Source organism: Posidoniimonas corsicana (genome assembly GCF_007859765.1).
Lineage (GTDB): Bacteria > Planctomycetota > Planctomycetia > Pirellulales > Lacipirellulaceae > Posidoniimonas > Posidoniimonas corsicana.
This window is the reverse complement of record NZ_SIHJ01000004.1, coordinates 115,344-173,014: the sequence shown is the minus strand read 5'-3', so window position 1 is coordinate 173,014 and position 57,671 is coordinate 115,344. Positions and strand designations below refer to the sequence as shown.

45 protein-coding genes (1 of these 45 only partly in view) are annotated in these 57,671 nt (G+C 68.3%); 29 read left to right on the top strand and 16 right to left on the bottom strand.

The features are described from left to right. Positions 1-321 precede the first annotated feature (321 nt). Positions 322-1,971 (top strand): alginate export family protein, encoded by a 1,650-nt coding sequence (locus tag KOR34_RS21995; protein WP_146568276.1) that lies wholly within the window; start codon positions 322-324, stop codon positions 1,969-1,971. A gap of 119 nt (positions 1,972-2,090) precedes the next feature. Here KOR34_RS21995 and KOR34_RS21990 read toward each other — a convergent pair whose 3' ends face one another. The 14 genes from KOR34_RS21990 to KOR34_RS21925 all read right to left on the bottom strand — a co-directional run bounded on the left by KOR34_RS21990 (position 2,091) and on the right by KOR34_RS21925 (position 20,452). Next, positions 2,091-2,507, bottom strand: a complete 417-nt coding sequence (locus KOR34_RS21990; protein WP_146568275.1) for a globin family protein — start codon at positions 2,505-2,507, stop codon at positions 2,091-2,093. 37 nt (positions 2,508-2,544) lie between these two features. After that, positions 2,545-2,916, bottom strand: a complete 372-nt coding sequence (locus KOR34_RS21985; protein WP_146568274.1) for a c-type cytochrome — start codon at positions 2,914-2,916, stop codon at positions 2,545-2,547. Positions 2,917-2,926: 10 nt separating this feature from the next. Further along, positions 2,927-3,538 carry a Tll0287-like domain-containing protein gene (locus KOR34_RS21980; RefSeq protein ID WP_146568273.1) on the bottom strand — a complete coding sequence of 204 codons (612 nt, stop codon included), beginning with the start codon at positions 3,536-3,538 and terminating at the stop codon, positions 2,927-2,929. Positions 3,539-3,611: 73 nt separating this feature from the next. Next, positions 3,612-5,009: a cytochrome c3 family protein gene (locus KOR34_RS21975; protein WP_146568272.1), complete on the bottom strand. Its 1,398-nt coding sequence runs from the start codon at positions 5,007-5,009 to the stop codon at positions 3,612-3,614. 16 nt (positions 5,010-5,025) lie between these two features. Continuing rightward, positions 5,026-6,984, bottom strand: a complete 1,959-nt coding sequence (locus KOR34_RS21970; protein WP_228714748.1) for an FAD-dependent oxidoreductase — start codon at positions 6,982-6,984, stop codon at positions 5,026-5,028. 101 nt (positions 6,985-7,085) lie between these two features. After that, positions 7,086-8,645 (bottom strand): sulfite reductase subunit alpha, encoded by a 1,560-nt coding sequence (locus KOR34_RS21965; RefSeq protein WP_146568270.1) that lies wholly within the window; start codon positions 8,643-8,645, stop codon positions 7,086-7,088. 34 nt (positions 8,646-8,679) lie between these two features. Further along, entirely contained in the window at positions 8,680-10,515 is a 1,836-nt protein-coding gene (locus tag KOR34_RS21960) for a NirA family protein (RefSeq protein WP_146568269.1), read from the bottom strand. 13 nt (positions 10,516-10,528) lie between these two features. Beyond that, positions 10,529-12,775, bottom strand: coding sequence for a molybdopterin oxidoreductase family protein (locus KOR34_RS21955; protein ID WP_146568268.1), 2,247 nt, complete (start codon positions 12,773-12,775; stop codon positions 10,529-10,531). Next, on the bottom strand, positions 12,772-14,460 hold the full coding sequence (locus tag KOR34_RS21950; protein ID WP_146568267.1) for a DmsC/YnfH family molybdoenzyme membrane anchor subunit: 1,689 nt from the start codon (positions 14,458-14,460) through the stop codon (positions 12,772-12,774). The genes KOR34_RS21955 and KOR34_RS21950 overlap by 4 nt, the downstream gene beginning before the upstream one ends. Positions 14,461-14,489: 29 nt before the next feature. After that, a complete protein-coding gene (locus KOR34_RS21945) occupies positions 14,490-15,425 on the bottom strand; it encodes a hypothetical protein (RefSeq protein WP_146568266.1) in 936 nt (311 codons plus the stop codon). A 50-nt stretch (positions 15,426-15,475) separates the two neighbouring features. Then, positions 15,476-16,414, bottom strand: coding sequence for an ABC transporter ATP-binding protein (locus KOR34_RS21940; protein WP_146568265.1), 939 nt, complete (start codon positions 16,412-16,414; stop codon positions 15,476-15,478). 32 nt (positions 16,415-16,446) lie between these two features. Then, positions 16,447-17,304: an ABC transporter ATP-binding protein gene (locus KOR34_RS21935; protein ID WP_146568264.1), complete on the bottom strand. Its 858-nt coding sequence runs from the start codon at positions 17,302-17,304 to the stop codon at positions 16,447-16,449. A gap of 16 nt (positions 17,305-17,320) precedes the next feature. Continuing rightward, complete coding sequence (locus tag KOR34_RS21930; protein ID WP_146568263.1) at positions 17,321-18,949, bottom strand: ABC transporter permease; 1,629 nt, start codon at positions 18,947-18,949, stop codon at positions 17,321-17,323. 129 nt (positions 18,950-19,078) lie between these two features. Continuing rightward, a complete protein-coding gene (locus KOR34_RS21925) occupies positions 19,079-20,452 on the bottom strand; it encodes a CmpA/NrtA family ABC transporter substrate-binding protein (RefSeq protein WP_146568262.1) in 1,374 nt (457 codons plus the stop codon). A 490-nt stretch (positions 20,453-20,942) separates the two neighbouring features. Here KOR34_RS21925 and KOR34_RS21920 point away from each other — a divergent pair, with 490 nt between their 5' ends. The 5 genes from KOR34_RS21920 (at position 20,943) to KOR34_RS21900 (ending at position 27,425) form a co-directional block, all read left to right on the top strand. Beyond that, entirely contained in the window at positions 20,943-22,433 is a 1,491-nt protein-coding gene (locus KOR34_RS21920) for a matrixin family metalloprotease (protein ID WP_146568261.1), read from the top strand. A gap of 188 nt (positions 22,434-22,621) precedes the next feature. After that, a complete protein-coding gene (locus KOR34_RS21915; RefSeq protein ID WP_197531661.1) occupies positions 22,622-23,278 on the top strand; it encodes a PEP-CTERM sorting domain-containing protein in 657 nt (218 codons plus the stop codon). 138 nt (positions 23,279-23,416) lie between these two features. Continuing rightward, a complete protein-coding gene (locus KOR34_RS21910; protein ID WP_146568259.1) occupies positions 23,417-24,271 on the top strand; it encodes a PEP-CTERM sorting domain-containing protein in 855 nt (284 codons plus the stop codon). Beyond that, entirely contained in the window at positions 24,261-26,270 is a 2,010-nt protein-coding gene (locus tag KOR34_RS21905) for an alkaline phosphatase family protein (protein WP_146568258.1), read from the top strand. Before KOR34_RS21910 ends, KOR34_RS21905 begins: the two co-directional genes overlap by 11 nt. Positions 26,271-26,315: 45 nt before the next feature. Continuing rightward, positions 26,316-27,425: a DUF1559 family PulG-like putative transporter gene (locus tag KOR34_RS21900; RefSeq protein WP_146568257.1), complete on the top strand. Its 1,110-nt coding sequence runs from the start codon at positions 26,316-26,318 to the stop codon at positions 27,423-27,425. 3 nt (positions 27,426-27,428) lie between these two features. On the opposite strand, the gene KOR34_RS21895 is transcribed toward KOR34_RS21900, so the two are convergent. Beyond that, entirely contained in the window at positions 27,429-28,016 is a 588-nt protein-coding gene (locus KOR34_RS21895; protein ID WP_146568256.1) for a sulfotransferase family protein, read from the bottom strand. A gap of 649 nt (positions 28,017-28,665) precedes the next feature. Between KOR34_RS21895 and KOR34_RS21890 the strand changes: the two genes are divergently transcribed. The 15 genes from KOR34_RS21890 (at position 28,666) to KOR34_RS21820 (ending at position 46,262) form a co-directional block, all read left to right on the top strand. Next, positions 28,666-29,055, top strand: a complete 390-nt coding sequence (locus tag KOR34_RS21890; RefSeq protein ID WP_146568255.1) for a ferredoxin-thioredoxin reductase catalytic domain-containing protein — start codon at positions 28,666-28,668, stop codon at positions 29,053-29,055. Positions 29,056-29,136: 81 nt separating this feature from the next. Beyond that, positions 29,137-31,569, top strand: coding sequence for a helicase HerA domain-containing protein (locus KOR34_RS21885; protein WP_146568254.1), 2,433 nt, complete (start codon positions 29,137-29,139; stop codon positions 31,567-31,569). 91 nt (positions 31,570-31,660) lie between these two features. Then, positions 31,661-32,209, top strand: coding sequence for a hypothetical protein (locus KOR34_RS21880; RefSeq protein WP_146568253.1), 549 nt, complete (start codon positions 31,661-31,663; stop codon positions 32,207-32,209). A gap of 50 nt (positions 32,210-32,259) precedes the next feature. Next, on the top strand, positions 32,260-32,646 hold the full coding sequence (locus KOR34_RS21875) for a hypothetical protein (RefSeq protein ID WP_146568252.1): 387 nt from the start codon (positions 32,260-32,262) through the stop codon (positions 32,644-32,646). A gap of 101 nt (positions 32,647-32,747) precedes the next feature. Continuing rightward, positions 32,748-33,434, top strand: coding sequence for a zinc metallopeptidase (locus KOR34_RS21870; protein ID WP_146568251.1), 687 nt, complete (start codon positions 32,748-32,750; stop codon positions 33,432-33,434). A 232-nt stretch (positions 33,435-33,666) separates the two neighbouring features. Further along, complete coding sequence (locus KOR34_RS21865) at positions 33,667-34,209, top strand: hypothetical protein (RefSeq protein ID WP_146568250.1); 543 nt, start codon at positions 33,667-33,669, stop codon at positions 34,207-34,209. Positions 34,210-34,246: 37 nt separating this feature from the next. After that, positions 34,247-34,447 (top strand): sulfur carrier protein ThiS, encoded by a 201-nt coding sequence (gene thiS, locus KOR34_RS21860; RefSeq protein ID WP_146568249.1) that lies wholly within the window; start codon positions 34,247-34,249, stop codon positions 34,445-34,447. A gap of 53 nt (positions 34,448-34,500) precedes the next feature. Next, positions 34,501-35,319, top strand: coding sequence for a thiazole synthase (locus KOR34_RS21855; protein ID WP_146568248.1), 819 nt, complete (start codon positions 34,501-34,503; stop codon positions 35,317-35,319). Positions 35,320-35,375: 56 nt separating this feature from the next. Further along, positions 35,376-35,969, top strand: coding sequence for a hypothetical protein (locus tag KOR34_RS21850; protein WP_146568247.1), 594 nt, complete (start codon positions 35,376-35,378; stop codon positions 35,967-35,969). A gap of 3 nt (positions 35,970-35,972) precedes the next feature. Beyond that, on the top strand, positions 35,973-37,982 hold the full coding sequence (locus tag KOR34_RS21845; protein ID WP_228714739.1) for an ATP-dependent DNA helicase: 2,010 nt from the start codon (positions 35,973-35,975) through the stop codon (positions 37,980-37,982). A gap of 35 nt (positions 37,983-38,017) precedes the next feature. Continuing rightward, entirely contained in the window at positions 38,018-38,296 is a 279-nt protein-coding gene (locus tag KOR34_RS21840; RefSeq protein ID WP_146568246.1) for a hypothetical protein, read from the top strand. Positions 38,297-38,541: 245 nt separating this feature from the next. After that, positions 38,542-41,751, top strand: a complete 3,210-nt coding sequence (locus KOR34_RS21835) for a DUF1553 domain-containing protein (RefSeq protein ID WP_146568245.1) — start codon at positions 38,542-38,544, stop codon at positions 41,749-41,751. A 68-nt stretch (positions 41,752-41,819) separates the two neighbouring features. Further along, complete coding sequence (locus tag KOR34_RS21830) at positions 41,820-43,250, top strand: DUF1501 domain-containing protein (protein WP_146568244.1); 1,431 nt, start codon at positions 41,820-41,822, stop codon at positions 43,248-43,250. Positions 43,251-43,388: 138 nt separating this feature from the next. After that, a complete protein-coding gene (locus KOR34_RS21825) occupies positions 43,389-44,999 on the top strand; it encodes an arylsulfatase (protein ID WP_146568243.1) in 1,611 nt (536 codons plus the stop codon). A 147-nt stretch (positions 45,000-45,146) separates the two neighbouring features. Continuing rightward, the gene (locus KOR34_RS21820; protein ID WP_146568242.1) at positions 45,147-46,262 is read left to right on the top strand and encodes an N-acetyltransferase; all 1,116 of its coding nucleotides are present in this window, start codon (positions 45,147-45,149) and stop codon (positions 46,260-46,262) included. Positions 46,263-46,274: 12 nt separating this feature from the next. Here the strand turns inward: KOR34_RS21820 and KOR34_RS21815 are convergent, their stop codons facing one another. Further along, entirely contained in the window at positions 46,275-47,522 is a 1,248-nt protein-coding gene (locus KOR34_RS21815) for a hypothetical protein (RefSeq protein WP_146568241.1), read from the bottom strand. Positions 47,523-48,097: 575 nt separating this feature from the next. On the opposite strand from KOR34_RS21815, the gene KOR34_RS21810 reads away from it, so the two are divergent. The 8 genes from KOR34_RS21810 to KOR34_RS21775 form a co-directional block, all read left to right on the top strand. Continuing rightward, positions 48,098-48,694, top strand: coding sequence for an HD domain-containing protein (locus tag KOR34_RS21810; RefSeq protein ID WP_146568240.1), 597 nt, complete (start codon positions 48,098-48,100; stop codon positions 48,692-48,694). 215 nt (positions 48,695-48,909) lie between these two features. Then, the gene (locus tag KOR34_RS21805) at positions 48,910-49,299 is read left to right on the top strand and encodes a thiol-disulfide oxidoreductase DCC family protein (protein ID WP_146568239.1); all 390 of its coding nucleotides are present in this window, start codon (positions 48,910-48,912) and stop codon (positions 49,297-49,299) included. A 179-nt stretch (positions 49,300-49,478) separates the two neighbouring features. Further along, the gene (locus KOR34_RS21800) at positions 49,479-51,500 is read left to right on the top strand and encodes a methyl-accepting chemotaxis protein (RefSeq protein ID WP_146568238.1); all 2,022 of its coding nucleotides are present in this window, start codon (positions 49,479-49,481) and stop codon (positions 51,498-51,500) included. Positions 51,501-51,630: 130 nt separating this feature from the next. Next, the gene (gene hisF / locus KOR34_RS21795; protein ID WP_146568237.1) at positions 51,631-52,398 is read left to right on the top strand and encodes an imidazole glycerol phosphate synthase subunit HisF; all 768 of its coding nucleotides are present in this window, start codon (positions 51,631-51,633) and stop codon (positions 52,396-52,398) included. 75 nt (positions 52,399-52,473) lie between these two features. Beyond that, the gene (locus tag KOR34_RS21790; protein WP_146568236.1) at positions 52,474-53,697 is read left to right on the top strand and encodes an MFS transporter; all 1,224 of its coding nucleotides are present in this window, start codon (positions 52,474-52,476) and stop codon (positions 53,695-53,697) included. A 171-nt stretch (positions 53,698-53,868) separates the two neighbouring features. Next, on the top strand, positions 53,869-55,017 hold the full coding sequence (locus KOR34_RS21785; RefSeq protein WP_146568235.1) for a type IV pilus twitching motility protein PilT: 1,149 nt from the start codon (positions 53,869-53,871) through the stop codon (positions 55,015-55,017). 11 nt (positions 55,018-55,028) lie between these two features. Continuing rightward, the gene (locus tag KOR34_RS21780; protein WP_146568233.1) at positions 55,029-57,053 is read left to right on the top strand and encodes an ATPase, T2SS/T4P/T4SS family; all 2,025 of its coding nucleotides are present in this window, start codon (positions 55,029-55,031) and stop codon (positions 57,051-57,053) included. 55 nt (positions 57,054-57,108) lie between these two features. Further along, positions 57,109-57,671 carry the 5' portion of a CvpA family protein gene (locus tag KOR34_RS21775; RefSeq protein ID WP_146568231.1) on the top strand. 70 nt of this gene lie beyond the right edge of the window, so 563 of the gene's 633 nt are visible here — the first part of the coding sequence; the start codon lies at positions 57,109-57,111; its stop codon lies beyond the right edge, outside the window.

Genomic DNA, 57,671 nt, shown 5'->3' with positions numbered 1-57,671 from the left:
CTACTAAGCCCGCAGCCGCTTTAGTTTTCTCGGCGTTAAAGCGCAAGAGCGGAAAACACCCTGGTGGCTATTCTTCGACCACTCCGTAACTCTTTATCAGATAGTCACTTGCGCGTGTGGTAAACCATAATGGCAAACTGGGAAACTTTCGTGCCCCCGTAACGAATTGGCCGAATACCAAAGCTGATGAGCCTGAGCTCAGGTCAAGCAACCCAGCCATTTGTCGGGGCGGTGGACGGACACGCCGCCCCCGGCAACCGCGAGGCGCCTGACTGAGCACGGGCGCCGAAGGACCGACGCGAACCCCCAGCGAGACGCACGATGCGTACCCCAACTCTTACACAACGACCGAGCGTTGCCATTGCGATGGCCGCGACCCTGGTGCTGTCCGGCGCCGCAAGCGCCCAGGACGGCCTGGCGATGCCCAGCGACGTATTCTCCAGCTACGAGACGTCGTCCGCCGCGGCCCTGGCCGCCGAAGACCAGACGCAGCAGATCTCCTACCTCAGCGACTGCTGCGAACCCACCTGCGGCGCCGCCGACGGGTGCGGCTGCGGGGACGACTGTGGCGACGGCTGCGGCGACACCTGCGGGTGTGGCTGCCCGGCCTGCCAGAAGAAGGCGGCCAAGCCCAGCCCGTGCCTCACCAGCCACAAGGGCGTGTACTACGCCAACGACTTCAGCTACCTGAAGGACCCGTGCGGGCCGTGCTGCCTGGGCGACTGCATGAAGCTGATGGACGTCGGCTGCGGCACGCTCGACATCGGCGGCCAGCTGCGTCTGCGGTACCACCACGAGGAAGGCATGGGCCGGTCGTCGTTGTCGACTCCGCCCAACCGTGGGTTCCTCGACACGGACAACGACTTCCTGCTGTCCCGCCTGCGGCTGTACACCAACTGGAAGGCGAACGACTGGTTCCGGGTCTACGCCGAGGGCATCACGGCCGACGTGCTGTCGAACGAGTCGTACAACCCGCGTCCGATCGACCGCAACTCGGGCGACTTCCTGAACCTGTTCTTCGACCTCGGCGTGACCGAGTCGACCACGGTCCGGGTCGGCCGCCAGGAGCTGCTGTACGGCGCCCAGCGCTTCGTGTCGCCGCTCGACTGGGCGAACACCCGCCGCACGTTCGAGGGCATCAAGGTGATGCACAAGTCGGACGACTGGGCCATCGACGGGTTCTTCACGAACTACGTGCCAGTTTCGCCGGACGACTTTGACGAGGCCGACTACAACCAGAAGTTCTACGGCGTGTACGCCACCTACACCGGCGCCAAGTCCGCCAGCTACGACCTGTTCTACATCGGCTACGACAACGACAACGCGTACGCGGCGGTTCCGCCGGTCACCTCGCCCGCGGCCGGCAGTGCGGACTTCTCCGTCCACACGTTCGGCGGCCGCATCTTCGGCGGCTCGGGCGACTGGCTGTACGAGATGGTCGGCGCCCTGCAGACCGGCCGTCAGAGCGGGCTGGGGCTCGACCACCGGGCCGGCATGTGCACCTGCGGCGTCGGCCGCAAGCTGCCGGGCAGCTGGACCCCCACCATGTGGATGTACTACGACTACGCGTCGGGCAACGACTCGACAACCGACGGGACGTTCAACCGGTTCAACCAGTTGTTCCCGCTGGCCCACAAGTACCTCGGCTTTATCGACGCGGCCGCGCGGTCGAACATCAGCTCGCCGAACTGCCTGCTGACCATGAAGCCGAGCAGCAAGCTGTCGCTGCTGGCCTGGTACTACTACCTAGGCGCCGCCGACGAGAGCGACGTCATCCCTGGCGTGGCCGTGCCGTCGGCCCAGACGCTCGACAGCACCGACTTCGGCAACGAGCTGGACCTGATCGCCAAGTACCAGCTCGACCCGCGGTCGAACATCCTGTTTGGCTACTCCACCCTGTGGCGTGGGAGCAAGATCATCGGCACCGACAACGCCGACTTCTTCTACACCCAGTGGGAGCTGAACTTCTAGCGACCACTTTCTGACCGTCCGAGTCCGCCCGGCAGGCAGGGGATGCCGACGGGCGCTCGCCAAGCTGCTCCTTCACCTAGGGCCGCCCCCGTGGCGGCCCTAGGTTTTTTCGTCGCCCGCTACGCGACCTTGGCCGCCGCGGCGTCCTTCATCACCGTCGCCAGGGTTACGTAGGTGTCGGTCCAGGCCCGCTTCACCTCGGGCGTGAAAGCGTCGCCGAGTCCCTGCTCGAGCGTCCACAGGAGCGCCTCGCCAACCGAGTCGTAGTGCTCGGGCTTCACGTCGTACTCGATGTGGCGTACGCCCATCTGCTGGACGGCCGGCACGATCGACTCCAAGCGGGGCAGCCCGTTGACCGCCACCGCCAGCATCTGCATGAGCTTGCGGCCCTGCTCGGTCATGTCCGACTTGAACAGCGGCTTGACCTCCGGCGCGATCTCGAACAAGCGGTCGTAGAACAGCACGGCCACCTGGTCGGCGTTGGGCGCCACCTTGTCCCAGGTGGTCTGCACAAGGTTGATCTGTTCGGGCGTCATGGGTCCTTGGTCTCCTTCAGGTTGGGCCCGGGCACGGCTAGTGGCCGGCCGGGATGTTGAGCTTAGCGCGGTAGATCATGTAGGCCACGGCCTGCGCGAGTTGGTCGTCTGAGACGTCGGCCAGGTCGCCGCGGGGGGGCATCAGCCCCTTGCCCTCCGCGACACTCTGCACCAGTCCTTCCGGCCCGGTGGGCAGGCGTTTCTCCCAAGCGGGCAGGTAGCCCAGCCGGGGCGCGCCGTCACGGCTGCTGTCGTGGCACGAGGCGCACCCCGACTCGTAGACCGCGATCCCGGCCAGGTGCTCCGCGGGCGTGGGGGGGAGTTGGGGCGCGGCGTCTTCAGCCTCGCCCTGCTGGCCGCAGCCGCTCAGGGCCACGGCCAGCAGCCAAAGGGGGATGAGCCTTGTCATTGGGCGCCCCCTAGCCGCTTACCGGCACGTAAATCACCACGGCGCCCATCACATCGTCCTTGGCGAACTCCGGGTAGTCGTCGCCGCGTCGTTCGTGCTCGTTGTGGCACTCCCAGCAGGCGGCGGCCACGGCGCGGTCGGGGTAGTACTTGGTGAACAGCTTGTTCCCGTCGGCGTCGGTCACCTCGGCGGTGTAGGTCTCGCCCGGGTGCTCGCTGAGGTACTCGAGGGCCTTGGTCTCCTCCTCGCTCACCGGCTTGTGCTCGGGGTTGAGGGGCCACAGCGACTTCAGGCTGTACTTGAACCCTGCGTCGGGGTTCTCGTTCACCAGCGACGCGCCCATCCGGAACATCTGCGCCGGCAGCGGCAGCATGTGGGGGTCGCCCGAGTCCTCGGTCCACTTGTCCCAGTACTCGTCCGGTTTCACCGGCGCGGACTGCCCCTTGAGCCGCGTCACCACGTGCGTGGCGTACACGGTTCGGTCGGCCATCATCACGGCGTGGACCCCGTCGGCAAACTTCTCCGGCGTAATCCCCGTTGGGGCAGAACCGCCGCCGCACCCGGTCAGCAGCACGGGCAGCGGCAGGACGACCAACAGGGTTAGGCTGTTACTCTGCAACATTCAAATCTCCCTCACAAGTAAACCACATCGGGAAGGGGCGTTCGCCTTCCCACCGAACCGCCTGATAGCCCAGTTAACCGCCTGATCTCTGTGTGTCCGCAGCCCCCTGCTTGCTCTGGGCCCGCCGCCTGGCCCGTTCTTCTCGCAGCCGCTCCCGCTCGTCGGCCCAGGCCTTGGCCATGTCGATGCTCTCCACGCGGGTGGAGGGCAGCCCTTTGAAGTTGGCGTCGATCAACGGGCGGTCCGCCAACGCGTCGAGCGTGAACTGCAGGCCGTGGCAGTTGTCGCAGGCGGAACGCACCATCTTGTCGTTGGGTCGGAGGTTGTCGTTCTGGTTGTGCTGCACAAAGACCTCGCCCGAGGGCCCCTTAAGACGGGGCATGTGGCACGTGGCGCACGAGACGCCGGCGCCCGCCGCGTCGGGGTCGTTGAGTTCCTGCTCCCACAGCGCGAAGTGTTCCGATTCCTTGTAGGCGAGCGAGTGAGCGTCGTTGTGGCAGGCGAGGCACGCGTCGACCGCCGCAAAACGGACGTCGAACCGGTGGTCCTGGTGGCACGCCGTGCAGTCGAGGTCGCGGTGCAGCGCGTCGTGCTTCATGGGCAGTCGCGCCATGCCCGGCGACATCGCTGGTAGATCCACGGCGAGTCGCATCCCGTGCCGTCCGGCGAGGAAGCCGCCGACCTCACGGTCGTGGCACCGCTGGCAGGCGTCGTGGGAGAGCCGGTCGGACCAGACTCCCGCGTCGCTGACGTGGCAGCCAGAGCAGTTGACCCCCGCCGCCGCGTGCGCGTCGGCGGACCACTCGTCAAGGATCGACCGGTCGGTCGGATCGGCCAGCGGCGAATCCTGATCGGCGGCCGCAAGCGGTTGAAGCTCCGCATCGTCTCGGTTCCGGGTTGAGGCGCCTCCCCGCGCCGGGACCCGCGGGTCGTCCAGCACGTCGGGTTCGCCAAAGTGGTTAACAAGAAAGTCCTCGAACAGCGCTCGGTTGTCGTGGTAGTTGTGGCAGCCCGAGGCGGCGCACGAGTCGTACGCCAGCCCGGCGTGACTGGGACGCTGCTCTCCCACGTCCTGGTGGCAGTGCCAGCAGTAGTCGCCCGGCAGCGAAAGGCCCATCGCCAGCGTGCGGTCGGGCACGTGCTCTTGATGACAGGTCACGCACGAGCGGCCGTCTAGCTTTGCGACCATGTCCGCCTTGCCCGGGTCGGTGAACTTAGACCGCGGGTGCGTGTCGGTGGCGTCCTTCAGCTCCTGCCCGTGGCACCGCGTGCACGCGTCGTGCAGCACGCCCATGCCGGGGGTGTGGCACTCCTGGCACTTGAGCTCAATCTGGTAGTGGCCGTGCGTTGTAACGCCGGGCAGGAACGTCCGCGACGCGGAACTGGAGCGGCCGAGCAGGCTGTACACGAAGAACGCGACCATCACAGAGGTTAACGCCAGCCAGGCGAGCCATTGCGGTTTGGTGGACATCAACGAGCGGGCGAACTCAGTAGTAGTAGACGGAGATGATGTGGAATAGGACCAACGCCGGCAGCGGCCAGAACAACCAGATGTGCGCCCTGGTCAAGCGGGGCCGCCAGGCGCGGAGCGAGCGGCCCCAGCGTCCGGTGAGGCGGCTCTCCATGGATGCCGCCACGCCGGTCGCCGCCCCCAGCAGGTTGAGCAGCAGGAACGCCGACCCCAACGCGAACGTGAAGTTGTGCCCCAGGCTCATGCCGGTGTGCACCACAAAGCCGACTAGCGTGCCGGCGCCGAGCACGCCGTGGACGCCCCGCCAGAGGTTGAAGTCGCCCAGCCGGAACCGCGTCAGCCGTTTCCGCAGCGAGAGCAGCAGAGCCAGCAGCGAGATTGCCAGCAGCGTGTACCCCGTGACCTGCTTAGCGACGTCGTCCTGCCAGAGGAAGTCGACCCGCCGCCAGGCCGACTGGACCGTGTCGGCGAATCGGCTGGGGCGGTAGGCCATCAGCACGGGCGTGACGAGCGCGGCAAACACCGACGCGCCGAGCAGGGCCCCCCTGCCCTTCGCCCCCACCGCCACCTCCGGCTGATCACAAAGCGCGCACAGCAGGTTGCGGCACGATCCGCACACGGTCGACGCGCCGGTCGACTCGGCAAGCTGCTCAGGGGTCCCGGCGCCCGCCTGCAACGCGTCGGTCAGGTCGCCGCGGGTCACGCCCAGGCAGCTGCAGACGGTGGCCGCCGCGGGCCACTCCATCACCGAGGCGCCCTCCGACGCGGACCACACCGCGCCGGTCCTTTGGAACCGGCGCAGCTGGCGCTGCGACACGCGACGGTTCGCGGCGATCAGCCCGCTCAGGCGTTCCCGCTCCGGCCAGTCCCCGACGCCGATGGCGCCGACCACGCGGCCGCGTTCGACCATGAGGGTGCGGCAGTAGCCGTCCCCCCGTCTGACCAGCACCGACGCGGCGGCGGCCTCTCCGATCGGCTTGCCGAGGGTCGACACGTCCACCCCCATCAGCTTTAGCCGCGACGCGCTCGCCCCGCTGTGGAAGCGGGCGGACATCGGGTTCCCCTGCGTCATCGCGGCGAGGTTGTCCGCCAGCGCCTCGGCCATCTCGTAGCACGGGCCGACCAGGCCGAAGAGTTCGTTATCAACCGATGCGCACTCACCGACCGCCCACACGCGCGGGTCGGATGTTTGCAGGGCGCCGCTAACCGCGACGCCGCCCCGCTCACCAACCTCCAGCCCGGCGTCGCGGGCGAGTTCGTCTCGCGGGCGGATGCCGGCGGAGATGACCACCATGTCAACGCTCAGCGGGTCGTGCCGGGCGAAGTGGACCACCACCTTGGCGCCGTCCTGCTCCAGGCGCGACGCGCGGCGGAGCAGATGAACGCTCACGCCCAGGCTCTCCACCTCTTCTCTCAGCAGGTCGGCCGCCTCGGCGTTGAGCTGCCTGGGCATCAGCCCGGGGGCCACCTCGACTACGTGGGCCTGGAGGCTGAGGTTGTAGAGCGCCTTGCCGGCCTCGAGCCCCAGCAGCCCGCCTCCCAGCACGGCGGCCGTTCGGCAGATCCCGGCGTGCTGTCGGATCGCTTCGATGTCATCGATCGTGCGGTAGACGAACACGCCCGGCAGGTCCACGCCGTCGATCGGCGGGACGAAGGGCCGGGACCCGGTCGCGAGCACCAGGTGGTCGTACCGGATCTCGCCGTGCGGGTCGGTCGATACGGCACGGCGCGATCGATCGATCCCGGTTGCTCGCACACCGGTGCGCAGCCGGACCCCGTTCTCGCGGTACCACTCGACCGGCGAGAGCAGCAGGTCGTCGGGCGGGACGCCGCCGAAGCAGCTGGTGAGGTTGACGCGGTCGTAGCAGGGCCGCGGCTCCTCGCCGATGACCGTCACGTCGAGCCGCTCGAGCGCGCCGTTGCGACGGAGCCGCTGGAGCAGAGCGTGGGTCGCCATGCCGGCGCCGACGACCACCAGCGATGGCCGCGCGCAGTCTGTTTGCAGATCTTGGGTGTCTGCCACAGCCCCGGGGTGAGGGTCGAGGGTGAGTCGCCTGCGGGAACGCCTGGGGTCGCCTAGTAGACGTCGCGGACGTAGCGTCCTTCGTCTTTGAGGGTCGCGACGTACAGCTTCGCGGCCTCGTCGCTCATGCCGCCGTGCTCGGCGATGACGTCGTGCAGCGCGCGGTCAACGTCGACCGCCATCCGCCGGGCGTCGCCGCAGACAAAGAAGCTGCCGCCTTCTTCGAGCCAGGCGAACAGCTCCGCGCCCTCCTCGCGCATCCGGTCCTGCACGTAGACCTTGGTCTCCTGGTCGCGGCTGAACGCGGTGCTGAGCTTGTTGAGCACGCCCCGCTCGGCCATCCCGGACAGCTGCTCTTCGTACAGGAAGTCGGTGGCCGCGTGCTGGTCGCCGAAGAACAGCCAGTTCTTGCCGGTTGCGCCGGTGGCCTCGCGTTCCTCGAGGAACGCGCGGAACGGCGCGATGCCCGTGCCGGGGCCCACCATGATCATCGGCGCCCTGGGGTCGGCCGGCACGTTGAACCCGTGCGACTTGTGCACGTAGACGCCGACCGCGTGGCCGTTCTCGGTCCGGTCGGAGAACATGGTGGAAGCCACGCCCTTGTAGACGCGGCCGTCGTTCGCGAAGGTGGCGCGGCCCACGGTCAGGTGGACCTCGCCCGGGTGGGCGGCCGGCGAGCTGGCGATCGAGTACAGCCGCGGCGCCATCGGCGACAGGCAGCCGAACAGCTGATCGGGCGTGATGTGGGCCGAGGGCGCCCGCTTGAGCACGTCCAGCACATCGAGCACGTCGAGCTCATCGGAATCGATGAGGCCACGCAGGTCGGCCGCTTCGGTCTCGGACTGGGCGGCGTCTGCGAGCTGCTCGAGCAGCTCGTCCGAGACGCCCCGCAGGCAGTACTTCTCGACGAGCTGCTGCTTGACGTCGCCGTTGCCGCCGGCGCCGATCAGGGGCAGGATCTCGTCAACCAGGTCCGGGCAGTTGGTCGGGTAGACGCCCAGGGCGTCACCGGCCTCGTACGCCAGGCCGCTGTCCCCCAGCTCGATCTCGACGTGCGACGTTTGCTTCGACGAGCCGGCCTGGTTGAGGTTGTAGCACGCCTTGACGCGCGCCGCGTACGGGTTGGCCCGGGTGTAGCCGCTCTCGGCCGGCTTGGCGGCCTCGGCCTTGCCGTTGCTGGCGGCGGGGGCGTCGCCCCCTTCCTTGACCAGCTTCTTGAGCATCTTGGCGGTCGCCTTGCCGCCGGGCGAGCAGAGCGTCAGGTTCGACTCCTCACCGGCCGCGATCGCCTCGGAGTAGGTCTGGCAGACGTAGCCGCAAGCGCCGCAGTTGAGCTGCGCCATGGCGGCCATCATCTTCCGCTTCAGCGGCTTGTCCTCGGCCAGCTTGAGCCGCTCGTCCATCTCCAGGGCCGGGTCGTGCCAGGGGAAGTCCTCGTCCTCCTCTTCCTCGGCGGGCGCCTCGAGCGGCGGCGGCATCAACGCGCCGGCCAGGCCCTGCCCGCTGGCCTGCGGGTCGTCCACAACGCCCGCCCAGCCCGCGAGAAAACCGTTGAGCCACGAGCGCTGCTCGGGCGTGAAGGGGGCGGATTCCGGGATGATGGAAACGCTCATAGCGATCGCCTGGCTAGGTGGGAGGGGGGTGGGGTTAGGCGAGGGCCGGCGCCGTGAGGCAGAGCTCGCGGAGCTCCTCGACTTCGACGCGGCGGGTGAATTCGACAAACGCTTCCTCGGGCGACTGCCGGTTGTCCAGGTACGCCTGCAGCAACGTGGCCACGCGGGCCGGCACCTGGCTGAACGGGAGCCCGTTGAACAGCTCGCGGCCGATGCCGCGGCGTTCCCCGTAGCCGCCGCCGACGAACATGTGGTAGCCCTCGACGGTGTCGCCGTCGGGGTCGTCCGGGTTCTCGACGTTGGCGGCGATCAGACCGATGTCGCCGATGTAGTGCTGGGCGCACGAGTGGTGGCAGCCGGTCAGGTGGATGTTGACCGGCACGTCCAGCTCCAGCCGCTGCTCGACGTAGTCGGCGATGGTCAGCGAGTTGGCCTTGGTGGGCGCGGCGGCGTACTTGCACCCGGCGGAGCCGGTGCAAGAGATCAGACCCGCGCGGATGCTGTTGGCGTCGTGGTCGAGTCCGATCGCCTCGATCTCGGCCTTCACGGCGTCGACGTCCGCGTCCGGGATGTTGGCGATCAGCAGGTTCTGCCAGACGGTCAGGCGGATGTCGCCGTCGCCGTAGCGGTCGGAGATCTTGGCCAGGCCCCGCATCTGGTCGCTGGTCATGCGTCCGACCGGGAACGCCACGCCGACGTAGTTCAGCCCCTCCTGGCTCTGGGCGTGGACGCCGATATGGCCCTGCCGGTCGTCGGACGACCGCGGCTGGCACACGTCCAGCGGCGCCTTCCGCAGTGGGCGGCCCAGGTCCGCCTCGACCTCCTCGATGAACTTGTCGAAGCCCCAGTCGTCCAGCACGTACTTGAGCCGCGCCTTGTTGCGGTTGGTGCGGTCGCCATTCTTGATGAACACCCGCACGATGGCGGCCGCCACCTCGACGCACTCCTGCGGCTCGAGCAGCACGCCGGTCGGGCGGGCGAAGTCCTTGTGGCCGGTGATGCCGCCCAGGGTGAGCTGGAAGTAGACCCCCTCGGGCAGGTCGGGACCCGCGGCCCGCACGGCGGTGAAGCCGATGTCGTTGGTGTCCTCCAGGGCGCTGATCGAACCGCCGCCGTCGAACGCGATGTTGAACTTGCGTGGCAGGCCGTACAGCTCGCGGTGGTTGATCAGGTAGTAGTGCATGTCGCGGGCGAGCGGGAGGGTCTCGATCAGCTCGGTCGGGTCGATCCCGCTGAGCGGGCTGGCCGTGACGTTGCGGATGTTGTCGCCGCCGGCGCCGTAGTTGATGATGCCCAGGTCCCGCAGGCCGGTCAGCACGTTGATGCAGTCGCCGGCGCCGATCTCGCGGAGCTGCAGGTTGGCGCGGGTGGTGGCGTCGGCGTAGCCGCCGGCGAAGCTGTCGGCCATCTCGGCCAGGCCGCGGAGCTGCCAGCTCTTGATGGCGCCACCCGGGAAGCGCAGGCGGCACATGTACGAGTCCTGCGCCGGCGCGACGTAGAACATGCCGTAGAACTTGGTCAGGAAGACGTCGGTGCCCTTGGGGAACTCGCCGGCGTCGGCGCGGGCCTGCATCTCGTCCCACATGTCGCGGGGCGGCTTGGCGCGTTTGGCCTTCTCCTCGGCTACCAGCTTGCCGCCGGCCGCGACCTGGCGGTCCTGGGCCTCGGCGTGGACGGACATCGGGTCGCGTGGCAGCTCGCCCGCCGCGGGCGCCGGGGCGGGGGCGCCGAGCGTGAGGGTCTCGCCGGCCGGGCCGCCGCTGCCGGAGATCACCGGCAGGCCCCGCACCTTGCGGGCGACGTCCGAGCCGAGCGCGAAGCCCTGCAGGAAGGTCTGCTGTTCTGCGTTGAAGCCGTTGTTCTCGCTCATAACTCTCTGCTAGCTAGGCGGGGGCGACCGCGACCGCGCAGTCCTTGTAGCTGGGTTGATGGGAGTACGGGTCGAAGTGCGGGAGCGTCAGGCGGTTGGTCGCCTCGTAGTGCATCGGGATGAACAGCTGCCCGGGCTGCACGGTTGGCGTAACGAACACGGTGGCGATCAGCTCGCCGCGGCGGGACCACACGACCGCCTTGTCGTAGCTCTCCAGGCCGGCCGCCGCGGCGTCGGCGGGGTTCATCTCGACGTAGACGTTCTTGGGGTACAGCTTCTTCAGCACCTCGGACTTGCCGGTGCGGGTCTGGGTGTGCCACTGCGACGCCGCGCCGCGGCCCGTGATCAGCAGGAACGGGTAGTCGTCGTCCGGCGGCTCGGGCATGCCGCGCGAGTCCTCGAACAGGAACCGTGCGCGGCCGTCCTCGTGGTAGTAGCGGCCGTCCTCGAACAGCCGCCGCTGCTGGTCGAGGACCTCGGGCGAGTCGGTGCAGGGCCACTGCACGCCGCCGGCGTGGTCGATGGTGGCGTAGTCGCCGATCGCCGAGATGTCGCACGGCCGGCCGCGCGACAGGTCCTTGAGGATCTCGAGCGTGGCTTCGGGCGTGGACCAGCGGCGGAACAGGTCGCCGCAGCCCCAGTACTCGGCCACCAGGCGGAAGATCGAGAAGTCGGGCAGCGCCTCGCCCGGCGGCCGGCGGACCCGCTTCACGACGCCCAGCCGCCGCTCGCTGTTGATGAACGTGCCCTCCTTCTCGCCCCAGCCCGCGGCCGGCAGCACGAGGTCCGCCTGCTGGGCGGTCTCGGTGCTGTGGTACATGTCCTGCACCACGAGGAAGTCGAGCTTGCCGAGCAGTTCGCGGGCCTCGGTCTGGTGGATCCACGAGTGCGACGTGTTCGTGCAGACCACCCACAGGCCCTTGATGGCGCCGCTCTCGATGCCGTCGATGATCTGGTGGTAGGGCCAGCTGTTCTCGGCGGGGATGTTCTCGATCGGCAGGTCGAGGATGTCCGCCACCTCGCGGCGGTGCTCCGGGTCCAGGAAGTCCCGCCCGGCGTACAACCCGGTGGTGTTGCTGAACATCCGCGAGCCCATCGCGTTGCACTGGCCCGTGACGCTGTTGGCGCCCGTGCCCGGGCGGCCGATGTTGCCGGTCATCAGCGCGAGGTTGATCAGGCTCTGCGCGATCCGCACGCCCTCGTAGTTCTGGTTGACGCCCATCGTCCACCAGAACGACACCCGCTCGCCCTCGTGGATCTTGCGGGCGACCTGCTCGATGGTCTCGACCGGGACGCCCGACTCGTCGGCGGCGCGCTGCGGTGTGTACTGCTGCACGAACGAGGCGAACTCGTCGAAGTCGCTGGTGTGGGCGTCGATGTAGCCGCGGTCCACCCAGCCCTCGCGGCAGAGGATGTTCGCCAGGGCGTAGAAGAAGGCCAGGTCGGACTTCGGCTTGATCGCCAGGTGCGTGGTGGCGGCCATGGCGGTCTCAGTCCGCCGCGGGTCGACCACGATGATCTCGGGGTTGTGCGGGTTGCGGCAGACGCGTTCCCACATGATGGGGTGCGCGACGCACAGGTTTGAACCGACCAGCACGATCACGTCCGACTCCTCGAAGTCCTGGTACGTGAATGGCGGCGCGTCGAAACCGAACGACTGCTTGTAGGCGGTCGCCGCGGTGGCCATGCACTGGCGGGTGTTGCCGTCGCCGTGCACGATGCCCATGCCGAACTTGGTCAGCGCGCCCAGCAGGGCCAGCTCCTCGGTGACCATCTGCCCGGTGCTGAGGAACGCGACCGACTCTGGGCCGTACTGCTCGCCGATGGCCTTGAAGCGTTCGCAGAACGTCCGCAGCGCCTTGTCCCACGAGACGTGCTTCAATCCGCCGTCGGCGCCGCGCAGGAGTGGGCGGGTGGCGCGGTCGTCCGCGTCCAGCACGTTGAGCGCCTCCCACCCCTTGGGGCAGGCCATGCCGAGGTTGACCGGGTACTCGGTGGTCGGCGTCAGGTTGACCGCCTCGCCGTCCTTGAGGTGCACCCGCAGGCTGCAGCCGGTGGAGCAGTAGCCGCAGACCATGTCGGTCGTGGCGTCGGGCCGCAGGCGGTCCGGCACCTGGCCCAGCCCGAACTTGCCGGGCGTGCGGATCAGGTCCTGGGTGAGCACCCCATCCTTCTGATGGATGAGGCTCATCACCGTGTTCAACAGGCCGTTGCGTGCCTTGCCGTCGGACGGCTTCTCTTTGATGAGCGTGCTGCTCATGACTTGACGCCCCCCGGCATCTTGAGCGGGATTACCGCGCTAAAGTACAGAGCCCGCTCGGCGAACTCGCCGAGCAGCAGGCCGCCGAATCCGACCACGGCCATGGCGGCCACTCCCCACGACCCCAGTCCGGCTACGCCGACCACCATCGGCGTCAGCACGCCGCCAAACACGGCCAGGGCCACCCTTGCCAGTGTGAGGGGACGCAGGTCGCGCTTCATCAGTCGGGCGGTAAGCGGCAGCGAGCCCGACGTGTTGAGGAACAAACGGGTCTCGTACGCGAGCTTGCCGACGGTCGCGAGAACCGTCGCGGCGGCCAGCACGCCGGCTGAACTGGTCTGGGCGGTCGCCGCGGCGGCTGCCGCCACGCAGGCCAGGGTGAACGCGGGCCCCAGCACAACGGCCGAGCCGAAGAACCTGGCGAACGTGCGGACGCCGCGCCAGAACTCCCGGCCGGTAAAGATGTAGATCATCGCCGAGCAGAACACGCCCGCGGCGCCGGCGGCGACCGCGAGCACCTCGGCCGCGGGCCGCGCGAACCCGGGCAGGGCCAGCCCCAGCAGCGATTGGATCAACTCGGGCAGGTAGGATTCAACATACGGGAGCGCCACGTAGGCCGCGGCGGCCATCGCCATCGGGGCGTAGACGCCGAACACGATCGCCTCGCGACTGAGCCACGAGTGCCGCCAGCCGAGGATCGAGCGGAACGCCAGGTGGGGGCGGCCCAGGTGCAGCGGCGCCAGGCCCAAGCCGCCCAGGCCGGCCAGCACGCCCAGCACGATCGCCGCGCCCGCGCCCTCGTTGAAGCCGGCCCACCGGGCCATTGCGCCGAACGCCACCGCGCCGACCGACATCTGCGTCAGCACCAGCATCAGCACCAGCGGCAGGTGAGCGTGCTGGGGCTTGGCGAAGTTGGCGTCGGCCGCCAGCAGGTCGGCCGGCAGCGACCGGCTCGACTTGAAGACGGTGGTCGGGTTGGTGAGCATCGACGGTGGGGTCGCCGGCAGGAACGCGCCGGCGTTGGTCCGCGAAACCGTTTGCGCGACGTCGACCACGGTGATCTTGATCGCCTGGTTCGGGCACGCCTGCACGCAGGCGGGGGCCTCGCCCTCGGCCAGCCGGCCGTGGCACATGTCGCACTTGCGGACGATGCCCTTCGACTCGCTGTACTGCGGCACCTCGTACGGGCAGGTCATGGTGCAGTACTGGCAGCCGAAGCACTGGTCGTCCAGGTGGCGGACGATGCCGGTCTCGGGGTCCTTCTCGTAGGCGTTGGTGGGGCAGCCGTTCAGGCAGCCGGGGTCGACGCAGTGGTGGCACGCGGTGGTGACGTGCTGGATGATCGGCAGCCCGTTCTGGCCGTGCAGCTGGCCAACGCTGCGCCAGGTTTCTGTGGGCTCTAGGCCGTTCAGGCTGTGGCAGGCGCTCACACAAGCCTTGCAGCCGCTGCACTGGTCGAGGTCCACCTCGAACGCGTACTGCTGGCCCGCGCCGGGCTTGGTGAGCGGCACCAGGTCGCGGTAGTGCTTGGCCTGGGCCGGCAGGTCGCCGGCGTCGTGCTGCTTGGCGAACCGCTCGACCGCGGTCAGCTCTCGCGACTCGGCCAGGAGCGCGCCGATCAGGTCGCCGGTTTCGAGAGAACCGCCGCCGATGGCTTCGGGTTTTGCGTCGGTTAGGGCCGACATGCGTTGACTCGATGGGGACCAAACGTGACTCAACCAAACAGCGTGACCGCAGCGACAAGCTGCTCGCCGACAAACACGGGGATGCCCAACCCCCACTCCAGGCCGTACTCGCGGAAGCTCTCGCCCCGCGGGAACTCAACCCCCTGCAGGTCGCAGGTCAGGCGCGGGGCGTTGTCGCGGTAGACCAAGCCGGCCAGGCCGTCGCCGGTCTTCAGGCGGCGGCGGCGGCTGGCGGGCGCCAGGTCGATGAACGGGCCGTAGTCGGCCGAGACGATCTTCAGCTCCGACTCGCCCGGCTCCTTGGCCCACACCTCAACGACGCGCGTCAGCGGCTTGCCCGCCGCCGACAGCAGCACCAGCACCGCCTCAAGGTCCATGGCGGTCTTCATGAATGGGATGCCGACCGCGGTGGACAGCCCCTCGGCCTTAGCGCCCGCGGCCCGCACGAAGTGCGGCGAGGTGGCGATGGAGCCCATCACACGGGGGAAGCGGTCGGCCCACACCTTGCCGGGCATGCCGGCGCGGCGGGGGAACTTGACCAGCTGGCTGATGCGGCCGAACCGCTCGAGGTGGGCGTACCAGTGCTCGGCCAGCGCGAGCTCGTGCCGCTCGTTGATGCGCCACAGCTCGGCGGCGCCCTGGCCGTCGTCGTTGCACATCAGCAGGGTCACGCCGCGGCACTCGCCCGACTTGATCGACGGGATCGCGATGAGCTGCGCCGGGGGGCTGTCGAGGTAGACGCCGTCGAAGTCGCCCTGGTCGGCCGGGCCGAACACGGGGACCCCGGTCTCCCAGGCCCGACCCACGACGCCCACGCCGCGCGAGTAGGCGTAGCCGCGGCGGGCGTCGGAGATCGACTCCAGCGAGCCGTAGCAGCCGCTGCACAGCTCCAGCCGCTCGCCGCTGCTGTCGGGGCGCCACACCTCGGCCGCCGTGATCAGGTTGGTTAGCGTGTCGGTTGTCATAGGTGCTCGCGTTCGCCTGCCGCTGTGGTTGTTGGTTCCGTTGCCCGCCCCTAGACCGCCGCGTCGGCCAGCTCCGGCTCGCGGGCGGCGGCGCCGATGTGCGGGGCCGGGGTGACGCTGTTCGTGGCGGCCATCGCCTCGACCATGTGGACGGTGTCGTCCCAGTTGGAGTCGCTAGACGCGTCGGACGGCGTCTCGCCGTGGCGGTGGTCCTGCTGCTCCAGGAACGAGACCAGCGCGCCGCGCAGGTCGTAGTAGAGCGGGTGCTCCAGCACCGACTCGCGGCAGCGGGGCCGCTCGAACGGCAGGTCCAGCAGCTGCCCCACGTGGGCGTTGGGGCCGTTGGTCATCATGCACACGCGGTCGGACATGTAGATCGCCTCGTCGACGTCGTGCGTGACCATCATGGTGGTGATCCGCTCGCGGTCGAGGATCCCCAGGATCACGTCCTGCAGTCCCATCCGGGTCAGCGAGTCGAGCCGCCCGAACGGCTCGTCCAGCAGCAGCATCCGCGGCTTCAGCGCGATCGCGCGGGCGATGCCCACCCGCTGCTGCATGCCGCCGGACATCTCGCGGGGGTACTTGTTCATCGAGTCCGCCAGGCCGACCGCGTTGAGGTAGTACTCGACGATCTCGCGCCGCTCCTGCTTGGTGCCGTGCGGGTAGGCCTTCCGCACGCCCAGCATCACGTTGTCGAACGAGGTCATCCACGGCAGCAGGCAGGGCGACTGGAACACCACCGCGCGGTCGGGCCCGGGGCCGTCGATCTCGCGGCCCTCGACGGCGATGCTGCCGCCGGTGATCTCGTTGAGCCCGGCGACCATGGTCAGCACGGTGCTCTTGCCGCACCCCGAGTGGCCGATCACGCTGACGAACTCGCCCCGCCGCATAACCAGGTCGTAGCCGTCCACCACCCGCACGGGCTCGCCGTAGGGGTTGGGGTAGGCCTTGATCAGGTTGAAGATCTCGACGTAGCGGTCGTCGTGCATGGCGGTTTGGCGTCGTGGGGCGGTTGGAAGACCTAGGCGATGCTGACACGGGGGCCGGGCGTCACCGGCTTGATGTCGGGGAGCGGCAGCTCGCGCGCCGTGGCGAGTCGGCGGGCGTCCTGATCCAGCGACACCATGTAGCGGGTGACGTCGTTGCGGAGCTGCTTGAACGCCGGGTTGAAGTTGAGCGTGGCGCGGTCGCGGGGGCGGTCCAGGCAGACCTTGAACTCCTTGCCCAGGCGCGCCGCAGGACCGGGCGTGAGCGGCACGATCCGGTCCGCCATGATGACCGCCTCGTCGACGTCGTTGGTGATCATCACCACGGTGCGGCGGTCGACCTCCCAGATGCGGATGATCTCGTCCTGCAGCTGCGACCGGGTCAGCGCGTCGAGCGCCGAGAGCGGCTCGTCCAGCAGCAGCACCTCCGGCTTGATGGCCAGCGTGCGGGCCAGGCTGAGCCGCTGCCGCATGCCGCCGGACAGCTCGCCCGGCAGCTTCCACTCGCTGCCGGTCAGGCTGACCATGTCGATGTAGTGCTGGATGTAGTCGCGGCGCTCGCCGCGGCCCATCTTCGAAAAGACCTGCTTCACCGCCAGCTCGATGTTGCCGTACACGCTCAGCCAGGGCAGCAGGGAGTAGTTCTGGAACACCACCCCCTTGTCGGGCCCGGGCTCGCCGACCGGCTTGCCGTTCAGGCGGACCGCGCCGCGGTCGGGCTTCTCCAGCCCCGCGAGCAGCGAGATCAGCGTCGACTTGCCGCTGCCGGAGAAGCCGATCACGGCGACAAACTCGTTCTGCTCCACGCTCAGCGACGCGCCCTCGAACACCTCGTAGCGGTTCGAGGGGGGGCCGAAGCCGAAGTCCACATTGTCTAGCTCTAGGTAGGCCACGCTGTTTCCCTTGCTGCTATACCGCGGCAGCGCCGCCGTCGAAGCTGACCAGGCGCTGCAGGACGATCATGATCCGGTCGAGCACCAGGCCGATCACGCCCACCACGAACACCATCGCCATGATGAAGGCGAAGGAGCGCGAGTCGCCGTTCTGGAACATGTCGTTGACGAACTTGCCCAGCCCCTCGGACGAGGCGAGCAGCTCGGCCGCGATGAGCACCATCCAGCCCACGCCCAGCGAGATCCGCATGCCGGCGAACACCAGCGGCAGCGCCGAGGGGAGCACGATCTTGAACAAGCGATCCCAGAAGCCCAGCCGCAGCACGCGGGCCACGTTGTAGTGGTCCTGGTCGACGCTCGCCACGCCCAGCGCGGTGTTGGTGAGGGTCGCCCACAGCGAGCACATCGACACCGTCAGGGCCGACGCGATGAACGCCGGGTTGATCTGCAGGTCCTTGACGATGCCGAACGAGACCAGCCACACGAACGAGTTGACGATCGAGTTGATCCCCTCGAGGAACGGGCTGTTGTTGGGGTCGGGGAAGAAGCCGCCGACGATGATCCACAGGATCAGCAGCCACACGATCGGCGACACCGGCTTGAACAGCGCGATGAACGGCGTCATAGCCGCCATGAAGGTTTTGCTGAGCCCGCACAGCACGCCCAGCGGCACGGCGATACCCACGCCGATCAGGAAGCCGGTGAACACGCAGAAGATCGACCGCACGACCTGCATCGGCAGCGTCCACGGCTTGGCGTAGGTCTTCTCGCGGTCGCGTTCCAGCCGGCGGATCTGGCTGACCTGGCGCTTGGCCAGGGTCAGCGCCTGCGAGCCGGTGGCGGAAGCGTACTGCTCTTCGTACTCGGCCAGCTTGGCCTCGGCGCTGGCGACTGTTTCCTCGCGGCTGCTCGGGCCGGCCAGCTCCTGCATCTTGCGGAGGAACTGGGCCTCCTCCGCGTAGTTGGTTTCTAGCGCGATGGCGGCCAGCAGCTCGGGGTCCTTCTGGTTGCGGATCAGCCCGATCTGGTCCTTCACCTTGTTGTAGGCTTCTTTCTTCTCATCCATCCAGGCGTCCAGCGCGAGGTACTCCTCGGTGAGCGCCTGGCGGTCGGCGTCGGTGGCGATCGCCTCGGCCGCGGCCTTGAGCTCGGCCTGCTGCTCCTTGCGGCCGGCGTCGTACTCTTCCTTCAGCTGGTCGTACTCGGCCTGCAGCGGCGCGATGAGCTCGTCCTTGCGCTCCTTCTCGGCGGCCCGCGCGTCGGCCACGCCCTGCTTGGCCTCCGCGATGAGCGGCTGCAGCTCCTCCAGCCGGGCGTCGGCGAACTTCTCCACGGCCTCGCGCTCGGCCGCCGGGGCGACGATCGCCTGCTCCTTGGCGGTCTCACGCTCGTGGAAGGTGAGGATCGACCCCCACGCGTCCCAGGTCTCGGCGGGCGTGGGCACGGCGCCGTACTTGGTGGTGTGCCGGGGGGCGAGGAAGCCCCACACGCCGATGAACACCATGAACGCCACCATCGGCACGACGATAAACCGGCCGATGTCCTTGAGCTGCTTCTGGGGCTCTTCCCCGTACATCAGCCTGACGACGGGCGTCAGGAAGTTCATCCCACAGACATCGATCGCTTTGAAGATGCGGTATTTCATTGCGGGGCGTTTGGCGCCGGGGTAGTGGTTCGGGGGAGGCCGGGCGGGCCGGCGTGTTGGCGGTTATTAGCGGGGCGCCCCGGAGGAGTCCGTGCCTCCGGGGGCGCCCGATAACGGTCGCTTTGCGGCTCAGTCCTTGTTGCCGATTTCAAACGCGGAGAGGTACTCCAGCGGTTTGCGCCCGTCGTACGTCTTGCCGTCGATGAAGTCGCTGGTGGCCGGCTTGTAGCCGTCGGTGTCCCAGGGGACGTCGGCCTCGTCGATCAGCTCTTCCTCCACCAGCAGCTTGGCGGCCTGCAGGTAGATCTCTGGCTTGTAGACCTTCTTGGCGACCTCGTCGTACCACTCCGCGGGCTTGGCCTGCGGGATCTGGCCCCAGCGGCGCATCTGGGTCAGGAACCAGACGCCGTCGGAGTACCAGGGGTAGGTGCACTGGTGCTTGTAGAACACGTTGAAGTCCGGCATCTCACGCTTGTCGGTCTTCTGGAAGTAGAAGTAGCCGGTCATCGAGTTCTTGATGACGTCGTAGTCGGCGCCGACGTAGTCGCTGCGGGACAGGATGCGGGCGGCCTCCTCGCGGTTGACCAGCTTGCCGCTGGCGTCGGTCTCGTCGAGCCACTTGCCGGCCAGGATCAGCGCCTTGACCACGGCGATCATGGTCTGCGGGTTCTCCTGGGCCCACGCGGCCGTGACGCCGAACACCTTCTCCGGGTTGTTCTTCCAGATGTCGTAGTTGGTGGTGACCGGCACGCCGATCCCCTTCGCCACGGCCTGCTGGTTCCACGGCTCGCCGACGCAGTAGCCCTGGTTGTTGCCGGCCTCGAGCGTGGCGGGCATCATCGGCGGCGGCGTGACCGACAGCTCGACCTCGGCGTTCGTCTTGCCGACCGGGTCGGACGTGGTGTACATGCCGGGGTGGATGCCGGCGGCGGCCAGCCAGTACCGCAGCTCGTAGTTGTGCGTCGAAACGGGGAACACCATGCCCATCTGCAGCTTCTTGCCGTCGGCGATGTAGTCGTCCACCACGCCGCGGAGCGCGTGGGCGCTGATCGGGTGCTCGGGCTGGTCGGTGTCGAGCTCCGGCTCAAACTCCTGCATCTCGGCCCAGATGTCGTTCGACACCGTGATGCCGTTGCCGTTGAGGTCCATCGTGAACGGGGTGATCACGTCGGCCTTGGTGGTCACGCCGATCGTGGCGGCGATCGGCTGGCCCGACAGCATGTGGGCGCCGTCCAGCTCGCCGGAGATCACGTTGTCCAGCAGGGTCTTCCAGTTGGGCTGCGCGATCACCTCGACCTGCAGGCCCTCGTCCTCGAAGAAGCCCTTCTCCTTCGCGATCACGATCGGGGCGCAGTCGGTGAGCTTGATGAATCCGAACTTCAGTTCGTCTTTTTCTAGGTCCAGCAGCACCTTGTCCTGCGCGACCGCGGCCGAAGCAAAGAGCCCCGCCACGCAGAACGCGAGGCAGGCAGAGCTGGAGAGGAACGAGCGGGTCAATCGCATGGCGGAGTACTTCTCGGTTTCTCTGGTGAGGATCGCCTGGAGGGAGTCGAGGGGGCGTCGAGGTGCGGCCGTCACCTCGGACGAATAGGGAGCTAAGCAGGTACCGAGCCAAAGGCCCGAATGAGCTGAGATTGACCCACCAGGGTCGTGATTGCTCACGCCAGGGCACGGATTGATCCACCGGCGCCCCGTTCGCCCAACCGCAGCCGGTGCCGCCTGCACACATTCGAGGCACGGTTGCTACGAAGCCCAGCAGCCTGCCCCTGATCCGCTGGCGCCGCTGCCCCGTGTACGGCCGCTGCCGCCCAACATCGTCCCAACCGGATGCCCGCATTGGCGGCGGCGAAATCGTTGAACGCCTCGGATCGGCTATTTCTAATAGGGTGGCCGCCACGCGGCGGCGCCCAGGCGGTCCGAGTCGGGCCTGAACAGCGCAGGACCGACTGCTCTCACCCAAGCCCCACCCCTCGCTACCCTCGCCCGCGGCCCGATGAGATCCTGGATACTGATCGGCGCCGCCCTGCCCCTCCTGTGCGGGCCCTGCCACGCCTACTACTCCAATGGCCGCTGGGTATCCACCGCGACCGACGGCACAACGCAGGGCTACGGCCTGCCGGTCACGCTGACCTGGAGCGTCGTGCCGGACGGAACATCGCTGTTCAACGCGGTGGGCGGCCAGAGCCGGCCGAGCGACCTGATCGCCGACCTCGACGACATGTTCGGCCACACCAGCGGCGGGGCGGACCTGACCGAGCGGCCCTGGTTCGAGTACGTCGAGCAGTCGTTCCGGCGGTGGGGTGAGGTAAGCGGCGTCACGCTTGTCTACGAGGCAAACGATGACGGCGTGACCCACGGCCTGAACATCAACCGGGGCCAGCTCGGCGTGCGCGGCGACATCCGGCTGGGCGGCACGACAATCGACGGTCCCGGCGGGACCTACGGCCAGGCCGGCTTCCTGCCGAACGCAGATGTGATGCTCGACACCAGCGACGTCAACCGGTTCAGCGACCCGACGCTCGACTACTTCTACCTCCGCAACACGCTCACACACGAGATCGGCCACAGCTTGGGGCTAGGGCACACCGAGTCGCCCAACTCGCACGTGCTGATGACCCCGTACGCGACCGAGTCGCCCAGCTACGACGGCCCGCAGCAGGACGATATCCGCGGCGTCCACTACCTGTACGGCGACGCCTTCGAACGCGGCGCCACGGGTGGGAACGGATCGTTCGCGGCGGCCAGCCCGCTGGGGGCGCTGTCGCCGGGAGGGCAGATCGCCATCGGCGGCGACGCGCCCACCGCCTACGGCGTCATCGCGCCAGACCAGGATGACTTCGTCAGCATCGCCGCGGCCGACGACGAGGACTTCTTCTTTTTCACGGTCGACGCCCCCCTCACCCTCGACCTGACCGTGCAGCCCCGCGGCTGGAACTACGCCGAGCGGGCGTTCTTCAACGACCCATTCGTCACCGTGGAAGCCAACAGCCAGGCGGACCTGTCTGTCGAGCTCTACCGCGAGGGCTCCCCGGCGCCCACGCTCGTCGCCTCCGCCTCGGCGGCGGCCCTGGGCGAGCCCGAGAGCATCTCCGGGCTGAGCCTCGTGGACCCGGGGTCGTACTACGTTCGGGTCGTTGGCGATCGGGAGGCGGTGCAGCTGTACGGCCTGACCCTCGCGGCGGCGGCCGGTCTGGCGGGCGACTACAACGCGGACGGCGCGGTGGACGCCTCCGACTACACGGTGTGGCGGGACCGGCTCGGCTCTGGCGAGCCCCTGCCCAACGAAACGGCCTCACCCGGCGTCGTTGATGCAGCGGACTACGCGGCCTGGCGTGCGGCGTTTGGCTCAACCGCGCTCGCGGCCGCCCCGGTGCCCTCCCCCCAAGCGGGTGCGCTCCTCGCTGCCTTGGCCGGCTGCTGCAGTCTTCGTCGGACCAGCGCGGCGCAGGGCCGCCTTAACCGTTTCTTCACAAACGAGGGCTAGCGGCGCCGACTTTCGGATTCCCGTGATACGGGCCCGAAGCGTCCATTCTGATTGCCTGCCGCCCACCGCAAAATTAAACTCGCACGCTGGGAATGGACTTCCCGCTTCAAGCGTTGTCTCTGGCGGAGTTTCAACGTCTTGGCAGGACGCACACCGTGCACCCAGATCCTCTCAAGAAAGCTCTGCTAATGACTCTGCACAACAGCTCCTCGGCGGCCAGCAACTCTGACAGCTCTGCCACTCTGGCCAAGCGCGCGGCCTACTCGGTCGCCGCCGGCGCCGCCGCCATGACCGCCGCCTCGGCCGAGGCCGAAGTCCGCTACTCCGGCGTGCAGGACATTTCGATCGCCCAGTTCAGCGCGCAGGACCTCAACCTCGACGGCGACGCCTACACCGACATCCTGCTGAAGAACTATGTGTTCGGCGCCAACTACCAGGGCGCCACCGTCAACTTCTATCCGGGCAAGGTTGTCGGATTCAACACCGGGATCAACTACGCGACCGCGCTCAGCTTTGGCGACACGATCGACGCGGGCGCGACCGCCGGCGGGCCGTTCGCTGTTTCACTGGCCTACCCGAACAACCCGAACTCGGAGTTTGACAACGCCACCGGCGCCTACATCGGCCTGGAGTTCCCCATCAACGCGACTAGCCACTTCGGTTGGGTGCGTGTGACGATCGACAACGCCGCCGGCACTTTCGTGATCAACGATTGGGCCTACAACGACACGCCCGGCGAGGGCCTGTTCGCCGGTCAGGTTCCCGAGCCCGGCACGCTGGGGCTGTTGGCGGCCGGCGCGGCCGGACTGGCCGCGGTGCGGCGCCGCCGCAAGGACGCGTCTTAACCAATAGAGTGGCAACGACAGTCGCCTCCTTGGGCTATTGATTGGTCGCGCACCGCTGCCCCCACACGGGCCGTGTGAGGATGACTACCCAACCGTTGCCGGTATCAGCCGCCTTCGAGAATCGAGAGGAAATCTGGCATGCGACGCGATGAAATCGCTTGCAAGGCCGCCTACTCCGCCGCCGCATCGGCGGCGCTGCTAGGCGCTGATGCGTCCGCTGTGGTGGTGTACTCCGGCGTCCAGGACCTGGCCATCGAGCAAGCTTTTGCTCAGAACCTCAGCATCGACGACGACGAATACGCCGACCTGCTGCTGAAGAACTACGTCTTCTTCGGCGGGAACTACCAGGGCGCGTCGATCCCGTTCGAGCCCGGCAAGATTGTTGGGTTCTCCACCGGCTTGAACTACGCGTCCGCCCTGGGGGCGGGGGAACTCGTCGACGCGGCGGCTACCGCCGCCGCCCCGTTTGTGGTGTCGCTCGCCTACGGCGCCAACAACCCGAACGCCGAGTTCAACGACGCCGAGGGCGCGTTCATCGGCCTGAGCTTCCCGATCGGCGGGGCGATGGAGGAGAACCTGCACTACGGCTGGGTGCGCGTTTCCATCGACAACGCCGCCGGCACGTTCATCATCAACGACTGGGCGTACGAGGATGTCCCCGGCGTCGGGATCCTGACCGGCGACACCGGCCCCGACGGCCTGCCGGGCGACTACAACGCCGACGGAGCGGTGGACACCGCCGACTACACCGTGTGGCGTGACAACCTGGGAACCGACTTCGCCCTCAGCGGCAACGGCGACGAGCAAGGCGCTAGCGAAGGCGTGGTCGACCAGGCGGACTACGACCTGTGGCGCGGCCAGTACGGCGCCGGCGCCGCACCCGGCGCGGCCTCGCCCGCGCCCGAGCCGCACACGCTCGGGCTGCTGGCCGCCGGCGCGCTCGGCCTGACCGCTCTCCGCCGCCGCCGGGGCCCCCTCGACCATGAGTGTTGAGCGACGACAGTCCGACGCCTCGCCCCGGCGGGTGCTGCTGGTTGGCTGGGACGCCGCCGACTGGCAGATGATCCACCCGCTCATCGAGCAGGGGCTCATGCCCGCCACCGCCGGGCTGATGCAGCGCGGCAGCTGGGGCAACTTGGCCAGCCTGCAGCCGATGCTCTCGCCCATCCTGTGGAACAGCATCGCCACCGGCAAGCGCGCCAGCGGGCACGGCGTGCTCGGCTTCACCGAGCCCGACCCCGACGGCCCGGGCGTGCGTCCCTCCGCCAGCACCAGCCGCAAGTGCAAGGCGATCTGGAACATCCTCACGCAGTGCGGGCTGCGTTCGAACGTGGTCGGCTGGTACGCCTCGCACCCGGCGGAGCCGATCGCGGGCACGATGGTCTCCAACCAGTTCGAGGTGTTCTCCGCGACCGACGACGGCGTCACCCCGCCGCCGCAGGGGTCGGTCCACCCGGCGGACCTCACCGACGAGCTGGCCGAGCTGCGGGTGCGGCCGCGGGAGATCGACGCCACGGCGATCCTGCCCTTCGTCCCCGATGCGGCGCGGCTGCAGGATCAGCCCGCCAACCGCCTGGCCGCGCTGCAGCGGATGCTGGCGCAGACCGCCACCGTGCACGCGGCCGCCACCCACCTGATGACCACCACCGAGTGGGACCTGACGGCCGTCTACTACGAGGGCATCGACCGCTTCGGCCACGAGTTCATGGAGTTCCACCCGCCGAAGATGGACCAGGTGTCGCAGGAGGACTTCGACGCCTACCAGAACTGCATGGTCGGCATCTACCGCTTCCACGACATGATGCTCGAAGCGCTGCTCACGCTGGCCGGCGACGACACCACCGTGGTGCTGATGTCCGACCACGGCTACTACAACAACCACCTGCGGCCCGACCCGCGCGAGGGCAAGTCGGGCCCCGTCGAGTGGCACCGTCCGTTCGGCGTGCTCGCGGCGCAGGGCCCCGGGGTGAAGCCGGGGGGGAGGCTGTTCGGCGCGTCGCTGCTGGACGTGGCCCCCACCCTGCTGCACCTGCTGGGGCTGCCCGCCGGCTACGACATGCCCGGCCGCGTGCTGGCCGAGGCGCTCGACCTGCCCGACGAGCCCCGCCGCATCGAGAGCTGGGAGGAAATCCCCGGCGGGTGCGGCATGCACAGCGGCTCGCTGCGGGTCGACCCGGCCGAGGCCCGCGAGGCGATGCAGCAGCTCGTGGCGCTCGGCTACATCGACCCCCCGAGCGCGGAGTCCGAGCAGACCGTCCGCGACACGATCGCCCAGAACCAGCTCTGCCTGGCGCAGACGCTGGCCGACGCGCGGGACTTCCAGCAGGCGGTCGAGGTGTTCGAGGCGATCGACCCCTGCGTCCGCGATACGGCCCAGGGGCAGGTTTTCCTGGCGAGCTGCCTGCTAGCGCTAGGCCGCCACGACGACGCCCGCTCGCTGCTGGAGGGGCTGCAAGAAAAACAGATCGACCAGCCCCGGCTGCACATGATGCTGGGCGTGCTGGCCCACGCCGACGGCGACCACGACCGCGCGCTCGAGTTCTACCAGCGGGTCGAGGCGTCGCAGCCCCGCTTGCCCGGGCTCTACAACAAACTGGGCGCGGTCTACCTGGCGGCCGAGAAGCACACGCCCGCCACCCAGGCGTTCGAGAAGGCGCTGGCGATCGACCCGGAGTGCTCGGTCTCGCTCGAGGGGCTGGGCCGCGCCAAGCTGGCGTTGGGCGAACCGGACGAAGCGCTCAGCCTGTCCCTGCAGGCGGCCGAGCTGACCCACTTTTTCCCCCGGGCGCACTGCACCATCGGCAAGGCGATGCTGGCGCTGGGCGACTACCCCGGCGCGGTCGAGGCGCTCACGCTCTGCGTGAAGCAGGCGCCGCGTTTTTCCGAGGCCCACCAAGCCCTGGCCTCCGCGTACCGCGCCGCGGGCGAGCCGGACAAGGCGCTGCGGGCCGACCTGCAGGCGAAGCAGGTGCGGGCCGCCGGCGCCGTTTAGCAATGGACCCAACCAGGTAACAGGCGACTCAAAAGGATTGACGAGATGAGGCCCCACCCCCTCCCCACACGCCCCGCCCAGCGGGCCGCGTTCACGCTGGTCGAACTGCTGGTGGTGATCGCGATCATCGGCATCCTGATCGCGCTGCTGCTCCCGGCGGTCCAGTCGGCGCGGGAGGCCGCCCGCCGCTCGAGCTGCACCAACAAGCTGAAGCAGCTCGGCCTGGCGGCGCTGAACTTCGAGTCGGCCAACAACCGGCTGCCGCCCGGCTACCTCGGCAGCCGCAACTTCAGCTTCCCCAACGCCAACTTCGAGGGGCCTGGCAAACCGAACCAGTGGACCAGCGTGTTCGTGTCGCTGCTGCCGCAGCTGGAGGAGTCCGCGCTGGAGTCTCAGATCCTGACCGGCTACCAGGTGGGCGTCGACCAGTACGACTTCAACTTCTGGACCCGCACCAACATCGTCGAGGCGGCCGCCACGCCGATCGACACGCTGATCTGCCCCTCGGTGCCCGAGCGGCAACCCAGCAACCGCACGCTCATCCAGGTCTACGGCAACTTCCCCGACGGCTGGGACGCGAGCAAAGAAGACAACGGCTACGCCCAGGCGAGCTACCCCGCCAACCCCGGCACGGTGTTCGGCCTGACGCACTACCAGGGCGTGGCCGGGCTGTACGGCGATGTCGGCCGCGGGGTCACCTCCGACACCGGCTACGATGTTTCTCGGCAGCTTGGCGGCCCGTTCGGGACCCGCAGCAAGGTCCGGCTCGCCAAGATCACCGACGGAACCTCCAAGACGCTGATGTTCGGCGAGGCGCCCGGCACCTACGGCACAGGTATCCGCACGATCTACAACACCGAGATCGACAGCGGGCTGGTGCAGGGCTTCTCGTGGGTCGGCGCCGGCGCGCTGCCGGCCCACCTGGGGCTCGATGTGCAGCAGGAGAACGGCCAGCCCATCCCCAACGGCCCGGAGAACCCGGAGTCACGCTACGAGACCAAGTGGTCGTACTTCGGTTCGTTCCACACAGGCGTGGTGCTGTTCACGCTGGTCGATGGGTCGGTGCACCCGGTGAAGCAGTCGATCGACGAGCCCGCGTTCTTCGCCCTCGCGACGATGGCCGGCGAGGAGGTCGGCGTCGAGGACTCGCTGTAGCGGTTAGCGTCGGTTGCGGTACAGCTCCGGCGAGACGGCCGCGGCCATCGCCGTGGCGTCCAGGCCCAGCCCGAGGAACCGCTCAATCTGCTCGGCGGCCGCCGCCGGGTCGTCGATCACCTGGCGGTGCGCGAGCGTCAGCACCGGCGTGGCGGGACGCGCCGCGAGCCACGCCCGCGCGCCCTCGAGCTGCTGCGCGACCGCCTGCTTGAGGCGGTCGGCCGGCAGGTCGGCGCCGCGGGCGCCGGCCAGCGCGATCATCTTCTGCTGCGAGGCGAGCACCTCGTCCAGGTCACGGTCGATCCAGATCACGCGGCACGCCAGCGGAGCGGGCAGGAAACGCAGAAGCGGCGCGACAATCTTGATGGCGTCGCCCTCGACGTCCAGCAGCCAGGCCGCGTCGGTGGCGAGCCGCTTGACGCGGTCGTGCTCCCAGTAGCCCTGCGGGTTGCTCTCGTCGGCGGTCCGCAGCCCGTCGGAACACGGCGTCATGCCGCCCCCCGCCAGCATCTGCATCAGCATCGACGTGCCGGAGCGGGGCAGCCCGGTGACAATAGTGAGGTATTCCGGCTTGCCGGCGTAGAGGTTCAAGTTGGTCGATGCCTGCGGTGCGGTGGGTGAAGTAGTACAGACTAGTCTGCCACTTCGTCGTGGAAAACGGCCACGCCAAGCGATCTAATGGAAGCGGTGATCGTACGTCCGCATTCTTAAGTCCGCCGCCGCTGTGCGTCGAGGTCCGGCTTAATCGCGTGAGAACAGTGTCCGCTTAGTGCGCTCAAAAAGGGACAAAACCCCTGCGGGCCCTCCTCGGACAGTTACCGTAACACGTTTCTTGAAAAGCACTTACAAACTCTCAATCAGAGAATCTGTCCTGAGTTTTGTCCCCTCCGCGCTTGTTTTTGGACAAAACGAATCGGACGAAACACCCAAACGGGTGGGTTCCACGCGGAAGAGTGACTCGGCGTGGAGGAGTCGATTCGCAGGAAGCAAATTCTACCGGCTGCCCGCCACTTCCAACCGCGTCAGCTCACATGGGGGCGCCGTTTATCACGCTGCGCCGGCAGCTTGGAATGGCCACACAACAGCAAGGGCAGAAGGAGATACCACTGCGAAAACTCTCGCTGACCCTTCGGCAGCTCCCCCAGCCGGGCCCGAGCTGAGCAGGGCGACTGATCACTTCGGATCCGCTATTGTGAAGTAACACGGAGGCTTTTCTCGCAAACCGGTCGGAGGGCATCGCATGGGCACACTCAACCCGTCGCAGAAGAACGTGGACAAGATGACCAAGTACGTCCAGAAGTACTGGGAGAAGTCCGGCACGGTCGGGCACCCGGACGCGGGCGTCACGGAGGTGGTGATCAACGGCCTGGCCGCCAACATCGAGGAGGTCGGCCGCCCGCTCTGCCCGTGCAACTTCTACCCAAGCAAGCAGAAGGAGCTGGAGGAGCACGGCCGCCGCTGGATCTGCGCGTGCGACGAGATGAAGAAGTGGAAGTACTGCCACTGTTTGCTGTTCGTCACCGCCGACGGCAAGCCGATCACCGAGTACCTGCCCGACGACCACGAGGGGCGCGAGATCTACGGCGTGGTGAAGGACCCCACGCCGGACAAGGGCCGCGAGGGGGCGTAGGGCAAGCCGGCGTCTCTTGGCGTGGGACGCCGAACAGGCGAGAATCCCGACGCTCGTTCTCCTCGCATCGTCCGTTAGCCAATGCCCGACCTCGACAGCAAGAACCACTTCTACCTCGGCCGCCGGCACGACCTGGCCACCGGCCAAACCGACGCCCAGGCGCCGCTGCTGCTCAAGAGCAAAGACCTCACCACACACGCGGTGTGCGTCGGGATGACCGGCAGCGGCAAGACAGGGCTCTGCCTGTCGCTGCTGGAGGAGGCCGCGCTGGACGGCGTGCCGGCCATCGCGATCGACCCCAAGGGCGACCTCGGCAACCTGCTGCTGGCGTTCCCCAACCTGGCGCCGGAGGACTTCCGCCCCTGGATCGACGAGAGCGTCGCGGCCCGCAAGGGGCAGTCGCCCGACGAGTTCGCGGCCAGCACGGCCGAGCTGTGGCGCAGCGGGCTGGCCGACTGGGGCGAGGGCCCCGAGCGGATCCAGCAGTACAACGACTCCGTCGAGCGGTTGATCTTCACGCCCGGCTCGTCGGCCGGCATCCCGCTGACGGTGCTGAAGAGCTTCAACGCGCCGCCGCGCGAGATCCTGGCCGACTCCGAGGTGTTCCGCGAGCGGGTCGCGTCGGCCGTGTCGGGGCTGCTCGCGCTCTTGGGCATCGACGCCGACCCGGTGCGCAGCCGCGAGCACATCTTCCTGTCGACGATCCTCACCACCGCCTGGCAGGCGGGGCACGACCTGGACGTGGCGGACATGATCCGCGAGATCCAGGACCCGCCGTTCGCTACCGTGGGCGTGATGCAGCTCGACTCCTTCTTCCCGCAGAAGGATCGCACCGCGCTGGCGATGGACCTCAATAACCTGCTGGCGAGCCCCTCGTTCGCCGGCTGGATGACCGGCGCGCCGCTGGATGTTGGCAAGCTGCTCTACAACCCCGAGGGGAAGCCACGGCTGTCGATCATCTCAATCGCCCACCTCGACGACGCGCAGCGGATGTTCTTCGTAACCATCCTGCTGAACGAGGTTCAGGCCTGGATGCGGACCCAGCCCGGCACCGGCAGCCTGCGGGCGTTGCTGTACATGGACGAGGTCTACGGCTACTTCCCGCCGGTCGCCAACCCGCCGTCCAAACGCCCGATGCTGACGCTGCTCAAGCAGGCCCGCGCGTTCGGCGTGGGCTGCGTGCTCGCGACGCAGAACCCGGTGGACCTGGACTACAAGGGCCTGTCGAACTGCGGCGCGTGGTTCTTGGGGCGGCTGCAGACCGAACGCGACAAGGCCCGCGTCATCGAGGGGTTGGAGGGCGCTTCGGCCCAGGCGGGCGCGGGGTTCAACAAGCAGGCGATGGAGGCCACGCTCGCCGCGCTCGGCAGCCGCGTATTCCTGCTCAACAACGTGCACGACGATGCGCCCCAGGTGTTCCACACCCGCTGGGCCATGTCGTACCTGGCGGGCCCGCTGACCCGCGGTCACATCAAGCGGCTGATGGACGGCGTGCGGGAGCGATTCTTGCCAGACGCCAACAACGCAGTCGCACCCGCAAAGCCCTCCGAGCCAGAAGTCGAAAAGCCTGCCCGGCAAGCAGCGGCCCCCGTCGAGAAGGTCGATGGGGTCGACCAGCGGTGGGTCGCTGTGCGGGAGAAGCTCCCCGAAACGACCCGACTTGAGTACCGCCCCGCGCTGCTCGGATCAGGGAAGGTGCACTTTGTCGATCGCAAGCCGGTCGTCGACGAGTGGCGGGAGGTGTACGTCCTCAAGAGTCAGAACGAGCAGGTGCCCGATGGCGTGTGGGGCGGCGCGATCGCCTACGACCAGTGCCCCGTGCTGGTCGACCCGCCGCCGGCCGACGCCGCGCGGGCGCCGCTGCCCGCCGACCTCGCCAACGAGAAGAACTACCGGGGCTTCGCCCGTGAGCTCGAGGAGTGGCTGTACCAGGAGCAACGGCTGACGCTGTTCGAGTGCCGGGCGCTCGATGAGGTGTCCCGCCCGGGTGAAGATCAGCAGGCGTTCCGGGACCGGCTGGCGGAGCGGGCCCGGCTGCGGCTCCAGGAGGAGTTGCAGAAGGTCGAGGCCAGCTACGCCAAGCGGGTCGCCCGCGCCCGGGAGAAGATCGCGAAAAAGCAGTCGTACTTCGATGAGCAGAACTCCCAGTTCTGGGGCCGGGTCGGCGGGTTCCTGATGCAGGTGCTCGACCTGGTGCTGAGCATGCTCGGCAACAAGGCGACCAAGCGGAAGCGGAGCACCAGCGTCACGGCCGCCCGAAGGGCCGCCACCGAGCACGGGCAGGCCAGCCGGGCCAAGCAGGCGCTGGAGGAGGCGCAGGCCGAGCTCGACGAGCTGCAGGCCGAGCAGGAGCAGGCGGCCGCGGACGTCCGGTCGGCCTACGGGCCGGATCAGCTTGAGCTGGCCAATCTGGAGGTCTCGCCCCGCAAATCGGACATCGACGTCGGTCAGGTGGTGCTGGCCTGGCTGCCGTACGAGCTGTCCGAATCGGGCGCCGCGACCCCCGCCTACTAGCGGGCGGGCGCCCAGCGTGGCGGTCGACGCGTAGGCGGCTTAGAATAATGGTCCGAAATCCCCCGCCCTGCCCTCCCTACAGCCCGACGCCGTGGCCATTCCCCGCCCTCTTCCTCTGCTGCTCTGCACGGCGTTGCTGTGCGGCTGCGGCCCCGCCTCGACCTCGCAGCTCCTCATCGGCAAGTGGGAGGGACGGCCAGACAGCCTGGCCGCCAAGCGGGAGAGGAACCCAATCCCCACCGCCCCCGGCTACATCCCACGCGAGGTCACGCGTCCGGTCAGCGCCGAGGAGAAGGAGGCCGCCGAGAAGCTGGCCGCGATGCAGCCCAGCGAGCAGACCGACCTCGAGGCGTTTAACTTCACCGTGCTGCTCGAGTTCCTTCCGCAGGACCAGGTGGTGATGAGCCTCAACGGCGGGCAGCCGATTAAAGGCTCCTGGAAGGTGTTGTCGACAGACGTTGGCGTCTCGTTGATCGAGCTGGTCGACGGCGTGCCAACCCAGGCCGAGGGCGACGACCTGCCCCAGCTAACCAAACGCCGCTTCCTGCTGGAACTCAACGACCTGGGCGACGCGTTCACGCTCCGCGAGGAGGGGGTCGACCCTCGTTTTGGCTGGCTTTACTTCCAGCGTCTCCCCTAGGCGCGCCGCCGCGATCCGCCCGCCCTTCCCCTGACCCCAACCATCCCCGAATGACCGAACGCGAACGCTGGATCGTTTACCCCCTGCTGTTCCTAGCGCTAGGGGCGGCCCTGCGGGACAAGCTCATCAAGCAGACGTTCTCGGAGCGGATCGAGTGCGAGCTGCTGGTCTGCGACGACATCGTCGCGCGCAACAAGGTGCAGGCCAACGTGGCGGTCCGATCCCCCTTGCTCGAAGCGGACAGCGTCACCGCCGGCCGGGTCAACTCCGCGGCGGTGCTCCAGGGAGGGCAGCCGGTGCTCAGCATCAATCCGCAGTACCTCCCGCAGCTGCTCCAGCGGATGGGCCTGCTGCAGTCGGCCCCCCCCACCCAGCGGTTACCGCAGCAGCAGGAACAGCCTTCCGAGCCCGAAGAATCCGCGGATTCTGAGGAATAAGCAGCCGCGAACTGGCGGCACAGGGATTGCGTAGTATGCTCAGGCGGCCCAACGGCCTGCCAAAACGTGTATCCCCTCGCCCCAAAACCCTTACACGAACCATGCCCCTGTTTTTCGATTGGCATTACCTGCTGTTCCTGGCCCCCGCCATGCTGCTCGCCCTGTGGGCGCAGATGCGGGTTCGGTCAACTTATGCAGCGGCCAGCCAGCGTCCGGCCTCGCTGACCGGTGCGGCCGCGGCACGGCACATGCTCGACTCGGCAGGGCTGCAAGAGGTCGCAATCGAGCCAATCCGCGGCCAACTGACCGACCACTACGACCCCAGCGCGCGGGTGCTAAGGCTCAGCGAAGGCGTCTACGGACAGCGTAACCTGGCGGCGGTCGGCATCGCCGCCCACGAGGCGGGCCACGCCCTGCAGCACGCCAAGAACTACGCGCCTTTGACGATCCGCAATATGGCGGTCCCCGCGGCTAGTTTCGGCAGCGGCGCTGGCATGTGGATGATTGTTGGCGGAGCAATTTTCAGCTCTGGGTTCCTGATCCAGCTCGGCATCGTTTGCTTCGCCGCGGTCGTGTTCTTTCAGCTGGTCAATTTGCCCGTGGAATTCGACGCCAGCAACCGCGCCAAGGCGCAGCTTGTCGAGTACGGCATCGTCCCGGAGTCCGAGATGGGCCCGGTCCGCAGCGTGCTGAATGCCGCCGGCTGGACCTATGTGGCCGCGACGCTCCAGGCCGTGATGACGCTGCTGTACCTGCTGATGCGGTTCGGCGGCAGCAGCAACGACTAGCCGACCGCGTCGCCACAACTGTCAACCACAACGCCGGGGCCGCCCCGGGCGCTCTCCCACTTGGGCGCCCCGCGGCGGCCCGGCTTTTTCTTGCTCCTGGCGGCCGACCTCGCCGGATGCTCCGGCCTTCTTCCGCTAGAGAATAATCCCCGCAGCGGGTACGATTCACGATGCTGGCGGCTTCCGCGAACCGGCGGCCGCGTGAGAATCCTGACCCTAGGAGCAGACCAGCATGAATCGTTTCAAGTCCACGACCGCGGTGATCGCGTGCGTCGCGCTCGCCGTCGGCGCAGCAGCCGGGTGGCTCGCCCGGCCCGCCGCCCCCCAGATCCAGCTGCCGGCCATCCCGGCGCACGCCTCCGCGACGGCCAGCGCCGACAACTTTGCGGTCGCGACCGGCCTGGTGGACGAAGGGGTCGAGGCGTTTTACTTCCTCGACTTCCTGACCGGGCAGCTCAAGGCGACCGTGATCAACCGCCGCGACGCCGGCTTCGCCGCCTACTTCCAGTACGACATCACCAAGGACTTCGACGGCGCCGGCCGCAGCCCCAAGTACCTGATGGTGACCGGCGTTGTGAACATCCCCCGCGGCAAGGGCAACACCCAGCTCGCCCGCAGCGCGGTCTACATCACCGACGCCACGACCGGCCAGATGTGCGCGTACATCATGCCGTGGAACAGCAGCCTGCAGGCCGCCGGCAAGGGCCAGCTCGCAACGTTCTACAAGATCGGCGCCGTGCCGCTGCGGGCCGACACGTTCGTCCGCGACCAGTGATCAACCGCCGACCACCCCACCGAGGACCGCGACCCACGTGAAGCTCACCGTCAACGGCGACCCGCTCGACGCGCCCGAGGGCTGCACCATCGCGGGCCTGCTTGAGCAGCTCGAGATCCGCGTGAAGCACGTCGCGGTGGAGAGGAACAAGGAGCTGGTGCCCCGCGCCCAGCACGCCGAGACCACCCTCCAACACGGCGACGAGCTCGAGGTCGTGACGCTGGTCGGCGGTGGGTGACCCGGGCCCGCTACGCTACCCTTCCCGAACCCCTAACCGCCTACGCTTCTTCGATGCCGACCCCGCTGACCATAGGCACACACACGCTGTCCAGCCGACTGATCGTCGGCACCGGCAAGTACGCCACCTACGCGCAGATGGGCGAGGCGCTCGAGCGGAGCGGGGCCGACTGCGTCACCGTGGCGGTGCGGCGCGAGCGGCTGATCGACGCCGAGGGCAAGAACCTGCTCGACTACGTCGACCCCCAGCGGTACACCATCCTGCCCAACACGGCCGGCTGCTTCAACGCCGAGGACGCCGTGCGAGTCGCCCGGCTGGGCCGGGAGATTCTCTCCGGGCTCGAGAACTCTGGCGCGGACTGGGTCAAGCTCGAGTGCCTGGCCGACAAGCGGACGCTGCTGCCCGACCCGGTCGAGACCCTCCAGGCGACCGAGCAGCTCGTGGCCGACGGCTTCCAGGTGCTGGTCTACTCGACCGACGACCCGGTGATCGCCAAGCGACTCAAGAACGCCGGCGCCACAAGCGTGATGCCGGCGGGCAGCCCGATCGGATCCGGCCAGGGTGTGCTGAACGCCAATAACCTCCGCATCTGCCTGGAGTACCTCAAGGAGGACGACCCAACCTACCCGGTGATCGTCGACGCCGGCGTCGGCGCCGCGAGCGACGTCGCGGCCGCTATGGAGCTGGGCGTCGATGGCGTGCTGCTCAACACGGCCATCGCCCATGCGCAGGACCCACTCGCCATGGCCGATGCGATGCGCCTGGCGTGCGAGGCCGGCCGGCTGAGCTACCTGTCGGGCCGCATCCCCAAGCGGCTCTACGCCACGGCCAGCAGCCCCGAAGAGGGCGTCATTACTTGGCAGCCGAGCTGACGCTCCGGGCGTCGACTGCAGCTCCGCTTGGATAAGCCACCCCAGGTTGCGTCCGCATGAAGAACAGCGACCAGCCCACCCAAGGAGGGCAACACCGACGAGTAGCCGGTCCGCAGCCAGAGTCCAACCGCACCGGCACGCGCATTTTGGGCGGTCTCCTGTTTAGCGGCGTCGCCGTGATGCTGCTGTTCGGGGGGCTATCGTTGCTGTTCGGGCCGTTGGTCAAGATGGTCGCGATAGCGTGGCCGATGGTGTTCCTGCTGCCCTCACTCTTCGCCACTGTGCTGGTGGTCGCCGTCACGGTCGCCGTAGCGGGAGGCGTCCTGGGTTCAGTGGTGTCCCCCGGGCTAGTCGACGCCGCGGCTAGTAGACGCTCTCCCCAACCCGACGAGCAACCGCCGCCCTGGCGACTAATCGGAGTAGCCTACAAAGGACAGCACATCAGCATTGACGGCGTGGCGCCCTGGGGCCGTGCATGGCGCCCCTGGGAGAGCGAACCCACGGTTGTGCTCCCCAACCCGAAGTACCGCCAACAGACCTGCGAGTACCAAGTCTTCCAGCTCGGAGTGAAGGACCGCAACATCGTGTTCGCAGCAGCAGAGCTCTCGCCCAGCGAGTACGCCTTCTACCTGCGAACCGCGCGTAACTGATTCATGGCTGAGTCCACCACCCTCTCCGCCGCCGACGTCCTGGGCGCCGAAGGTTCAATCGCCCGCCGGCTCGCCAGCTACGAAGACCGGCCCGAGCAGCTGCAAATGGCCGATGCCGTGGCCTCTGCCATCGCGAACAAGCGGCACCTGATCGTCGAGGCCGGCACCGGCGTCGGCAAGAGCTTCGCCTACCTCGTGCCGGCCATCCTGGCCGCCACCGAACCCGTCCCAGCCGACGCCCATGGGGACGACGCCCGTCCGCCCCGCCGGGTGGTGGTCTCAACGCACACCATCGCCCTGCAGGAGCAGCTCCTCAAGAAGGACCTGCCGCTGCTCAACAGCGTGATCCCCCGCGAGTTCACCGCGGTGCTCGCCAAGGGCCGCCGCAACTACGTCAGCCTGCGGCGGCTCGAGGCCGCGATGAACCGCGCCGGCACGCTCTTCTCCGAAGACGCCGAGGTCAGCGAGCTCCAGCAGCTCCGCAAGTGGGCCGCCCAAACCCACGACGGCTCGCAGTCAGACCTCGCCCGCAAGCCGCTCCCCACGGTGTGGGACGAGGTCGCTAGCGACAGCGGCAACTGCCTGGGCCGCCGCTGCCCGCACTACAAAGACTGCTTCTACTACGCCGCCCGCCGGCGGATGCAGCACGCGCAGGTGCTGGTGGTGAACCACGCGCTGCTGTTCTCGGACATCGCGCTCCGCCGGCACGGCGTGAGCCTGCTGCCGGACTACGACGTCGTCGTCCTGGACGAGGCCCACACCATCGAGCAGATCGCCGGCGACCACCTCGGCCTGCGGGTCACCAACGGCCAGGTCGAGTACCAGCTCAGCAAGCTCTACAACGACCGCAAGCAGAAGGGGCTGCTGGTCGGCCACGGGTTCGTGGACGCGATGAAACAGGTCGACCAGACCCGCGAGGCCGCCGACGGCTTCTTCTCCGACTTGTGGGAGTGGGGCGCCCGCCAGGGACCGGAGAACGGCCGCGTCACCGAGCCCAACATCGCCGGGCCGGAGCTGGCCGTCGAGCTCCAGACCCTCGCCCGCAAGGTGAAGTCCGCCGGGTCGAAGATCACTAGCGACGTCGAACGCCAGGACTACACCGCCGCCCACGACCGGCTGCTCGGCCTGGCCGGCGACATCGAGGCCTGGCGCACCCAGCGCGACGAGTCCAACGTGTTCTGGGTCGAGTCGCACAACACCCGCCGCGGGCCCCGCATGACCCTCGGCGCCGCTCCGGTGGACGTCGGGCCCGCGCTGCGAGGCGAGCTGTTCGAGAAGGTCCCCAGCGTGATCCTCACCAGCGCCACACTGGCGGTCGGTCGGCAGGCGTCATTCGACTTCTTCCGCTCCCGCATCGGGCTTACCCAGTCCGACGGCCTGAAGCTCGGCAGCCCGTTCGACTACCCGCGTCAGGCCAAGCTGATCACGCTCACCGGCATGCCCGACCCCACCACCGAGCGTCAGGCGTACGAGCGGCGGTGCGTCGAGATGATCCAGCGTTACGCCGCCGAGTCCGACGGCCGCACCTTTGTCCTGCTCACCAGCTACGAGATGATGCGCCGGGTCGGCGCGGGCCTGTCGAAGTGGCTGGCCGAGTGGAACCTCAAGCTCATCTCCCAGGCCGACGGCCTGCCCCGCGGCCAGATGGTGGACCAGTTTGTCGCCAACCCGCGGAGCGTGCTCCTGGGCGCCGACAGCTTCTGGCAGGGGGTCGACGTGCCGGGCGACGCGCTCAAGACGGTCATCATCGCCAAGCTGCCGTTCAGCGTCCCCGACCGCCCACTGCTCGAGGCGCGTCTCGACGCCATCCGATCGTCGGGCGGCAACCCCTTCTCCGACTACCAGCTCCCCGAGTCCATCCTCAAATTCAAGCAGGGCTTCGGCCGGCTGATCCGCTCCAAGTCCGACACCGGCACGGTGGTCTGCCTCGACCCGAGGCTGTCGACCAAGAGCTACGGCCGTCTGTTCCTCGAAAGCCTGCCCGACTGCCAGCGCGTGGTCGAACGCGCTTAGCAGCAACGCAATCCGCCGACGCAGAAAACAGGCAAGTGATTGAACTGCTGATTGGCCTCGCCGCTCGCGTGCTGTTCTTGGTGCTCTTGTTGGTTGCTTCGTACGGTGTCGGCATAATCGCAGTCGCTATCGCCTCGTTCGGCAAGGTCCGCGACGCCATCTTCGACGACGAAGGTATTCCCAACGACGTGTGGAAGCATCATCGACTGACCTACCCCCGCGGGCAGGTCCGCTACGTCCGTTCCAGCGCTACGACCGTACTGGGTCTGATACTAATTGTTGTCTGCTGGATTCTTGCATTCGGTGTTCCTTGAGCAGCCCGCTAAACCGCTGGTCGCATACGAGCGTCCGCAGCTAGGTGACTCAGCTTCGTCTCGCAATTTCATAAAAGTAGATGAGGTTTCTGGCGGCCCCCGAAACGCGAACTGGACACGGCTGCCGCAGGCGTGCGATCATGTAAAGCCCGGTTGCTGCTGGCGGGCGGCGGTCAACAGATGCGCCGCCGCCACGGCGTTGGGACCCCCGGCCGTGGACCGCGTCCCGCCCCCAAGGACCCGCTATGGATTGCCTCGTCTGCCACGCTTCTAGACTCCGCGACCTGCCGATCGCCGTGCTTCTTGCTGCGGCCGTCTTTGCTATGCCGGCGGCCACGGCCCACGCCGGCGACGACCTGCAGTACAACCGAGACATCCGTCCGATCCTGGCGGAGAACTGCTTCGCGTGCCACGGCGCCGACAGCGCAGCCCGCAAGGCGGGCCTGCGGCTCGACCAACGGGACGCGGCGATTGAGCTGGGCGCCCTCGTGCCCCACGACCCGGGCGGCAGCGGCCTGATCGAGCGGGTCCTGAGCGACGACCCCGCGCTGGTCATGCCGCCGCCGGAACTGAAGAAGACGCTCACCGCCGAGCAGAAGCAGACGCTCCAGCGGTGGATCGCCGCGGGCGGCGAGTACGAGCCGCACTGGTCGCTCATCCCGCCACAGAAGGCCGACCCGCCGGCCGTGCGGGACGAGTCGTGGGTCCGCAACGCCATCGACCGGTTCGTGCTGGCGCGGCTCGAAGCGGAAGACCTGCGCCCGGCCGACGAGTGCGACCCGCGGCGGCTGTTCCGTCGGCTTCACCTGGACATCACCGGCCTGCCGCCCGAGCCAGAGCTGGCCGACCAGTTTGTCGAGGACTACGCGCAGCGCAAGGACCTTGCCTTGAGCGAGTGGCTCGACCGACTGATGGCGACCCCCGCCTGGGGCGAGCACCGCGCCCGGTACTGGCTCGACGCGGCCCGCTACGGCGACACCCACGGCCTGCACTTCGACAACTACCGCGAGATGTGGCCCTACCGCGACTGGGTAATCCGCTCGTTCAACCACAATCAGCCGTTCGACGAGTTCACCGTCGAGCAGCTTGCCGGCGACCTGCTGCCCAACCCCAGCCGCGAACAGCTAGTGGCGACCGGCCTGCAGCGGTGCAACATAACCACCAACGAGGGCGGCACCATCGACGCGGAAAACCTGGCCTTGTACGCCGCCGACCGCGTGCAGACCTACGGCTGGGTGTTCATGGGCATGACCACCAACTGCGCCCAGTGCCACGACCACAAGTTCGACCCGATCACGATGCGCGACTACTACGCGCTGGCCGCGTTCTTCAGCAACACCGAGTCGCCGGCCAAGGACGGCAACGTCAAAGACGGCCTGGGCCCGACGCTCAAGGTCCCCACCCAGGCGGACCTGCCCCGCTGGGAGGCGTTGCCGGCCGAGATCGCAGCCGCCGAGAAGCGGCGGGCCGACCACCGGGCGGGGGCCGGACGCGCGTTCGACGCCTGGCTCGCCGAAGCCACCCCCGCAAGCCTGGCCCGCGTCTCCGATGACAACCTGCTGGCGCGGCTACCGCTTACCGAGGGCCGGGGCGATCATCCCCAGAACCTGGCGCCGGGCTCCACCACGCCGGCCGCTACCGGCCCGCTGCGGTGGTCGGACAACGAGGGATCGGACGCGGCGGTGGTGCTGAGCCACGGCGCGACGATCACGCTCGGCGAGAACGGCGACTTCGAGCGCGACGACTCGTTCAGCTACGCCGCCTGGGTGCGGAGCGCCAGCCCCGGGTCGGGCGCCGGCATCGTGGCGAAGATGGACGTCGCGAACAGCCACCGCGGGTGGGACCTGTGGCAGTCGGGCGGGAAGCTGGCGGTGCACATCATCGATAGCTGGCCCAACAACGCCCTGAAAGTCAGCACCAAGGACGCGGTGGTGCAGGCCGACCAGTGGATGCACGTCGTAGCGACGTACGACGGGTCAGGCAAGGCGGCGGGCATCCGGATCTACGTGAATGGCCAGCAGGCGCCGCTGAACGTGGACCAGGATTCTCTGAACAAGGACGCTTCGATCCGCACCGACACCCCCCTGCGGATCGGCCAGCGGAGCATCGACTCGGTATTCGACGGCGGTTCGGTGCGGGACTTCCGGCTCTACCAGCGTCAGCTGTCCGGCTCGGAGGCCAAGCTGCTCGCCGACGGCGTTGTGCTGAGGGAGGCGCTCGCCAAAGACACTTCGCATCGCACCGACGACGACCGCCACACGCTCTTCGAACACTACCTCACCTCACTGGACGCCGACTACCAGCAGCTCGACGCGCGGGTGGCATCGCTGCAGCAGGAGCGCAACGCGATCGACGCCCGCAGCCCGGTCACCCACATCCAGCGGGAACGCGCCGACCGGCAGCCGATGGCCCACGTCCTGTTGCGGGGCGCCTACGACCAGCCGGGCGAGCAGGTCGCCGCCGCCACGCCCGCGGCGCTGCCGCCGCTGCCCGAGGGCGCGCCGGCCAACCGGCTCGGCCTGGCGCGTTGGACGGTCGACCGATCGAACCCGCTCACCGCCCGCGTGACGGTCAACCGGTTCTGGCAGGAGGTTTTCGGCCAGGGGCTGGTCACCACGCCGGAGGACTTCGGCGTCACGGGGATGCTGCCGAGCCACCCGCACCTGCTGGACTGGCTGGCGGTCGACTTCCAGGACAACGGCTGGGACGTGAAACGGCTGTTCAAGCAGATGCTGATGAGCGCCGCGTACCGCCAGTCGGCCGCGGCCACTCCCGGGGTGATCGAGCGCGACCCCGCCAACGCCCTGCTCTCCCGCGGCCCGCGGTTCCGGATGGACGCGGAGGTGCTGCGGGACTCGGCGCTGGCGACCAGCGGGCTGCTGTCCCGCAAGATGTACGGCCCCGGCACGCGCCCCTACCAGCCGGGCGACATCTGGAACGTGGTGGGCCTGCCGGGCGCCGACACCCGCGAGTACGTGCAGGACCAGGGCGAGGAGCTGCACCGCCGCACGCTGTACCACTTCTGGAAGCGGATGGCCCACCCGCCCAACCTCGACGCGTTCAACGCCCCCAGCCGCGAGGTCTGCACCGTGAGGCGCGAGCGGACCAACACGCCGCTGCAGGCGCTGGTCACGCTTAACGACCCGCAGTTTGTCGAGGCCGCGCGGCGGCTGGCCGAGAACACACTGCGCGACTTCCCCGACGACGACCGCCAGGCGCTGCGCCGCGTGGCGCGACGCGTGCTCTGCCGCGACTTCACCGCGGCCGAGCGGGACGTGCTGCTGACCGACAAACAGGCCTACGACGACTACTACCAGGCCGAGCCGGTGGCGGCGGCCGCCCTGATCGGCGTGGGCGACACGCCGCTGTACGACGGGATCGCGCCGGCCGATTTGGCGTCGTGGACGATGATCTGCAGCCAGGTGATGAACCTCGACGAAGCGTTGAACAAGTAGGACCCGGCCGCCAAACCCGGGAAACTCCCCGGCCCGCCGGCCTCGACACCCACCTCCGGAAGCCAACCATGCTCGACCTGGCCACCCGCCGACACTTCTTCACCAGCGGCCGCAACCTGCTGGGCGGCGCCGCCCTCGCTTCGCTGCTGAGCGAGTCGACCGCCCAGGCGTCGAGCGCCGCGGCCGTGGGGCCGCACTTTGCGCCGCGGGCGAAGCGGGTGATCTACCTGCACATGGTGGGCGGCCCCTCGCAGATGGACCTGTTCGACTACAAGCCGGGGATGCGTGACTGGTACGACAAGGACCTCCCCGAGTCCATCCGCCAGGGTCAGCGGCTAACCACCATGACCAGCGGCCAGGCGCGGTTCCCCATCGCGCCGTCCAAGTACAGCTTCGCCCAGCAGGGCCAGTCCGGCATGTGGATGAACCAGGAGCTGCTGCCCTGGCTCTCGAAGAAGTCCGACGAGATCTGCTGGATGCGGTCGCTGCACACCGAGGCGATCAACCACGAACCGGCCATCGCCGCGCTGCAGACCGGCAACCAGGTGCCCGGCCGCCCATGCCTGGGCGCGTGGGCGTCGTACGGGCTGGGGCCGATCAATCAGAACCTGCCGACCTTCGCGGTGCTGATCGCCATCCCCACCAACCGCGAGCAGGAGCAAGCCATTTCCTCGCGGCTGTGGGCGTCGGGCTACCTGTCGGGCGAGCACGCGGGCGTGTCGTTCCGCAGCAAGGGCGACCCGATCCTGTACATCAACAACCCGCCCGGCGTGCCCGACCGCCTCCGCCGCCGGTCCATCGAGGGCATCAACGCGCTCAACCACATGGGCTACCAGCGGCTGGGGGACCCGCAGACCGCCACCCGGATCCACCAGTACGAGATGGCCTTCCGCATGCAGGCCAGCGTGCCGGAGCTGACCGACCTGGCCAGCGAGCCGAAACACACCTTCGACCTGTACGGCGAGGACGCCAAGAAGCCGGGCTCGTTCGCCTATACCGCGCTGATGGCCCGCCGGCTGGCGGAGCGTGGCGTGCGGTTCGTGCAGGTGTACCACAACAATTGGGACCACCACGGCAACCTGGCGGGCCGCATGCCCGAGCAGTGCAAAGACGTCGACCAGCCCTGCTACGCGCTGCTGGAAGACCTCAAGCAGCGCGGCATGCTGGAGGACACCCTGGTGATCTGGGGCGGCGAGTTCGGCCGCACCATCTACTCGCAGGGCAACCTCTCGCCAACCAACTACGGACGCGACCACCACCCCCGCTGCTTCACCATGTGGATGGCGGGCGGCGGCGCCAAGGGAGGACACATCCACGGCGAGACCGACGACTTCTCCTACAACATCGTCCGCGACCCGATCCACATCCGCGACTTTCACGCCACGATCCTGCACCTCATGGGCTTCGACCACGAGCGGTTCACGCACCGCTTCCAGGGGCTCGATCAGAAACTGACCGGTGTGGTCCCGGCGCACGTGATCCCCGAGCTGATCGTGTAGCGTCCTGCCCGAACGGCCACGCAGCCGTAGCGTTGCTGACCGGCCGCGGTCGGCGTCGACCACCCGCCGGCAGCCGGGCCTCCGACAACCGCTAGCCCCGTTTAAGTTCCCTGAGCTTCCCTCCTCTCCACCGAGATCATGCCAAGACTCCTCGCCGCGCTGCTCCTCTGCCTGACGCTCTGCCCGCTGACCGCCGCCGATGACCGGCCCAACATTGTCGTGATCCTGGTCGACGACATGGGCTTCTCCGACCTGGGCTGCTACGGCTCGGAGATCCAGACCCCCAACATCGACTCGCTCGCCGCCGGCGGTCTGCGGTTCACGCAGTTCTGCAACGCCGGGCGGTGCTGTCCCACCCGCGCCAGCCTGCTGACCGGGCTGCACCCGCACCAGGTGGGCGTCGGCCACATGACCGCCCCACCCGGGCAGCCGCTGGGGTTCGAGGGCCCTTACCAGGGCTACCTGAACGACAACTGCGTAACGCTGGCCGAGGTGCTCCGCTCCGCCGGGTACCACACGCTGATGACCGGCAAGTGGCACGTCGGCGTGGACCCGGCGCAGCAGCAGTGCTGGCCGCTGCAGCGGGGCTTCGACAAGTACTACGGCTGCCTGAGCGGCGCAATCAACTACTTCAAGCCCGGCGGCGGTCGCGGCATCACACTGGGCAACGACCCGGTCCCCACCGGCGAGGACTGGTACGCCACCGACGCGTTCACCGACAAGGCGCTCGAGTTCCTCTCCGCTGCCAACCACGCCGACGACCGGCCCTTCTTCCTCTACCTGGCCTACAACGCGCCGCACTGGCCGTTGAACGCCAAGCGGCAGGACTACGAGAAGTACCGCGGCAAGTACCGGCAGGGCTGGGCGCCGATGATGCAGGCCCGGCAGGCCAAGCAGCGTGAGCTGGGGCTGTTCGAGGGCGAGGTGACGCCGGCCGAACACGTCGGACCCCAGTGGGATTCGCTCAAACCGCAGCAGCAGGACCGCCTCGACGCGGTCATGGCCGCGTACGCGGGCTGCCTGGATTCGGTGGATCAAAACGTCGGCAAGCTGCTGGCGCACCTCGACGCGATCGGCGAGCGCGACAACACGCTCATCCTGTTCCTGTCGGACAACGGCGCCTGCCAGGAAGGCGGCCGCCTGGGCGGCGGCGGGCACCGGATGGTGCTCGACCCGCCACTCGAAACCACCGACGGGCCGCGGATCGGCCTCGCTTGGGCCAACGCCTGCAACACGCCGTTCCGCAAGTACAAACACTTTGTGCACGAGGGGGGCCACTGCACGCCGATGATCGCCAACTGGCCGGCGGGCATCCCCCGCGGCGACAGCGGCGGCTTTGTGCGACGCCTGGCCTACCTGCCCGACTTCATGGCCACCTGCCTGGAGCTGTCCGGCGGCGAGTACCCTGACGACGTGCCGCCCTGCGAGGGCAGGTCATTGCTGCCGCTGCTGACCGGTTCGGACGCGCCGATCCACGCCGATCCGGTCTGCTGGGAGCACGAGGGCAACGCCGCCGTCCGGCACGGGAAGTGGAAGCTGGTCCGCGAGTATAAGAAGCCATGGGAGCTCTACGACCTCGAAGCCGACCGCACCGAGCTGAACGACCTGGCCGCGACCAACGCCGACAAGCGGGACGAGCTGATCGCGGTGTGGGAGTCGTGGGCGCGGGAAAAGGGCGTTGCGTTCCCCGAAAGGTTCAACATGTACGAGTTCCTGAACCGCAAGGGCCGGAAAGAGGGCCACGGGTAGCGAGGTTGGCGCCCGACTTGCATTAAGGTCCTAGCGCCCGCCCTGCGCGACCGTTAATAGCAGTCGGTCGTCGCCCTGGGCATTCTTCGTAAGTGTGTCGTTGGGCGGGTTTTCCAGGGCGCGGCGGCTGTGCAGCGGGGTTCCGCTATGAAAGCCGTGTTTGACGTTTCTGGCATGCACTGCCAATCCTGTGAGCAGAAATTACGTGAGTCGCTGCTCGCCAGCCCGCACGTTGACCGGGCCGAGGTCTCGCTCGCCGACGAGACGGCCACCGTGGCCGGCGACGCCGACCTCTCGCTCGAGGAGTTGAACGACCGCGTCGCGCAGGCCGGCGACTATCACCTGGCGCCCACCGATAGCGCCGAGCGCCAACCGGCGCCCCACAGCGACTACCTCGTCGAGGGCGTGGAGCACGACGCCGACAACAACCGCTTTGTCTACCTCAGCGACAGCCGCGAAAGCGTGCTCAGCTACGAGCGGCCCGACGCCGGCGTCATCAACCTTGCGCACACGTTCGTGCCGCCGGCCGACCGCGGCAACGGCATCGCCGCGCGGCTGGCCGAGTCCGCACTAAATTACGCCGAGCAGCAAACCCTGCGGGTGATCCCCACGTGCAGCTACGTGCGGAGCTACCTGGAGGACAACCCGCGTTACCAGTCGCTGACCAACGGCAAGAAGCAGCAGGCCGACGACCACGAGGGCGAGCCCTCCGACGCCAGCCAGCACAACCACCACAGCGACGCCTCGCACGATCACGACCACGCCGACCACCACCGGTCGTGGCTGGCCACCTACAAACCGCTGCTGCTGATCATCGGCTACCTGATCGGCGGCACGGCCATCGCCGGCGCGGCGGCGGGCGTCTGGTCGGCCGGGTTCCTGATGAGCGTGTTCATGGGGCTGTTCTTCGTAGCGTTCTCGTTCTTCAAGATGCTCGACCTGGCGGGCTTCGCCGAAGCCTACACCTCGTACGACCTGATCGCCGCTCGCTGGCTGCCGTATGCGTACGTCTACCCATTCATCGAACTGGGCCTGGGCGTGGCGTACCTGCTGCAGGTGTGGCCGGTTGCCGTGAACGCGGCCACGCTCGCCGTGATGCTGGTCAGCACCGCGGGCGTAGTAAACGCCGTGGCCCGCGGCCGCGACATCCAGTGCGGCTGCCTGGGCACGATGTTCGACCTGCCGATGAGCACCCTCACCATCGTCGAGGACGGCACGATGGCCGTGATGGCCGCCGTGATGCTGGTGATGCTGCTGGCGTAGTCGCACGTCGGCTCAGACCTCCTCGTCGACAAAGGTGATGTGGCGGAAGTAGTTCTGGCCCTCGAACGACACGCCCAGCGCGCCGATCACGATGCCCACCGACGAGACAAACCCCGCGAACCCCACGTAGTTGCCCCACCCGGCGCGGCCCTCGAGCGTCGGCGCCCACGACGCCACCAGCCCCGCGTCGAACAGCGCGAGGGTCACTGCCAGCGTCAGCAGGTACAGCACCGTGTAGGTAGTTAGGATGCCGGCCGCGACAATCGCGATGGTGGTCAGGTTGGTGGTCACCACCTGCTCGCTGAGCCCCCCGGTCCGCCCGCGGAGCAGCAGGTTCTGCCGGCTCAGCACGTAGTAGATCGTCACCGCCATGCTCACGAGCGTTAGCCCAACCACGGTCGCCGCCGGCTGCCGCGTGCCGAGCTCCCACGCCTCGGCGGTCATCACCAGCACCAGCACGGTGGTCACCGCGGCGATGGTCAGCCGCGTCAGCCGCAGCGGCATCTGCCAGGGCTGCGCCTGACGCACGCCGTTGATAATCTCGTGTCGGTTCCGCCAGCCCGCCTTAGCGTAGAATCGCACCGGGCCCTGCCGCGCGGCGGTGGTCTCCTCCTCCAGCCGGGGGTCGGCGGTTTGCTGCAGGGTCTCGCGCAGGCGTTCCCACTGCTCGGGCAGCAGCGGCTGCGCGTCGTCCAGGTCGGCCACCACCTGGAAGCTGCTCATCACACGCCCTGCGGTTTCATCGATCGCCAGGCCGCATAGCCTCCCCAGGCCCCGCAGCACCAGCACGCTCAGCCGCCGGGCGAGGCTCGCCACGCGTTGCTCCGTGCCCACCCCGGGGTCGCCCGCGCGGGGGTCGACCCGCGCCGTGGAGATCACCGCCGAATCCAACGAGCGCGACACGCACTCCCACGCGTGGTCACGCTGCCGCGCGAGCAGGTCGGGCGCGACGAACACAAACACGTAGTCCCAGCCGCGGAGGTCCCGCTCCTCGCGGGCCCAGGACAAGTGCTCCACCGCCTCGCCCTGCCACGGCGACGCGGGCGACTCGCGGACCTCCAGCGGCAGCCGCCACTCGAACTCCGGCAGTTGCTCGGCCAGCAACGCGGCGACCTCGCTGTGCGCGGCGCGGATGGCCTGCTTATCGGGCTCGTCGAGGTTCTCGCTGACGAGCCACCCGACCTCCACCACCGGGCGGCGGGCGGTTGACGGAGCGCCCTCTCGAGCATCAACGGCGGCGGGCTGCAGGACAGACGACATCGGCTACCTGGGGAGAAAACACGTGACGTTCCTGCCCCAGCAAGTGCAAACCAAAGGCCAGCTGCCCGACAGCGATGACAGGCCACCAAACTGGCCCAACCTCAATCAACCTGACGCCCACCCGCACGGCCTGACGCCCGCGCAGCCACCCGCCGGCCGGGGTTATGTCCGAATCGTTTTGTCCAAAAACACGCGCGAAGCGGACAAAACTCCGGGCGCATCTCGGCCCCGATCCTCACTTAAGTCTTTTCTAAAAGCCGTTTACAGCTAATCCCGTGAATACTGGAGCCGGGGTTTTGTCCGATTCCGTCGATCACCTGCGGACTCAATTCCGCCACGCCCCAGCGGTAAAACACGGGCGGCAGAGTCTGCCCGTCTACTAATTAGATCGCGCTGGGTGGCCGGTTTCTACGGAAAACGGCGGAGAAGTGGCGGCGTGAGAACGCGTGTGAAGCGTCCGGCGAACCAAATGCCCCGTTCTGATGCCGTACTGCCGGACAAGCCGCGGCAGCGTCGCCGTGGGAACGCCACCAGCCGGCTCTGACACGCCACCACCAATCGATACACTCGGCGTTATGCCCGACTCTCGACTCGCCAAGCAGCTCGCGTTCCTCATGGAAGCCGACGCTCTCAAGGGCGTGCTGCGCCAGTCCCCCATCGCCGACGGCAGCCGGCGGGAGAACTCGGCCGAGCACTCTTGGCACCTCGCCCTGTTCGCCATGACCCTGGCGGCCGACCACCCCGAGGTGAACCCCTCGCGGGCGATCGCCATGCTGCTGCTGCACGACCTCGTTGAGATTGACGCCGGCGACAACCCGTTCCACGGCACGGTCGACGCCGCGAAACAGGCCCAGGCCGAGGCCCGAGCCGCCGACCGCCTCTTCGGCCTGCTCCCCAACGATCTCCGCGACCAGTACCTTGCGCTCTGGCAGGAATTCGAAGCCTCCGAGTCGCGCGACGCCCAGTTTGCCAAAGCCCTCGACCGCCTGCAGCCGCTGCTCCTTAACACCACGAACGCCGGCGGCACCTGGAACGAGAACCACGTGACCCAGGACCAGGTCCACACCCGCTACGGCCCGGTCATCGAGCGCGGCTCGCCCGATTGGTGGGCCCACGCCAAAGCGCTCGTGGCCGAACACTTCGGCCCAACCAAGAATGGCACGCGTCCGTGAGGATCAGAAGTTCCCGTACTCACGCGGACCAATCCCGCCGGTTCCCGCTAGCCAAAATCTACTCTTCTCGAAACTCAAGCCGCGCGGATGCGAAGGCGCCACAACGCAGCGAACTCAACCGCAACCAGCTACCAGGCCGATCGTACGCCGCGGCTGGTCATTCGGAGGGTCATCGCTAAGGTCTTAGCAGTTCCCCCAACCGACTATCTCTCCCCATGAACGCCCCCCCGCCCCGCGAGATCGAGGTCTTCTACGACGGCGACTGCCCGCTCTGCCAGCGGGAGATCGCCATGCTCCGCCGCTGGGACAAGCGGGAGCGGATCGAGTTCACCGACATCGCGGCGCCCGGCTTCGACCCGGGCCCGCTGGGCGTCGACATGCCGACGCTGATGGCCGAGATCCACGGCCGCCTGCCCAGCGGCGAGCTGATCCGGGGGGTGGAGGTCTTCCGGCGGCTCTACTCGGCGACCGGCTGGGGGCTGCTGGTGGCGCCCACCCGCCTGCCGGTTGTGCGGGGCCTGCTGGATATGGCCTACCGGTTCTTCGCCCGCCGGCGGCTGTGGCTGACCGGCCGCTGCGACGACGGCGCATGCAGCCGCGGGTAATCCCGCATCCACGCCCCCCACGCGTGGTGAACAACCGTCAAATCCCCGCGATCTAGCTTGCGGCAAGTCGCTCTGCGGAGTTGTGCAGCGTGGAAACCACCTTCGGCTCGTGCAACGGGCCTACGGTTTCGCACCCACCTGCTGGACTACTCAACTACCGCTTTGCCTGGAGACCGCCCATGTCAATCCGCACCAAACTCCTGACCGCTATTGCCTGCCCGTTACTGGCTTTGCTGATCGCCTCGGCCAGCATCGTGTGGGGCTCGTGGGGCGAGTCGAGCGAGATGAACACCATCCAGGATCTCGCCGGCTTCGCCACGCGCATCAGCGCGCTGGTGCACGAGACCCAGAAGGAGCGGGGCGCCACCGCGGGCTTCCTCGGCAACCAGAGCGACGAGTTCGCCCACCGGCTTGACGAGCAGCGCAAGCTGACCGACGCCCGCGTCGAGGAGCTGAACGACTACCTCACCGGCTTCTCGCCCAGCCGGCACGGCGAGGACTTCTCGCAGGAGGTCGAGGCCGGCCTAACGATGCTCTCGCAGCTGGACGCCAAGCGGCGGGCCATCTCGGCGCTCGGGCTGCCGACCGACGAGGCGATCGGCTACTACACCCAGATGAACGGCCGTCTGCTCAACGCGGTCGGCAAGACCGCGCTCGCCACGACCGACGGCGCCATCGCGGTCCGCACCGGCGCGTACGCGTCGTTCCTGAAGTCGAAGGAGCGGGCGGGGATCGAGCGGGCGGTGCTCGCCAACACCTTCGCCAAGGACCAGTTCGGCCCCGGCATGTACGAGAAGTTCACCGACCTGGTGGCGCTGCAGAACGTGCTGCTGAACGAGTTCCTGAACCTGGCGCCTGCCCAGGACCGCGCGTTCTACGAGGACAAGCTGTCGGCGCCGGCAGTCGCGCAGGTGGAGGACTTCCGCCGCAGCGCCGCCGAGCACGCCCAGACCGGCGGCTTCGGCCGCGACGCCGGCGAGTGGTTCGACACCATCACCGCCAAGATCAACCTGCTGAAGGAGGTTGACGACTACCTGGCCGCCGAGCTGCTGAGCGAGGCCGGCGCCAAGGCCCGGGCCGCGTCGACGCGGCTGGTCACCGTGCTCACCGCTTCGCTGCTGGTCGCGGCGGCGGTCGCCGTGGCGGGGACGCTGTCGGTGCGGTCGGTGCTGCGTCGGATCGCCGGCCTGACCGAACGCGTTAAGGACATCGCCGAGGGCGAGGGCGACCTCACCCAGCGGCTGGAAGTCAACAACGACGAGCTGGGCCGCCTGTCCGGCTGGTTCAACGCCCTGATCGAGAAGATCGAGTCGGTGATCGTCAGCATGGCGGGCACGTCGCACCAGCTGGCGGCGGCCTCGGAGCAGCTGCTCTCGACCGCCAACGGGCTGATGGAGGGCGCCGGCGAGTCGAAGCACCAGTCGACGTCGATCTCGGCGGCCGCCGAGGAGATGTCGCTCACGATGAACCAGACCGCGTCGGCCACCGAGGAGATGTCGGTCGGCATCGCGAACGTGACCGAGAGCATCGACGCCATCCGCAAGTCGATCGAGCAGATCGCCGAGCGGTCTTCCCAGTCGGCCGACGTCGCGCGGTCGGCGACCGAGCGGGTCGAGGGGGGCAACGCCCAGATCGGCCAGCTCGGCTCGGCCGCCAGCGAGATCGGCAACGTGATGGACGTGATCCAGGACATCGCCGAGCAGACCAACCTGCTGGCCCTCAACGCCACGATCGAGGCCGCCCGCGCCGGCGAGGCCGGCAAGGGCTTCGCCGTGGTGGCCACGGAGGTCAAGGAGCTGGCCAAGCAGACCGCCGAGGCGACCGACGGCATCCGCGCCCGGGTGCTGTCGATGCAGCAGTCCACACAAGAGACGGTCACCACGATGGCCGACATCGACCAGGTGATCCGCCAGATCAACGAGGTGTCCGAGGCGATCGCCAAGGAGGTGGGCCAGCAGTCCGAGAGCGTGGCGACCATCGCCGCCAACATGCAGCAGTCGTCCGCGGCGTCGCAGACCATCGCGACCGGCGTCAGCGAGTCGGCCGTGGCGAGCAAGGAGATCACCCGCAGCGTGTCGGCGGTGGACAACCAGCTCAGCTCGACGCTCGACGGCGCCCAGTGCACGCAGTCGGCCGGCGCGTCGGTCGCGGAGCTGGCCGCCGACCTGCAGAAGCAGGTCTCGCAGTTCAAGACCCGCTAAGCCAAGCGGACAATCGCAGAACCTCCGCAGCCGGCCGGGCGCAGACGCGCCCGGCCGGCTGTTGGTATGTTGGGGGCTCCTGCCTGCTGCCGACAGGCCCGCCCCCGGCGCCTACCAGCCCCCCGCCGCCATGCTTGCCAAACGTGTGATCCCCTGTCTGGACGTCGACCGCGGCCGGGTCGTGAAGGGCACCAACTTCGTCAACCTGGTTGACGCCGGCGACCCGGTGGAGGTCGCCAAGCGGTACGAGTCCGAGGGCGCCGACGAGCTGGTGTTCCTGGACATCACCGCCAGCCACGAGAGCCGCGACATCACCGCCGACATGGTCCGCCACGTAGCGGAGGTGGTGTTCATGCCGTTCACCGTAGGGGGCGGCATCCGCACGCTGGAGGACGCCCGGCGGCTGATCCAGGCCGGCGCCGAGAAGGTCAGCATCAACTCGGCCGCCGTCAAGACGCCCGAGGTGGTCACGCAGATCTCCCGCGCGTTCGGCAGCTGCGCGACCGTGGTGAACATCGACCCCAAGCGCGTGCAGCGCGACGGCCGCGAGGTGTGGGACGTGCACATCAACGGCGGCCGCCTGCCGACCGGGCTAGAGGCCGTGGCCTGGGCCCAGGAGGTCGAGCGACTGGGCGCCGGCGAGATCGTCCTGACCTGCATGGACCGCGACGGCACCAAAGACGGCTACGACCTGGAGATCACCCGCGCCGTCAGCGAGGCGGTCGGCATCCCGGTGGTCGCGTCCGGCGGCGCCGGCGGCCCCCAGCACCTGGCCGAGGCGGTCACCGCCGGCAAGGCCGACGCCGCCCTGGCGGCCAGCATCTTCCACTTCGGCGAGTACACGATCGAAGAAACGAAGCGCGTGATGCGCGACTACGGGGCGCCGGTGCGGCTGTAGCGGCCCGCGGGTGAACCTTGGGCCCGCGGGGGGCCTCTACTGGACACCCCCTCACCTCACCGCCCCGTCCCGCCCATGCGCCCCCTCTTCGACGCCTACCGACAAGCCTACAGCGGCCTGCCGCGCGAGGTGTGGATGCTCTCGGCGCTGATGTTCGTCAGCCGCTGCGGGTCGACCGTGCTGCCGTTCCTGACCATCTTCCTAGTTAAGGTCAAAGGGTTCGAGCCGGAAGTCGCGGTCCAGTTCCTGGCGGTGTACGGCGTCGGCGGCATCCTGGGATCGCTGCTGGGCGCCCGGCTGTGCGAGTGGTTCGGCCCGCTGCGGACGCTCCTGGCGTCGCTCGTGCTGCGGGCGCCGGGCTACCTGATCATGCCGCATTTCGACTCGGGCGCCGCGATCGGCCTGGCGCTGCTGTACGTGAGCCTAATCGCCGAGATGAGCCGCCCCGCCATCGCGATCGCCACCACCGACTACAGCCCGGGCGATGCGCTCGCCAAGAGTTTTGCGCTCAACCGGCTGGCGGCCAATCTGGGGTTCTCCATCGCCCCGGCGGTGGGCGGCTTGCTGGCGGCCGCGGGCTACTGGGACGCGATGTTCTGGGTGAACACGGTCACGCCGCTGCTGGCCGCGGCCGCCGAGCTGTGGTCCTTCGGGCTCCACGAGCCGCCGCACATCGCCCAGGACCGGCGGGAGTTCCGCGGCCTGGCCGGGCCGTGGTCCGACCGGCACTACCTGTGGTTCCTGGCGCTTCAGCTGCTGTCTGGGGTCGTGTTCTTCCAGATGATGAGCACCTACCCGCTGTACCTCTCTGAGCAGGTGCACATGAGCGAGGACCAGATCGGGTTCCTGTTCGTGATCAACACCTCGCTGATCGTGCTGCTGGAGATGCTGGTCACCGACCGGCTGCGGGGGCGGTCCGCCATCAACCTGGTGAGCCTGGGCGTCTGCCTGCTGTGCCTGGGGTTCGGCGGCACCGTGCTGGGCGGCGGGGCGGGCGCCATGGCGGCCCTGGCCGTGGTGTGGACGGCCGGCGAGATGCTCAGCGCCCCGTTCGCCATCACCTACGCCGCCGAGCGGGCGGCCGGACGCAACCGCGCCGCGTACCTCGGCCTGAACTCCGTGGTGTTCTCGGTGTCGGCGGTCGGCGCGCCGCTGATCGGCGGGCTGCTGTACGCCATCGACCCGCAGCTGGTGTGGTGGTGCTGCCTGGCCATGGCCGTCGCGTTGCCCCTCGGCTACTGGGTGCTGGCCCGGCAAGACGCCAAACAGGCCGAGGCCGCAGCGGCCGGGCCCCAGTAGCCCCCAACCGCCGCGTCGGCCGCCCGTCGAGGCTGGCTCGGAAGCGGGCAGATTCCTGCCGCCGGAGGTCCACCTTGGGGGTTCTTCCGTGTATGCTGGGGGTTTCCCGGCACGGGGCACGGGGAGAGTCCCTCTGCGGGACGAGACTGCTAGGCAAGAGGAGAGCGACCGATGGCGAGTGTCGCCGAGGCCGTCAAGAGCGGCCTGATCCCAAACACGGCCGATCTTGAGGTCAACAAGCTGTTCCGGGCCTGCGTCAAGCAGGAGGCCTCCGACCTGCACCTGAAGGTCGGCAAGCCGCCGATGATGCGGGTCGGCGGCACGCTGCGGGCGCTCAACTCTCCGCCCATCCGCGACGAGGAGATGCTGCACCTCCTCTACCCGCTGATGAACGACCGCAGCCGCAAGATCTTCGAGCGGGACGGCGGCGCCGACTTCGCCCACACGGTGGCCGTCGACGGCACCGAGTGGCGGTTCCGCGTCAACCTGCTGCAGCAGCTGGGCCACATGGGCCTGGTCGCCCGGCGGGTCAACAACTTCATCCCCGACTTCGAGGGCCTGTACCTGCCCTCCACGGTCGAGAACCTCTGCAAGTTCGACCAGGGCATGATCCTGCTGGCGGGCGTTACGGGTTCCGGCAAGAGCACGACCATCGGCTCGATGCTCAACTGGATCAACCGGCACTACCGCAAGCATATCCTCACGCTAGAGGACCCGATCGAGTTCGTGTTCACCGAGGACAAGTGCCTGGTGAACCAGCGGGAGATCGGCCTGGACGTGATCGACTTCGAGATCGGCATGAAGCACGCCGTCCGCCAGGACCCGGACATCATCCTGGTCGGCGAGATGCGTGACAAAGAGACCTTCATGACCGCCATCCACGCGGCTGAAACGGGCCACCTGGTGTTCGGGACCATCCACGCGTCCAGCGCGTCGAGCACCATCGGCCGTATCCTCGACCTGTTCCCCCAGGACATGCACCCCGCCCTGCGGAGCGCGATCGCGTTCAACATGAAGGGGATCATCGCCCAGAAGCTGCTCAAGAGCATCAAGCCGGGCGTCAGCCGGGTGCCGACGGTCGAGATCATGAACTTCACCCCGCTGATCCGCAAGCTGGTGCTGGAGGAGCAGGACTCCAAGCTCGGCGACGCCATCCGCATCGGCGCCGAGGACGGCATGCAGAACTTCACCCAAAGCCTCAAGGGACTGGTCGACAAAGAGCTCATCGACCGCACCGTGGCCATGGAAGTGGCCCCGGACCCCGAGCAACTGAAAATGGCCCTCAAGGGCATCGACGTCTCCCAGGGCGGTATCCTCTGATGAAGCAAGCTGTGCTCCGACTATCCCACCCCGGGGCCCCTCGCTGGGCCCCCCCGAGGGCGTTCTTCGCCCTCACGCCAGTAGCCCTGGCGGCTGTGCTGCTCTGTTGCTCATCCTCGTTCGGCCAGGCGGGCCTAGGCGACGTGCTCGGCGCCCAGGCGGCCGGCCAGGAGCTCGAGGGGGCGAACGCCCGCCGCGCGGCAGACGCCCGCAACGACATCCAGGGCGAAGCCGACGCCGAGGCCGCACAGGACGAGGGCGCCGCAGACGCGCCCGCGCCGGTCCCCGCCGCGAACCGCAACGCCAACGCCCCCAGCTACACCGACAGCGACGGGCTCGCCCGCGGACGGGCCGACGGCATGCAGGACAAGTGGGGCGACGCCCACGCCATGTACCGCGACACCCGGCCGTTCGTGTCGTGGCTGAAGCTGCTGCCGGTGGTGCTGGTGTTCCTGTTCTGGATCCGCACCTGCGACTGGGTGAACCGGGCCTCGCAGATCCACAAGCTGGGCTACGCCAAGTGGAACGGCATCGTGACGTTCTGCGGGCTGGCGGGGCTGCTGATCGTGGCGCTCGTGCCGTTGTACGCGGCCAGCATGCCCATCTACGCCCTGCTGGTGTTCGGGCCGTTCATCGCGTTTTCGATCGTCCACAACAAGTCGGTCGAGCAGCACCAGAAGGTGTTCACCAAGGACTGGTGGCAGTACAGCATGGCCACCTTGGCGAACAAGTTCGGCGCTAAGATCGACGTCGAAAAGCGGGCCGACTACGAGAAGGGCCCGCCGGTCGACCTGATCGCGCGGGGCGGTGAGGACGACCGCGCCAACCAGGCCAACCTGATGACCGCCCGGCTCTCGCCCGGCTACGTGCTGGTCAAGGAGCTGATCGCCGACATGGCCAACCGCCGCAGCGACCGCGTGCTGCTGGACTATGGGCAGGAGTCGGTGGGCGTGCGGCACTACATCGACGGCGTGTGGGACGCCTCAGACCCCCGCGACCGCGAGTCCGGCGACGTCATGCTGGCCGTCATGAAGCAGCTGGCCAACCTGGACGTCAAGGAGCGGTCCAAGAAGCAGAAGGGCAAGTTCGCCGCTGCGTTCAATGGCTCCAAGTACACCTGCCCCATCGTCAGCCAGGGCGTGAAGACGGGCGAGCGGGTGATGGTCTCGCTGCAGAACGTCGACAACAAGGCGCTCGACACGTTCGTCGAGCTCGGCATGCGGGACAAGATCTCCGAGCCGTGGCAGGCGGCCCTGCAGCAGAGCGAGGGGCTGCTGCTGGTCTCCGCGATGCCCGAGGGCGGCCTCACCACGCTGGTCGACGTGTCGCTGCTCGAGACCGACCGCCTGATGCGGGACGTCTTCTCGATCGAGGAGAAGTCCGCCCCGCAGCGGGAGATCGAGAACATCGCCCCCCACTACTACGACGCCGCCGCCGGCGAGTCGCCGGCGACGCTGATGCCGAAGCTGATTCGCAAGTACCCGGACTTCTACATCGTCCGCGACTTCGAGGACGCCGAGTCGGCCAAGGTGATGATCGAGCAGGCCAACGAAGGCAAGCTGGTGCTCACCACCACCCGCGCGAAGGACGCCGCCGAGTCGATGCTGCGGGTGCTGCAGAAGAAGGCCCCCCACAAGGAGTTCTGCCAGGCGATCTCGGCGGTGCTCAACACCCGCCTGATCCGCGTGCTCTGCCCCGAGTGCAAGGTGGGCTACGAGCCGGCCCCCGAGCTGCTCAAGAAGCTGGGGATCCCGGCGGGCAAGGTGGAGCAGCTCTACCGCCCCCCCACCGCCGAGGAGGCCAACAAGCCTTGCAAGAAGTGTGCGGGCAGCGGCTACTTCGGCCGCACCGGCCTGTTCGAGCTGCTGATCGTCGACGACCAGGTCCGCGAGGTGCTCCGCAAGCAGCCCAAGGTCGAGCTGGTCCGCAAGGCGTCCCGCGCCGCCGGCATGCGGACCCTACAGGAGGAGGGCGTGCTGCTGATCGCCAAGGGCAGCACGTCACTCCAGGAGCTGCAGCGGGTGCTCAAGCAGTAGCCCCCGCCGGCCCACCCCCGACCCAACCCCGAGTCCCCGTAAGCCGCGAGTTCCCATGTACATTGCAATCGTAGCCGTGGTCTTTGTCGCCGGCTGGGCGATGACCGTCCGCGAGGGGCTGTGGCACAACCTGCTGCTGCTCTGCCACCTGATCCTGGCGGGCATCATCGCGTTCGGCTTCTACCAGCCGCTGACCGTGCTGGCCGACGAGGCGTCCGGCGGCGAGTACACCTACGTGCTCGACATACTGATCTTCTGGGCCCTGTTCGCCCTGTCGATCCTGCTCCTCAAGACCCTCGGCACGAGCCTCTCGCCCACCAAGGTCAAGTTCCTGCACCCGCTGGAGGTGTACGGCGGCCCGGTGTTCGGCCTGCTGTGCGGCGTCGCCCTGGCGTCGATCACCGCGATGTCGATCCACCTGGCGCCCCTGCCCAAGGACACCATGGGCGGCGCCATCCTGCACGAGGGGGGCGTCGACAGCCCTTCGATCGTCAACACCTCGCCCGACCTGGCGTTCCTCGGCGCCGCGGAGATCTTCTCCGACCCCGCCGGCCTGGGCGACGGCGGCGAGTTTGACGCCGGCCTGTGGGTGGACGACTACGCCGACCGCCGCGAGCG

Coding starts and splice junctions, on each gene's coding strand:
- KOR34_RS21830 (WP_146568244.1), top strand. CDS start 41,820: ATGCTCGACCTGGCCACCCGCCGACACTTCTTCACCAGCGGCCGCAAC.
- KOR34_RS21810 (WP_146568240.1), top strand. CDS start 48,098: ATGCCCGACTCTCGACTCGCCAAGCAGCTCGCGTTCCTCATGGAAGCC.
- KOR34_RS21960 (WP_146568269.1), bottom strand. CDS start 10,515: ATGAGCGAGAACAACGGCTTCAACGCAGAACAGCAGACCTTCCTGCAG.
- KOR34_RS21790 (WP_146568236.1), top strand. CDS start 52,474: ATGCGCCCCCTCTTCGACGCCTACCGACAAGCCTACAGCGGCCTGCCG.
- KOR34_RS21855 (WP_146568248.1), top strand. CDS start 34,501: ATGCCGACCCCGCTGACCATAGGCACACACACGCTGTCCAGCCGACTG.
- KOR34_RS21955 (WP_146568268.1), bottom strand. CDS start 12,775: ATGAGCAGCACGCTCATCAAAGAGAAGCCGTCCGACGGCAAGGCACGC.
- KOR34_RS21930 (WP_146568263.1), bottom strand. CDS start 18,949: ATGAAATACCGCATCTTCAAAGCGATCGATGTCTGTGGGATGAACTTC.
- KOR34_RS21915 (WP_197531661.1), top strand. CDS start 22,622: ATGACTCTGCACAACAGCTCCTCGGCGGCCAGCAACTCTGACAGCTCT.
- KOR34_RS21865 (WP_146568250.1), top strand. CDS start 33,667: ATGAATCGTTTCAAGTCCACGACCGCGGTGATCGCGTGCGTCGCGCTC.
- KOR34_RS21975 (WP_146568272.1), bottom strand. CDS start 5,009: ATGTCCACCAAACCGCAATGGCTCGCCTGGCTGGCGTTAACCTCTGTG.
- KOR34_RS21815 (WP_146568241.1), bottom strand. CDS start 47,522: ATGTCGTCTGTCCTGCAGCCCGCCGCCGTTGATGCTCGAGAGGGCGCT.
- KOR34_RS21800 (WP_146568238.1), top strand. CDS start 49,479: ATGTCAATCCGCACCAAACTCCTGACCGCTATTGCCTGCCCGTTACTG.
- KOR34_RS21890 (WP_146568255.1), top strand. CDS start 28,666: ATGGGCACACTCAACCCGTCGCAGAAGAACGTGGACAAGATGACCAAG.
- KOR34_RS21900 (WP_146568257.1), top strand. CDS start 26,316: ATGAGGCCCCACCCCCTCCCCACACGCCCCGCCCAGCGGGCCGCGTTC.
- KOR34_RS21995 (WP_146568276.1), top strand. CDS start 322: ATGCGTACCCCAACTCTTACACAACGACCGAGCGTTGCCATTGCGATG.
- KOR34_RS21845 (WP_228714739.1), top strand. CDS start 35,973: ATGGCTGAGTCCACCACCCTCTCCGCCGCCGACGTCCTGGGCGCCGAA.
- KOR34_RS21925 (WP_146568262.1), bottom strand. CDS start 20,452: ATGCGATTGACCCGCTCGTTCCTCTCCAGCTCTGCCTGCCTCGCGTTC.
- KOR34_RS21940 (WP_146568265.1), bottom strand. CDS start 16,414: ATGCACGACGACCGCTACGTCGAGATCTTCAACCTGATCAAGGCCTAC.
- KOR34_RS21850 (WP_146568247.1), top strand. CDS start 35,376: ATGAAGAACAGCGACCAGCCCACCCAAGGAGGGCAACACCGACGAGTA.
- KOR34_RS21905 (WP_146568258.1), top strand. CDS start 24,261: ATGAGTGTTGAGCGACGACAGTCCGACGCCTCGCCCCGGCGGGTGCTG.
- KOR34_RS21835 (WP_146568245.1), top strand. CDS start 38,542: ATGGATTGCCTCGTCTGCCACGCTTCTAGACTCCGCGACCTGCCGATC.
- hisF (WP_146568237.1), top strand. CDS start 51,631: ATGCTTGCCAAACGTGTGATCCCCTGTCTGGACGTCGACCGCGGCCGG.
- KOR34_RS21820 (WP_146568242.1), top strand. CDS start 45,147: ATGAAAGCCGTGTTTGACGTTTCTGGCATGCACTGCCAATCCTGTGAG.
- KOR34_RS21950 (WP_146568267.1), bottom strand. CDS start 14,460: ATGTCGGCCCTAACCGACGCAAAACCCGAAGCCATCGGCGGCGGTTCT.
- KOR34_RS21985 (WP_146568274.1), bottom strand. CDS start 2,916: ATGACAAGGCTCATCCCCCTTTGGCTGCTGGCCGTGGCCCTGAGCGGC.
- KOR34_RS21945 (WP_146568266.1), bottom strand. CDS start 15,425: ATGACAACCGACACGCTAACCAACCTGATCACGGCGGCCGAGGTGTGG.
- KOR34_RS21980 (WP_146568273.1), bottom strand. CDS start 3,538: ATGTTGCAGAGTAACAGCCTAACCCTGTTGGTCGTCCTGCCGCTGCCC.
- KOR34_RS21785 (WP_146568235.1), top strand. CDS start 53,869: ATGGCGAGTGTCGCCGAGGCCGTCAAGAGCGGCCTGATCCCAAACACG.
- KOR34_RS21885 (WP_146568254.1), top strand. CDS start 29,137: ATGCCCGACCTCGACAGCAAGAACCACTTCTACCTCGGCCGCCGGCAC.
- KOR34_RS21805 (WP_146568239.1), top strand. CDS start 48,910: ATGAACGCCCCCCCGCCCCGCGAGATCGAGGTCTTCTACGACGGCGAC.
- KOR34_RS21910 (WP_146568259.1), top strand. CDS start 23,417: ATGCGACGCGATGAAATCGCTTGCAAGGCCGCCTACTCCGCCGCCGCA.
- KOR34_RS21990 (WP_146568275.1), bottom strand. CDS start 2,507: ATGACGCCCGAACAGATCAACCTTGTGCAGACCACCTGGGACAAGGTG.
- KOR34_RS21875 (WP_146568252.1), top strand. CDS start 32,260: ATGACCGAACGCGAACGCTGGATCGTTTACCCCCTGCTGTTCCTAGCG.
- KOR34_RS21870 (WP_146568251.1), top strand. CDS start 32,748: ATGCCCCTGTTTTTCGATTGGCATTACCTGCTGTTCCTGGCCCCCGCC.
- KOR34_RS21920 (WP_146568261.1), top strand. CDS start 20,943: ATGAGATCCTGGATACTGATCGGCGCCGCCCTGCCCCTCCTGTGCGGG.
- KOR34_RS21825 (WP_146568243.1), top strand. CDS start 43,389: ATGCCAAGACTCCTCGCCGCGCTGCTCCTCTGCCTGACGCTCTGCCCG.
- KOR34_RS21965 (WP_146568270.1), bottom strand. CDS start 8,645: ATGAGCGTTTCCATCATCCCGGAATCCGCCCCCTTCACGCCCGAGCAG.